General features: G+C 62.4%; 51 protein-coding genes and 2 pseudogenes. 20 read left to right on the forward strand and 33 right to left on the reverse strand.

Features of this window, described 5'->3' with window-relative positions; all coding sequences use genetic code 11:
- Window positions 1–147 precede the first annotated feature (147 nt).
- Entirely contained in the window at window positions 148–540 is a 393-nt protein-coding gene (locus M0639_RS30585; protein ID WP_064233877.1) for a hypothetical protein, read from the forward strand.
- A gap of 307 nt (window positions 541–847) precedes the next feature.
- On the opposite strand, the gene M0639_RS30590 is transcribed toward M0639_RS30585, so the two are convergent.
- Together M0639_RS30590 and M0639_RS30595 are read right to left on the reverse strand one after the other, a co-directional pair.
- Window positions 848–1735 carry an S-4TM family putative pore-forming effector gene (locus M0639_RS30590; protein ID WP_082893345.1) on the reverse strand — a complete coding sequence of 296 codons (888 nt, stop codon included), beginning with the start codon at window positions 1733–1735 and terminating at the stop codon, window positions 848–850.
- A gap of 45 nt (window positions 1736–1780) precedes the next feature.
- A complete protein-coding gene (locus tag M0639_RS30595) occupies window positions 1781–2608 on the reverse strand; it encodes an SMODS domain-containing nucleotidyltransferase (protein ID WP_064075715.1) in 828 nt (275 codons plus the stop codon).
- A 203-nt stretch (window positions 2609–2811) separates the two neighbouring features.
- On the opposite strand from M0639_RS30595, the pseudogene M0639_RS30600 reads away from it, so the two are divergent.
- Window positions 2812–4072 (forward strand): annotated as a pseudogene (locus M0639_RS30600) (IS256 family transposase).
- Window positions 4073–4510: 438 nt separating this feature from the next.
- Here the strand turns inward: M0639_RS30600 and erm are convergent.
- The 4 genes and pseudogenes from erm to M0639_RS30620 all read right to left on the reverse strand — a co-directional run bounded on the left by erm (window position 4511) and on the right by M0639_RS30620 (window position 8431).
- Window positions 4511–5272, reverse strand: a complete 762-nt coding sequence (erm, locus tag M0639_RS30605) for a 23S ribosomal RNA methyltransferase Erm (protein WP_064075719.1) — start codon at window positions 5270–5272, stop codon at window positions 4511–4513.
- A gap of 816 nt (window positions 5273–6088) precedes the next feature.
- Window positions 6089–6532: pseudogene (locus M0639_RS30610) on the reverse strand (hypothetical protein); the annotation flags it as partial.
- 328 nt (window positions 6533–6860) lie between these two features.
- Complete coding sequence (locus M0639_RS30615; protein ID WP_156667381.1) at window positions 6861–7811, reverse strand: hypothetical protein; 951 nt, start codon at window positions 7809–7811, stop codon at window positions 6861–6863.
- Between the two features lie 116 nt (window positions 7812–7927).
- Window positions 7928–8431: a DUF6932 family protein gene (locus M0639_RS30620; protein ID WP_156525123.1), complete on the reverse strand. Its 504-nt coding sequence runs from the start codon at window positions 8429–8431 to the stop codon at window positions 7928–7930.
- Window positions 8432–9017: 586 nt separating this feature from the next.
- Here M0639_RS30620 and M0639_RS30625 point away from each other — a divergent pair.
- A complete protein-coding gene (locus M0639_RS30625) occupies window positions 9018–10217 on the forward strand; it encodes an IS110 family RNA-guided transposase (RefSeq protein ID WP_196232054.1) in 1200 nt (399 codons plus the stop codon).
- Window positions 10218–10253: 36 nt separating this feature from the next.
- Here M0639_RS30625 and M0639_RS30630 read toward each other — a convergent pair whose 3' ends face one another.
- Together M0639_RS30630 and M0639_RS30635 are read right to left on the reverse strand one after the other, a co-directional pair.
- Window positions 10254–10706, reverse strand: a complete 453-nt coding sequence (locus M0639_RS30630; protein WP_024488120.1) for an HIT family protein — start codon at window positions 10704–10706, stop codon at window positions 10254–10256.
- 153 nt (window positions 10707–10859) lie between these two features.
- The gene (locus M0639_RS30635; protein ID WP_024488119.1) at window positions 10860–11834 is read right to left on the reverse strand and encodes an SMI1/KNR4 family protein; all 975 of its coding nucleotides are present in this window, start codon (window positions 11832–11834) and stop codon (window positions 10860–10862) included.
- A 431-nt stretch (window positions 11835–12265) separates the two neighbouring features.
- Between M0639_RS30635 and M0639_RS30640 the strand changes: the two genes are divergently transcribed.
- Window positions 12266–13237: a DUF4192 domain-containing protein gene (locus M0639_RS30640; RefSeq protein ID WP_064074513.1), complete on the forward strand. Its 972-nt coding sequence runs from the start codon at window positions 12266–12268 to the stop codon at window positions 13235–13237.
- A 145-nt stretch (window positions 13238–13382) separates the two neighbouring features.
- On the opposite strand, the gene M0639_RS30645 is transcribed toward M0639_RS30640, so the two are convergent.
- The 3 genes from M0639_RS30645 to M0639_RS30655 form a co-directional block, all read right to left on the reverse strand.
- Window positions 13383–13580, reverse strand: coding sequence for a hypothetical protein (locus M0639_RS30645; protein WP_054801757.1), 198 nt, complete (start codon window positions 13578–13580; stop codon window positions 13383–13385).
- Between the two features lie 20 nt (window positions 13581–13600).
- The gene (locus M0639_RS30650) at window positions 13601–14110 is read right to left on the reverse strand and encodes a hypothetical protein (RefSeq protein ID WP_064074521.1); all 510 of its coding nucleotides are present in this window, start codon (window positions 14108–14110) and stop codon (window positions 13601–13603) included.
- 196 nt (window positions 14111–14306) lie between these two features.
- Window positions 14307–14753, reverse strand: a complete 447-nt coding sequence (locus M0639_RS30655; protein ID WP_054801727.1) for a hypothetical protein — start codon at window positions 14751–14753, stop codon at window positions 14307–14309.
- A 324-nt stretch (window positions 14754–15077) separates the two neighbouring features.
- Between M0639_RS30655 and mobF the strand changes: the two genes are divergently transcribed.
- Window positions 15078–19595 carry a MobF family relaxase gene (gene mobF / locus M0639_RS30660; protein ID WP_064074512.1) on the forward strand — a complete coding sequence of 1506 codons (4518 nt, stop codon included), beginning with the start codon at window positions 15078–15080 and terminating at the stop codon, window positions 19593–19595.
- A 48-nt stretch (window positions 19596–19643) separates the two neighbouring features.
- On the opposite strand, the gene M0639_RS30665 is transcribed toward mobF, so the two are convergent.
- Entirely contained in the window at window positions 19644–20438 is a 795-nt protein-coding gene (locus M0639_RS30665; protein ID WP_064074511.1) for a DUF5710 domain-containing protein, read from the reverse strand.
- A 101-nt stretch (window positions 20439–20539) separates the two neighbouring features.
- Window positions 20540–20722: a hypothetical protein gene (locus M0639_RS30670; protein ID WP_054801734.1), complete on the reverse strand. Its 183-nt coding sequence runs from the start codon at window positions 20720–20722 to the stop codon at window positions 20540–20542.
- Window positions 20723–20812: 90 nt separating this feature from the next.
- Here M0639_RS30670 and M0639_RS30675 point away from each other — a divergent pair, with 90 nt between their 5' ends.
- Window positions 20813–21124, forward strand: a complete 312-nt coding sequence (locus M0639_RS30675; protein ID WP_064074510.1) for a hypothetical protein — start codon at window positions 20813–20815, stop codon at window positions 21122–21124.
- The gene (locus tag M0639_RS30680; RefSeq protein WP_064074509.1) at window positions 21121–21441 is read left to right on the forward strand and encodes a type II toxin-antitoxin system PemK/MazF family toxin; all 321 of its coding nucleotides are present in this window, start codon (window positions 21121–21123) and stop codon (window positions 21439–21441) included. Before M0639_RS30675 ends, M0639_RS30680 begins: the two co-directional genes overlap by 4 nt.
- A gap of 73 nt (window positions 21442–21514) precedes the next feature.
- On the opposite strand, the gene M0639_RS30685 is transcribed toward M0639_RS30680, so the two are convergent.
- The 17 genes from M0639_RS30685 to M0639_RS35000 all read right to left on the reverse strand — a co-directional run bounded on the left by M0639_RS30685 (window position 21515) and on the right by M0639_RS35000 (window position 40107).
- Entirely contained in the window at window positions 21515–21748 is a 234-nt protein-coding gene (locus tag M0639_RS30685) for a hypothetical protein (RefSeq protein WP_064074508.1), read from the reverse strand.
- Window positions 21749–21966: 218 nt separating this feature from the next.
- A complete protein-coding gene (locus M0639_RS30690) occupies window positions 21967–22593 on the reverse strand; it encodes a hypothetical protein (protein WP_064074507.1) in 627 nt (208 codons plus the stop codon).
- A complete protein-coding gene (locus M0639_RS30695; RefSeq protein WP_064074506.1) occupies window positions 22593–22862 on the reverse strand; it encodes a hypothetical protein in 270 nt (89 codons plus the stop codon). The genes M0639_RS30690 and M0639_RS30695 overlap by 1 nt, the downstream gene beginning before the upstream one ends.
- Entirely contained in the window at window positions 22859–24622 is a 1764-nt protein-coding gene (locus M0639_RS30700; protein WP_156525040.1) for a type IV secretory system conjugative DNA transfer family protein, read from the reverse strand. Before M0639_RS30700 ends, M0639_RS30695 begins: the two co-directional genes overlap by 4 nt.
- Window positions 24619–24873 carry a hypothetical protein gene (locus M0639_RS30705; RefSeq protein WP_064074505.1) on the reverse strand — a complete coding sequence of 85 codons (255 nt, stop codon included), beginning with the start codon at window positions 24871–24873 and terminating at the stop codon, window positions 24619–24621. Before M0639_RS30705 ends, M0639_RS30700 begins: the two co-directional genes overlap by 4 nt.
- Window positions 24870–26372 (reverse strand): hypothetical protein, encoded by a 1503-nt coding sequence (locus M0639_RS30710; RefSeq protein WP_064074504.1) that lies wholly within the window; start codon window positions 26370–26372, stop codon window positions 24870–24872. The genes M0639_RS30705 and M0639_RS30710 overlap by 4 nt, the downstream gene beginning before the upstream one ends.
- Before the next feature lie 7 nt (window positions 26373–26379).
- Window positions 26380–27966, reverse strand: a complete 1587-nt coding sequence (locus tag M0639_RS30715) for a hypothetical protein (protein WP_064074503.1) — start codon at window positions 27964–27966, stop codon at window positions 26380–26382.
- Window positions 27966–30266 carry a hypothetical protein gene (locus M0639_RS30720; protein WP_064074502.1) on the reverse strand — a complete coding sequence of 767 codons (2301 nt, stop codon included), beginning with the start codon at window positions 30264–30266 and terminating at the stop codon, window positions 27966–27968. The genes M0639_RS30715 and M0639_RS30720 overlap by 1 nt, the downstream gene beginning before the upstream one ends.
- 15 nt (window positions 30267–30281) lie before the next feature.
- The gene (locus M0639_RS30725; protein WP_064074501.1) at window positions 30282–31013 is read right to left on the reverse strand and encodes a DUF8175 domain-containg protein; all 732 of its coding nucleotides are present in this window, start codon (window positions 31011–31013) and stop codon (window positions 30282–30284) included.
- Between the two features lie 49 nt (window positions 31014–31062).
- Complete coding sequence (locus M0639_RS30730; protein WP_082893192.1) at window positions 31063–31482, reverse strand: hypothetical protein; 420 nt, start codon at window positions 31480–31482, stop codon at window positions 31063–31065.
- Between the two features lie 44 nt (window positions 31483–31526).
- On the reverse strand, window positions 31527–32930 hold the full coding sequence (locus M0639_RS30735; RefSeq protein WP_156525039.1) for a MinD/ParA family ATP-binding protein: 1404 nt from the start codon (window positions 32928–32930) through the stop codon (window positions 31527–31529).
- Between the two features lie 50 nt (window positions 32931–32980).
- Complete coding sequence (locus M0639_RS30740) at window positions 32981–33595, reverse strand: hypothetical protein (protein ID WP_064074499.1); 615 nt, start codon at window positions 33593–33595, stop codon at window positions 32981–32983.
- Window positions 33592–34239, reverse strand: a complete 648-nt coding sequence (locus M0639_RS30745; RefSeq protein WP_050655181.1) for a hypothetical protein — start codon at window positions 34237–34239, stop codon at window positions 33592–33594. Before M0639_RS30745 ends, M0639_RS30740 begins: the two co-directional genes overlap by 4 nt.
- Before the next feature lie 81 nt (window positions 34240–34320).
- The gene (locus tag M0639_RS30750) at window positions 34321–35976 is read right to left on the reverse strand and encodes a peptidoglycan DD-metalloendopeptidase family protein (RefSeq protein WP_064074518.1); all 1656 of its coding nucleotides are present in this window, start codon (window positions 35974–35976) and stop codon (window positions 34321–34323) included.
- Between the two features lie 147 nt (window positions 35977–36123).
- Window positions 36124–38211 carry a cutinase family protein gene (locus M0639_RS30755; RefSeq protein WP_082893191.1) on the reverse strand — a complete coding sequence of 696 codons (2088 nt, stop codon included), beginning with the start codon at window positions 38209–38211 and terminating at the stop codon, window positions 36124–36126.
- Window positions 38211–38708, reverse strand: coding sequence for a DUF8176 domain-containing protein (locus M0639_RS30760; protein WP_050655183.1), 498 nt, complete (start codon window positions 38706–38708; stop codon window positions 38211–38213). The genes M0639_RS30755 and M0639_RS30760 overlap by 1 nt, the downstream gene beginning before the upstream one ends.
- Window positions 38709–38919: 211 nt before the next feature.
- The gene (locus M0639_RS35000; RefSeq protein WP_064074498.1) at window positions 38920–40107 is read right to left on the reverse strand and encodes a hypothetical protein; all 1188 of its coding nucleotides are present in this window, start codon (window positions 40105–40107) and stop codon (window positions 38920–38922) included.
- A 499-nt stretch (window positions 40108–40606) separates the two neighbouring features.
- On the opposite strand from M0639_RS35000, the gene M0639_RS30770 reads away from it, so the two are divergent.
- From M0639_RS30770 to M0639_RS30820, 11 genes are all read left to right on the forward strand, one after another.
- On the forward strand, window positions 40607–41023 hold the full coding sequence (locus tag M0639_RS30770) for a helix-turn-helix transcriptional regulator (protein WP_257216792.1): 417 nt from the start codon (window positions 40607–40609) through the stop codon (window positions 41021–41023).
- Between the two features lie 485 nt (window positions 41024–41508).
- Window positions 41509–45138 carry an nSTAND1 domain-containing NTPase gene (locus M0639_RS30775; RefSeq protein ID WP_082893190.1) on the forward strand — a complete coding sequence of 1210 codons (3630 nt, stop codon included), beginning with the start codon at window positions 41509–41511 and terminating at the stop codon, window positions 45136–45138.
- Window positions 45139–45195: 57 nt separating this feature from the next.
- A complete protein-coding gene (locus M0639_RS30780; RefSeq protein WP_064074496.1) occupies window positions 45196–46170 on the forward strand; it encodes an asparagine synthase-related protein in 975 nt (324 codons plus the stop codon).
- A gap of 701 nt (window positions 46171–46871) precedes the next feature.
- Window positions 46872–48026 carry a hypothetical protein gene (locus M0639_RS30785; RefSeq protein WP_064074514.1) on the forward strand — a complete coding sequence of 385 codons (1155 nt, stop codon included), beginning with the start codon at window positions 46872–46874 and terminating at the stop codon, window positions 48024–48026.
- Window positions 48023–48601, forward strand: coding sequence for a hypothetical protein (locus M0639_RS30790; RefSeq protein ID WP_064074495.1), 579 nt, complete (start codon window positions 48023–48025; stop codon window positions 48599–48601). The genes M0639_RS30785 and M0639_RS30790 overlap by 4 nt, the downstream gene beginning before the upstream one ends.
- A 236-nt stretch (window positions 48602–48837) precedes the next feature.
- The gene (locus tag M0639_RS30795) at window positions 48838–49611 is read left to right on the forward strand and encodes a ParA family protein (protein WP_064074494.1); all 774 of its coding nucleotides are present in this window, start codon (window positions 48838–48840) and stop codon (window positions 49609–49611) included.
- A gap of 121 nt (window positions 49612–49732) precedes the next feature.
- Window positions 49733–50020 (forward strand): hypothetical protein, encoded by a 288-nt coding sequence (locus tag M0639_RS30800; protein ID WP_064074493.1) that lies wholly within the window; start codon window positions 49733–49735, stop codon window positions 50018–50020.
- Window positions 50021–50117: 97 nt separating this feature from the next.
- Entirely contained in the window at window positions 50118–51215 is a 1098-nt protein-coding gene (locus tag M0639_RS30805) for a DUF2637 domain-containing protein (protein WP_082893189.1), read from the forward strand.
- Between the two features lie 82 nt (window positions 51216–51297).
- The gene (locus M0639_RS30810) at window positions 51298–51609 is read left to right on the forward strand and encodes a TetR/AcrR family transcriptional regulator (RefSeq protein WP_231915045.1); all 312 of its coding nucleotides are present in this window, start codon (window positions 51298–51300) and stop codon (window positions 51607–51609) included.
- Window positions 51606–51959 (forward strand): hypothetical protein, encoded by a 354-nt coding sequence (locus tag M0639_RS30815; RefSeq protein WP_248671236.1) that lies wholly within the window; start codon window positions 51606–51608, stop codon window positions 51957–51959. Before M0639_RS30810 ends, M0639_RS30815 begins: the two co-directional genes overlap by 4 nt.
- A 110-nt stretch (window positions 51960–52069) precedes the next feature.
- The gene (locus M0639_RS30820) at window positions 52070–52630 is read left to right on the forward strand and encodes a TetR/AcrR family transcriptional regulator (RefSeq protein ID WP_231915044.1); all 561 of its coding nucleotides are present in this window, start codon (window positions 52070–52072) and stop codon (window positions 52628–52630) included.
- 317 nt (window positions 52631–52947) lie between these two features.
- Here the strand turns inward: M0639_RS30820 and M0639_RS30825 are convergent, their stop codons facing one another.
- The 3 genes from M0639_RS30825 to M0639_RS30835 form a co-directional block, all read right to left on the reverse strand.
- A complete protein-coding gene (locus M0639_RS30825; protein ID WP_064074490.1) occupies window positions 52948–53373 on the reverse strand; it encodes a hypothetical protein in 426 nt (141 codons plus the stop codon).
- Between the two features lies 1 nt (window position 53374).
- Window positions 53375–53941 (reverse strand): hypothetical protein, encoded by a 567-nt coding sequence (locus M0639_RS30830; RefSeq protein WP_064074489.1) that lies wholly within the window; start codon window positions 53939–53941, stop codon window positions 53375–53377.
- Between the two features lie 1333 nt (window positions 53942–55274).
- A complete protein-coding gene (locus M0639_RS30835; protein ID WP_064074487.1) occupies window positions 55275–55868 on the reverse strand; it encodes a recombinase family protein in 594 nt (197 codons plus the stop codon).
- A gap of 522 nt (window positions 55869–56390) precedes the next feature.
- On the opposite strand from M0639_RS30835, the gene M0639_RS30840 reads away from it, so the two are divergent.
- Window positions 56391–56876, forward strand: coding sequence for a hypothetical protein (locus M0639_RS30840; protein ID WP_064074484.1), 486 nt, complete (start codon window positions 56391–56393; stop codon window positions 56874–56876).
- 296 nt (window positions 56877–57172) lie between these two features.
- Window positions 57173–57541, forward strand: coding sequence for a hypothetical protein (locus M0639_RS30845; protein WP_231914979.1), 369 nt, complete (start codon window positions 57173–57175; stop codon window positions 57539–57541).
- The last annotated feature ends 130 nt before the right edge of the window (window positions 57542–57671 follow it).

The raw sequence follows: 57671 nt of genomic DNA on the forward strand, positions 1-57671 counted from the left end.
CTCTACCGCCGAGCCTGTCGAACCGAATCGCCCCGCCCGTCGGCATGGACATACCGCCACCGGATAGGCACTGGCAAGATACGTTGGCGGCTGCAACATGTCCCGCTATCGAATAGGTGCCCCTTGCCCGCAGGCAAACCCTACGCAATGAAGTCCGGACGACCGGCCACCCGCACGTGTGCACTGGTTGGCATCGCTGTTGGACTAGCGGTGTACGTCGCCGCGTTCTTACTGAACTCGCCGAGCAACACCTGCAGAGGCGAGCTGCTGCCGCTTGAGTACAGCGCGACGCAGATGACGCAGTTGAACTTCAGCACCGAATGGGCCGGCCTCGTTGCGAGCCGGTGCGAAGCCACCCTCGTCAACGGCCCCCAGGCCGGCCTGGCCCTGTCCGAACGCGTCATCGAGTGGGGCCCGTCAGCGATCGCAGCGGCCGGACTCATCCTCGCAGGTCTCGGGCTGTGGCTCCTGGCCACGCCGCATGGCAACAAGTCCGCCTCTGAAACAGAAACAAGCTGGCCATTCCGCCCGCAGACATGACTACACGCCCAACAACATAGATCCGGCGCGGAACGCCGAGGCCGCAGCAGAGGCGTTGCACCACTGCTCCGGTAACCAGAAGTTATGTCAACTCGCCACTGTCTTCCCAATCTGGGCGGAATTGACTCGCAGCCACAAGAAGCTAGCGCACCCCATGGATACACGACGATGTTGGGCGCAACCTGACGAACAGGCACAATGATGCGCTGCCAATTCCGGAGCCTTGGCCGTTCCGGTTCGCCGCTATCCAGAACTCAATATAGAACGCCGAAGCGACGCTCCTTGACTTCCTCTAACTTGCGGAATATCACGAGGTGCCACTCCGGCCCTGAGCTTTTTGGCTTAGCTGACGTGCCGCGGAGTGCATAGTTCGTTCGTTCGACTTTCTTTTGATCGCGTAAATAAAGTCGGGCACCTCTGGCGACGAACACCGAAGCTCGTAGAGGCGGCTTTGCCACACCAGCAGATCTTGCGCGTTAATCGCCGCGGAGGATCTGACACGTTTTTCGATCGTCCGAGTTAGGTCGGCACGTTCTTTAGCTGCACGCCAAATTCCTGTAACGTGCTCGCCAATGTCAAGCAAGGCGGGCAATAAAGGTAGCAGAACGCCTGCAATGAACATTAACAGACTGAGTCCGACCAGGACACTGGCCGCAATTATACCGATGGTCCATAGCATGGTCACTATGCCCCAGACAATCGCGGTTGCCCTCATGAGCTGATTGGCATATGCAGCATTGGAACGCTGCGAGACTGCGACAGAAAGTGCCCCAGAATCAGCCTCTACCATTGGATACCACGCGACAAGTTTCTCTTTTCTCGCTACCTTCGGAATGGACTCATCTGGACCAGCAATCTTAGCAATTTCTTCCAACGTTGGAAGCGCAGATCGATCAATGCTTTCTGGCATACCGAAGACGAGAACATCGAACTGTTCTTGCACTGCGGCCGCACGGGCGGTCGTGGCAGCTTGGATAAGCTCAATCAGCGTTCTTCCCAGAAAGAGCCAGAGACCAGCGATCGCGCCAGCCCACACGGCCATGCCTGGGTTCAGAACAGACACGATCGGTGCGAACACTCCGATCACTGCCATGCCAAACCAGCGGAATGCAAGCCAGCGTTTGGCGCGACGATAAAGCCTGCGCTGTGCGATCAACAGTCGCAATGCTTCCAGAGTGTCCTGCGTCTTCAGCATCGCCGAACTTGCTGGGGGTGTGTAGTCGGAGTCAGGGATCATTTTTTACTTGTTAAAGAGGAGCTTTAACTGCTCAATCGACTTATTGTGCTCGCCAGCTTCTTCAAATTCCTTAGCGTTGTGCGCGCGCTTGACGGCGCGATTTAGTTTCGACATAGCATTCTCGCGATTCGAATCTGATGACACAGCCCCAAATCTGGAGCCCAACCCCGTAGGATCGTTCATTGCTGCCAGTTCGGCGTCCCGCATCTTCTTTAGGGTGAGATATAGATCCCAAAGCGGCGAGTACGCTGTCTCCCCATCCATGTGCTTTGCAGTACGCATTTCGAGATAGCAGGACGAGACCGGCACGTTGCGCTGGTATTTCCATACCTTGACTTGCCGAACGAGCCTTTTGACCGCGCCATTGTGTTTCGAATTCACGGCATTGACGTACTTGTTGTGTTCTTTTGGGTGCGTCAGCATCCATCCGCCGGCTGGGTTAGCAATCCAATAGCCGACTCCAGTCGACGAAGGGTACCCGGGGACAACTTCGACATCGCCATCCGAGAATCGGCAGACTACCGCTGGCTGTCGAATAACGATAAGGGTGCCATGGAATCGCAACTGCAGTTGCGTTTTGACTTTTTCGAGTGTTGTCAATGGCCCCAGGGGGCGCTCGCCTTTCAGTGAAACCAAGTAGTCGGCGTCGCTGTGATACCAGACGCCCGTGCCATGACGGAGCGATCCGATTTCGAACATCTGATGCACGCCGAGTTGAGCATTAAGTCTCGCCTCAATCGCGTACCGGTGGGAACTCGCATAGTCGAACTGTGTCGGGGACGGGGTGTAGTAGTCAGTTAGCTCACTTAGCCAGCCACGTGCGGTTGTCATCCCTGGTCCTCTCCCTGGGGCAAATCTGCGGTCGTCCTTTTTCCGTCACAGCCCATCTCAACCTAGCTAGAGAGTAGTGCCCCATAGAGTGGTGTAACTCGGTGGCCGAGATCGTGCTCGACTTCGTGTCGGCACGGACGTAGAGCGGCCACCGTGTGATCCTTCGAGTCAACCGTCTAAAGAATTCTCGAGGAGTCATCACGATGACCGCACCCCATATTGTCGACCCTGCAGGCCTGCTTGGCCAAGCCCTCGCCGACGCGTCACCTGATCTGATGCGCGAGCTCCTGGGAGACCATGATCAACGCGCTGCTGTCCGCCGATGCTGATGCTGTCTGCGGTGCCGAGTGGAATGCCCGCTCAGCTGAGCGCACCAACTACCGAAATGGCTACCGCCACCGACCGCTGGACACCCGCGTCGGCACCGTCGACGTCGCCATCCCCAAGCTGCGCTCGGGCAGCTACTTCCCCGAGTGGCTGCTCGAGCGCCGCAAGCGGGCCGAATCCGCCCTGATTACCGTCGTGGCGGACTGCTACCTAGCTGGAGTCTCCACCCGCCGGATGGACAAGCTGGTCAAAACCCTGGGCATCGACTCACTGTCCAAGTCGCAGGTCTCCCGCATGGCCGCCGACCTGGACGAGCAAGTCGCCGCGTTCCGGCACCGCCGGCTGGACGAGGCCGGACCGTTCACGTTCGTCACCGCCGATGCGCTGACGATCAAGGTCCGGGAGAACAAGCAGGTCGTGAAAGCTTCGGTCTTGCTGGCCACCGGGGTCAATGGCGACGGCCACCGCGAGGTGCTGGGTATGCAGGTCGCGACCAGTGAGACCAAGGCCTCGTGGAACACCTTCTTCGCCGACCTGGTCGCCCGCGGCCTGGGCGGGGTTCGACTGGTGACCTCCGATGCCCACGCCGGTCTGGTCGAGGCGATCGCGGCGAACCTGCCGGGCGCCGCCTGGCAGCGCTGCCGCACTCACTATGCCGCCAACCTCATGGCCACCTGCCCTAAGAGCATGTGGCCGGCGGTGAAAGCGATGCTGCACAGCGTCTATGACCAGCCCACCGCTGAGGCCGTCAATGCCCAGTTCGACCGGCTGTTGGAGTACACCGAAGGCCGACTGCCCGACGTCGCCGACCACCTCGGCGACGCCCGCGAAGACCTGCTCGCCTTCACTGCGTTCCCCGACGACGTGTGGCGACAGATCTGGTCCAACAATCCCACCGAACGGCTCAACCGCGAGATCCGCCGCCGCACCGACGTGGTCGGGATCTTTCCCAACCGCGATGCCATCGTCCGCCTCATCGGAGCCGTCCTGGCCGAGCAGACCGACGAATGGGCCGAAGAACGCCGCTACCTCGGCTTGGAAGTCCTCAACCGCTGCCGACTCACCCTGACCGCCAACCCCGACACCGGCCCGACGACGGAGGTGACCACCGATCCGCTGATGCAACTACCCGCCTGACCACCAACGAAGGATCAAAAACCAGTTACACCACTACCAGGGGCTTGACCAGCTAGAGCCCATGCCCCGCGGTCGCTTATCGGTACACCTCGCGCTAGCCCTGGTTAGCTGCGCGAAGTCGCCATCCCATCTATCAAGCCGTGGACTCAGCCCATCTTGATAGACCAGCACTTGACCTGCTCTCGACGATCGCCTGTTTCCCGGGCCGCCGCCCCAGGAAGGTCTAACAAGGTTCCTACGACCGGTGAGGTTGCTGGAGGGGCGTTCCGGCCGAGTCGGACGCCAATTACGCTTCGCCTTGTCGCGTTTGACGATCCTCCATTACGACGCACCCTGGAGGGGCATGATCGGAAGGCTCCGAGCCAGTCCGGTCGTCCCGTAGATATGTCGCGCCAGCGAGTTGCGGTGAGCAGGATCATTCGCGACAGAGGACTGAAGTCATCGGTACAGGTCGCCCCAAAGTGCTGCCCATTGCTCGGGGCGAAGATCACGTGGAAGGGCGCGTGAGTTGATTTCTGCTTTCCTCAGCGTGTCTCGGATGTGGTTGCGCGGCGCTCGTGTGGCCCGCTGCACGATGCGCTCAAGACTTCCGCCGCGGCCGATGAATATCGCGCGCACGAACCGCTCGTACGCATGTCGTTCCACAACGGGAACCAATGGAGTGGGGCGGCGGATGATGTGGATAATGCCACCGTCCACGCCTGGCCTCGGATGGAAGGCCGTGGATGGCACGCGTCCGTGCAGGGCGAAAGTGAACCAGGGTGCGGTCTGAGCAGTCAGCAATGTGGAGCCCCCGACGCCGGCACGTCTGCGAGCCACTTCCCATTGGGTGAGCAGCACAGCCTGCTGCCACGTCCCGGTGGTGAGCAGCCGGCGCAGGATCGGCGTCGTGATGTGGAACGGAACGTTTCCAACGATTACCGGGGTGGTGAGCGGGTAAGCGAGGACGTCGGCCCGTTTGACCACCACACCGGGCATGCGCTGGCGCAGCTTAGCAACCCGGTGCTCGTCGATGTCGATCGCGGTAAGCGGCCTCTGAAGGCGTGCCAGGTGCCGAGTAAGTGCGCCACTGCCGGAACCGATTTCTAGAATCGGCCCCTGCGTAGCTGCGACGATTGCGGCAATCTTTTCGAGGGTGGGGCCATGAACGAGAAAGTTCTGGCCAAGTTCGTGTCGGCCGCCATGGGTTGAACGGGGCATGATCGCGCTCCAAGAATTGAACGGGAGCGCCTCGAGAACAGGCAGGTCAAGACCGAGAAAGTGGGTACGCAGAGGTGCCGTTCCGAGACGCATGAGGTCTCTCGGACGGACGACGCGCTAAAGCGTTCAGCGAAGCGCGCCGTCAGGCGCGGCGGTCGCGAACAGCAAGCGAGTACGCCGCAGCGAACCCGCAAATCAAATTGCCCATGAACGAGAGCATAGCAGCATCCGTCGGCGTGTCCACGGTCGGCGCCAAACGGACAACACGACCGGCCCTGCCGTCTCTTCTACCTACAGTTTTGCGCGACAGCGGAGCGGGAACCGAGCATTGCTCCGGTTGTGAAGTCTGACGGCTGTATGGCTTCACTCCTGCCCGCTCTCCGACGGTAATTGTCCGCCGGTTGACCAGGCATCGGATCAACGGCCAGGAGACAGTCGGACGCTCTCAGTAGCCCCGTCGGCGTACGTCACTTTCACGTCGACGCCGTCCGTTCGGGCGTCCCCGTGGAGCTCGTCACCGGGCATCCACAGTGCGAACCGCTCTTCTCCTACGGTGGCCACGACGTCGCCGTAGCGCTCACTGTGGTATCGAACCCCGACGACGTCGTCACCCGAGTATCCGACGATCGTTGACAGGTCCCCCTGGGATCCTTGTGAACTTCCCCCGATACTGAACGGCTGGATCGCGCGTGGGTCCAAGGGCATGACGTCTCTGGTGCCGAGCCCGGCGGAGGCTGGTCCGCGCTGCCCCCAGGTGCATGTCGCGGTGAGTCCGTCGTCTCCGGCGAGCACGACGGTGGTCCAGGAGCCCCGTTTTTCTGCAACGGTGCTGCGATTGGTTCCCAACCGCATGTGTGCCGGGTTGGTGCAGCCGGCGAAATCGCATTGATGGCACAACACCGCATCGTCGGTGTTGGACCACCCCAACCTCGAGATGACACCGTATTCGAGCTGGTAGGGGAACAAATGCGCCGGCACGGTCCCGCGGCGGGACGGCCCGGGCAGACTCGCCGCCCGGAACGAACCATGCCCGGTCGACGACACCCCGCCGATCCACGGCCAGCACTGATCCCGGCGGCGAAAGCGTTTGGATTCGAACCGAGAAATGACGGCAGGATCGTCGAGCCAAGAACGCCACAGACGTTCGGGAATGCGTACAGGCTGGGGCTGACCGATCAACGTCATCTGGAACGCCGGTGGCGCGGGAGTGCTGTCGGGCATGCCGGGCAGCGGCAATGGAGCATCGTTGACGAACGTCATCGCCTGCTCCTGACACTCGATCCGGACTGTTACCCGAGCTGACTGTAAGAAGGTGCACCGACAGAACCTGTCCCGCGCAGCGGCATCGCATGAACGCCGGTAACAGCTCCAGCAGACCCGCTGAACCGCACCACAGCGCCGAAGGCGGAGGCCCATCGCAGTAGCGATGGAATGGTTCTTCTGCATTTGGCAGAAGACCGGCAAATCAAAAGACGTGACGAAGCAGGTCCTCGTTTGCGGCGTAAAGGGCGTAGTCAGATCGAGTCGGCTGCCGCTCGGGACGGAGATTGTCATTTGTCAGGTCATGAGGTAGGTCAGCGGCAGCTCTCTACCCAACAAGGCCGTCGCTGTCGTCCTCTTCGTCTCGGTGCACCCAGTCGCGGTGCGCATCCTCGTCGAAGTCCTCATAGTTGTCTTCGCGTTCGTCGTCGTCGTCCACCTCGTAGTCGATCGCGAGCGGATCAGGCGCGTCGTCGATCGACGTGAGCTCGTAGGTGTGTCGGGTGTATCCCTCGTCTCCGGGTGGATAGGATGTGACAACCTTGAACACAGCTCGTGCTTGGTTCTGGTTGTCGAGCAATCGCGCTACCTTGGCCTGGATCGTTTCGGGTACCGCGGCCTTGAACGAATCGCCCTCTTCGGGGATGAACGTCATCTTGGCCTCGGACCAGGTCCACCCGTCAACCACGCCAATCACCACGTGCCCATATGTCACGTCGGCGTTGGTCGCGCTCGCCACAGATACGAGACGCTGAGCGCCCGCTCCGGTCAGCGTGACGTCAGAACGACGCCCGTCACCGCGTCGCAACTCGCCGGCCACTGACCACTGCCCCTCAACAACTGCTTGCGCCATGAGACGCAGCGCATTCCTCGCGCCGCCCTGGAGCCGCTGAAGAGAGTCATCGAGCGCGCCGTCGTCTGGTCCGGCGGCCTCTGCGAGCGCTATAACCTTCACGACCGTATTCAGCGCATCGCCCTCAACCGTGTCCGCTTCAGACATTGGATCAATTGCCGCATTCTTCTTCTTGACGACCGGCATGGGCGATCGAAAAACAACGCGCACCGACCCCGGGGCGGGTGCGAGCACCTGCAAATTAGCGGAATACTGCACTCTCTTGGTCGAAGACTTCACGACCTCCTTGACGGCGATGGCTGTCCTCGAGATGAATTTCCCGAACCACTCGGCACCGGTCTCGTGGCCTACCACTCCCTCGCCTGAGAGATGGAGATCAAGCTCCGTCCGACGTCCGGACTGGAGCGCACGGAGGGCCGGCACCAAGTCAGGTCGGCTCTCGGCAGACGTCGCCAACGACATCCGACTCAACTGCGATAGCAACGAATCCCCGGATGTCGCGTTCCATGCTTCGCGAAGGTACTGCTCATGTGGTTGTTGATTCATGGTGCAATCACCTCCACGTAGCCTTTCCGGACACCCTCAACCGGCTCCTTCGACTCATCCGTCACGGTTGACCAAAAGTCGCTCCAATAGCGCGTGACAGCCGGGTCGTTCCTGTCCGCGATGAACCCGTCGACCAACCCGCCCATGGGTTGGATTCGTATCCCATTCTCCGCCGTCCGAGTCAGAAGGGGGAAGAGCCTCGATTGGTCTACTCCGACGACGTCACTATGGCTCACGAGGATGACTACATCGATGTCCTTCGGCTCCCAGGCCTTGTGGGTCACGAAACCTCCATCCACCCACAACCTCGCTTCCGGCAGGATCTCCCAGACCTGCTCCGCGTAAAGCTCGAAGGCTTGCAGGAGGGTGTCCCGGCGGGTCGAGTGAGGAGCCCCATCGACGAACCGCAGCCTGAGGTCCTTCGCGGAACCCCGGTGAATTCCCTCCGGCAACCTCCCCGCGGCATTCAGCATGGGAAGCCGACAGCCGTCCGCGTTCAACTCAACCCCTTTGCTGCAGTGACTTAGACGAATGATTGCATACCGTACGTTCCGGTATCGGAGATCGGTCCCGTTTCTCAGCCAAGTTGAATGCTCTCCCACGGCACCCACATACCGGAGCCACACTGCAGCTCCCGAAGACCCCAAACCGCCACGCCGAAACGCGAACACAACCTCGATCCAACTGACAACTCTCCAGACAGAGAAATGGCCCGACTCAGGGTCAGGCCATCTCTCAGCTCAATGGCCGGGCGCCTGCCCGGCGGCCGGCCACCGTCGGTGTCCCCCGAAATGAACTCCGCTGCGCTCCGTTCTGTGAAAAACATTGATTTGTTTTCCTTAACGTCTTTGAGGGGCGGTTTCCGGTTGTTGCTCGTAGGTTCGGAGCTGCCTGGGGACGCTGCGGTATGGCTTATTTGTTTTCGCTGTTCGTATGGCCGGAAGTGAGTGGCCGCCGCGGTGTTCTCGACGACTCGACTGCTTATTGAGAGATGCGACTCGATCGCTGTTTAAGGACACGACAGAGAGGTCGTCCACCCAGGTGCAAGCCCGATCCATGACGGAACGAGAGTGAAAGGGAGCGCTCGTGAGGCAACTATGGGCAGGAATCGATGCAGGCAAAGCGCACCACCACTGTGTGGTGATCGACAGCGAGGGAACGCGATTGCTTTCGCATCGCGTCGCCAACGACGAAACCGAACTCAGCGATTTGATCGACGACGCCCTCTGCCTCTCGGGTGGAGGTGTGGTGACGTGGGCGGTGGATCTCAACAACGGTGGTGCTGCATTGCTGATCGCGCTGATGGCCGAACGAGAGCAACGGTTGCACTACATCCCAGGCCGGGTGGTCCATCACGCCGCTGGTGGCTATCGCGGGGACAGCAAGACCGACGCGAAGGACGCCGCGATTATCGCCGATCAGGCGCGGATGCGCCGCGACCTGCACCCGATGCGGGCCGGCGACGAGATCAGTATCGAACTGGGCATTCTGACCTCGAGGCGTACCGATCTGATGCGAGACCGTACCCGCACCATCAACCGACTCCGTGCACTACTGGGCACCTACTTTCCGGCCCTCGAGCGGGCGTTGGACATCAGCAACGTCAAAGCGACGTTGATCTTGCTCTCGGGCTATCAGACGCCGGACGGGATCCGCAGGCTCGGCCAGGCACGGTTGCAGGCATGGCTGCGGAAACGTAAGGCCTACAACGCCACCCAGATCGCAGCGAAGGCGATCGCCGCGGCGCAGTCACAACATGTGAGAGTTGCCGGCCAGGACGTAGCAGCGACCACGGTCGCGAAATTAGCGGTGCAGGTCATGAACATCGATGCGGAGATGGCCGAGCTCGATCGTGATATCGAGGAACGGTTCCGCAGTCATCATCATGCGGAGGTGATCGAGTCGATGCCCGGTTTCGGGCCGGTACTCGGGGCGGAAGTGCTCGCCGCCACCGGCGGCGATTTCACCGCATTCGGGACCGCGGACCGATTGGCCGGGATCGCTGGACTTGCCCCGGTACCACGTGATTCGGGTCGGGTGAGCGGAAATCTGCGGCGCCCACGCCGATACGATCGTCGACTGTTGCGGGCGTTCTATCTCTCCGCGCAGTTGAGCGTTCGAAGTTGCGTGCCGTCGCAGACCTACTACGCGCGTAAACGTGCGGAAGGGAAACGGCACACCCAAGCCGTTCTGGCGTTGGCCCGGCGGCGGTTGAATGTGTTGTGGGCGATGCTCCGCGACAACGCGGTCTATCGGCCGGAGCCGACTGTTGCATCGGCCGCCTGAGTAACAGATCCATGCGGAGACGGTGCACAGCCCGAGTCAATCCAAGACGGTGGAAAGCTGCCCGTCCGGGGCGGTGAAGAGTCGACTGCCCAGAGTGGCGATCGCCTCCATGTCGCCGGGGGTTCCCGGTTGCCAGGGCAGCACCAGTCGATCCTTGGCTTTGTCGACGTAACGCGGAATCACGTGCAGGTGGAAATGGAACACTGTCTGCCAGGCGTCGGCGCCGCAGCAGTTGAGCAGGTTCACCCCGTCTGCACCGAATTCCGCGACCGCTGCCTTCGCGATTCGCTGCGCGGCCAGAGTGACATCGGTCAGGTCCTCGGCCGGGATCTCGAACAGATCTTTACTGTGCTGCTTGGGAATAACCAGTATGTGACCGTCCGAGCCCGGATTGATGTCCATGAAGGCATACGTCGTCTCGTCCTCGGCCACTTTCACGCTCGGGACTGTGCCGGCAACGATGCCGCAGAACAGGCAATGATCGCTCATGGCCACGGAGTTTAGCCTCAGCAACATGGGCGCGGCCCTCTCAACCGCAGTTTGGGCCGTAGATCAGACCGCACTGCGGGCGTCACTGGGATGAGCTGATTTCAGTTCTGGCTATCCGGTCCACGCGATGCGTGTCCAGTTGGAGCGACTCGGTCACGGGGTGTGAGAGTTGGCTTGCAACACACACTGCCTGAGTCGCCAGGTGCGGTCAGGTTCCCATTCGAGCGCTCCGTTGTCTGTCGTCCAGTACCAGCCGTCGTGGAACGCTTTCGAGGTGGTCAGGCTGTCGGCGAGATCGGTCAGCATGGCGCTGATCGAGACCCACTGTGGTCCAGGCTCGTCCGCTCCCGTCTTATCGAATTCGGTCACGCAGCCGTGCATGGGTCCAGGTCGGGTGTCAACGCACAAAAAGTTGCTGTCGAGTCCCGCGAAGGGGACGAAAGCCGGAATGAAGGTGTCGGCTTGAAATCCAGCCTCGGCAGGCGCGTCAACAGGCCCACCGCCGTACAAGCGAGCACTCTCGTCCCAAATCCGAGTCGATGACTCCCAATGCCAGATGGCATCGTCCAACGTGAGAAACGCGAAACGGTGGAGCAACCCCAGCAACCGGTCGTCGGAAACTCCGTCGACCAAGGTGTAAAGCTCGATCAACTCGGCCGGCCAACTTTGTCCCGTCTTCGCCATCGCGGCATCGACACTGTCGCGGTCGGCTCCAGTGATCGTCGTGCCGGGAAAGTGGACTCGCAGCCAATCGGAGATCCGGCTCCACTGATCACGAACCGAACCCGCCGTCGTTGAATGCACGGCGCTTCGCGCGTGCGAAGAACCCTCGATCATCGCCTCGACAGCAGCGCGGCGCTGTGCGTTCTCTTCCTCGGTGACACACCTGCGGATATCGGCTTCGAGTTCAGCGCGGTCAAGACTCTGATCGCCGAATCCTGGCACACGGGCATGTGCGCTTCCCAAGGACACCCAGATCATCGGCCGCGATCCGTCCTCGGACACAGCCAACTGCACGCCTTCCTCGGCGATCTGCGCGATCGCAGCATCATCACCAACGACGTAACCATCGCGTAGGAGAACCTCGCCGGAACCCGAGCCTGGCCGAGCAACCGCCCAATAGGTCACGGAGCACTCTCTTTCATCTTCATCCGATGCTGGAAATCGATTATTCGTTCTGAGAGATTGTCTCAGTCAAGCGGGGCGACACGGTCAGGCACCTTTTCGTTACTAGTAGCGGACGCGTTCGGGGCATTTGCCCCGCGCCGCGTGCCGCGCCGGAGATGGGAACGGCCTTCGGCCGTGCTTGACAAAAGCTATTGAGATTCACTTCTGGCCTTCCGATTCTCGTCGGCGGTGACCTGCGCGCAACCCCTGGCGGCGCAAGCGCCGGCCGATGGCTCCGAGAAAATTTTCGCCACTCGCAAGCTCCCGTCAAAATTTTCTCGGCCCAGGGGTGGCACTCCGGCCCCCTCGTGCCGACGCGATTCTCCTTTGCCAGAAGGCGAAAAAATTGGCGGGGCACGAGGCCCGGTCACTTTCACAGCAAGGGGAACAACATGCAGAACATCCGTTTGAGGGCCGCCACCGACGTTTTGGCCGCAATCCCGGCATTGCTCGGATTCGTGCCCGTCAATTCCGTCGTGATGATCGCTCTCACCGGATCACCGGCCACGCTCGCGTTCGTTGCGCGCACCGATGTCATCGGTGCCGACGCTGGCGCCGACTACAGCACTGCACTCGAGCAAGCGGCAGTCACGTCCGTTATCTGGGTTGTCGTCGGCGCCGGTCCGGTAGCCGCCGCCGGACTCGATCAGATCGAGGCAGCCCAGCGCGAGCTCGACAGCAGGGGAATCCGCAGCGTCCGCACCCTTGTCGCCGAGTCTCTCGAAATCGGAGCGGAGTGGTTCGACACCAACGGCGAGGAGAGCGGCCGCACCGCCGACCCGATCCTGTCGGAGGTCAGCATGAACCGAATCATGAGCGGACGTCAGACGTCGAGCAGCCGCGCCGAGATCGAAGCCCGTTACCGCGAGGACACGGCCGCCGACATGGACGCAGCCCGCGCCGCCGCAGCCGAGCAGGGCGAGGACTTCGCACGAAACACGATCACGGAAATCGCCGCAGTCGTGCGCAATTTCGAGGTTCCCAGTCTCGACCTCGCCGCCCGCGCCGGATTGTGCGCGGCAGCGGACCCGCATCACCGCGATGCCATGATCGGAATCGTCACGATCAGCCCGCAAGCCGCAGCGGACGCCTTCGGAACCATCGCCGCGCACCTACGCGGAAACTATCGAGTCCAGGCCCTCACCCTTGCCGGGTTGGCCGCATACGTCGACGGCGACGGAGTCGCCGCCGGAATTGCGCTCGACGCTGCTGGCGCTATCGGCGTCGACCCCAGCCTCACGACGTTGCTCAAGCTGCTCGACGCGTCCCGCACGGCCGGAATCAAGCCGGAGGCGATCGCCGAACTTGCCACCATCGGCGTCGAGGTGGCGCGTTCGATGGGAATCGACCTCGACACCGAATAGCCGATCGGACAAAAACGCGGCCCCGACTCAACTCGAGAGAGTCGGGGCCGCCCCCGTACGTGGTGGTGGTTGCTCGGGCATCGAGCCCTTACAACCACTGCGCCGCACTGCGCGGACCGGCGAACCGAGCCGCGTCGTGCGTCGGTCAGTGGAAGAGCTCGTCCGGATCGCCCGCCGCCGGAAACGCGATGTCGATACGCGGAATCTGCGCAACCGACGTTCCGGTCAGACCTTCGACGACCGCAACGAGATCCGCGTCGGTGATCTTTTGCGTGTGCTTCGTTGCCTGGTATGCCGCCGCTTCCACTGCGGACCGCTCCCGCGGAGTGAAGTTCTCGCTCATTTTCTCGTGCCTTTCGCTCGTCAAAAGAGTGTCGGAGTGTCCGTGCGAAGCAACGCGGATTCCACCGCGTCTGCGTCCCATCCATTGCGCAACGCATCCCGCAGAGCCTTCGATCGCGCCGCCCGTGCGGCGCGATCCGGGCCGTACCAATGCCAGCTCTGCCCCCGGCCGCCGCCGCGCCCCTTCGCGCTCATCCCTGCAAGATTCTGCGATTGCGTACCCGCAACCACATGCGGACGTCCGGCGATGCTCGTCGTGGCCCGGACACAGATCGGGTTGTCGCACACTTCGTGGATCGCGAACTCGGAATCGGTCAACGGCCGACCTAGTTCGAGCATCAACGCGTACCGATGCGGGCGCACGACTCGCTGCCGGCCATCGCGCATCAGCCAAAATCTTCCGTACCCGTCATCGGAGATGCTGCCGGTCCAAAAATGGCAATCCCGCTCGCCCGGTCCGCGCACGATGAACCGCTCGAATCGTTCCCGTTCCGGATCGCCGAGCGCCGGAAGCGTTAGGACGTCTGGCATCAGCACACGCCCCTAACGCTTGTGAGACTTGCCGACGAATCGGCCGCGGTTTCCTCCAACCGGGGACAGCGATATCCCTCATGTGGATGCCCGAGATTTCTGTTCCCGCTCCGCTCGATCTCAGGCAACGCACAATCGGTCGCTGACACCCAACCGGGGAAAACCGCGAAGGCCGGCATTGATTAGCTGGTCGCTTCTACGACGCCAGCGCGGCAGGATCGGTCGACGAAGTCGAAGCCGGTGCCGGTGCCGAATCTTCCTTCGACGGAGTCTTGTCAGCGGGAGCCTTTTCCGATTTCTGTTTCGGTTTGGTCGACCGCAGCAATTTGTTGACCTCAGTTGTCGTCAGGCCGGTCAGCTGCGCGATGCTCGCCACCGTTTCGCCGCGAGATTTGAGATCCGCAATCGCATCCGCACCAGCACGATCCGCGTCGGCGATCTTGGTGTCGGTTTCTTCGCGGATGCGTGCGATACGCATTCGCGCATCGTCTGCAATCTTCTCCCGCGACTCCTGCGCCTTGAAGAATCGGACGAGATCGTCCTCGACCTTCTTCAATCGCTCTTGCTCTTCCGCGAGACGGGCGGCATTCGCTGCGCGTGCCCGTTCCCTTGCGCTGATCGTGGATGTGTTTGAGGACGCCATGCCGCAAACCTTACCGCCGGCAGCGGCGATCGGCCATCAATTGTTCCCCGCCCACCTAACGGTTCCCGGCTCAAAAAACCGGGCCGACCAATGCAACTTCACTGAACCCTTTCACACATCACCATGTCAAACCATCTATCCACCCATGTCACCCACATTTTCCAACACTTCGCTTCCCTCAGCACAAGCAGTTCCTCCCTCACCAAATGCACTTCGTTTCACTCAGTCAAACCCCTAAATTCAGACACACCTCTTGCTGAATTTCAGACTTTGGGGGTGTGGTGCTCTTTCTGTGCCGCCGGAAGCGGCTAAGGTGGCCATGTGATGACCCTCCACGTGCTGCACGCGGGCGATGGCTACGAGTACCTGACAAGTCAGGTTGCCACCGCTGACCGCGAACGCGAGCACGGGCAGGAGTTGACCGACTACTACTCCGCACACGGCACCCCGCCCGGTACGTGGTTCGGTGGCGGACTCGAAGATCTCGCACGAATGGATGCCGACACCGAGATCGCGGACGAGCATCGGATCAGTGACGGCGCCACGGTGTCGGAACCGCAGATGAAGGCACTCTTCGGGGAGGGCATGCACCCCAACGCCGACCCTATGGTTGAGGCGTCAATCAAGAGTGGGATGGACCCGAAGAAGGCCGTCAAAGAGGCTCGACTCGGCCGCAAGTTCCCGGACTTCGCCAATGACATCCCCCTGCTGAAAGCCCACCGCGCAGCCCTGGAGCAGTTCGCGGTCGACAATGCCCGCCGGCCATCGAAAGCGGAGTCCGGTGCGTTGATGGAGAAGGTCGGAACCGCACTGTTCGAGGAGACGCACAAGCGTTCCGCACAGAACCCACAAGAGCTGTGGTCCTGGATTTCGGCGCAGAAGAACCGCGTCCGGCAACCCGTCGCAGGACAAGATCTGGTGTTCACACCACCCAAGAGCGTGTCGACGATGTGGGCTCTCGCCGACGACGATCTACGCCGCCAGATCGAACGAATCCACCACGAGACCGTCAAGGGCACACTCGGCTGGATCGAGAAGGAAGCGTGCTTCACCCGCACCGGTGCGACGAGCCAAGAGCACCAGGACACCACCGGCATGGTCGCCACCCTCTACGACCACTACGACTCCCGCGCGGGGGACCCGAACCTGCATACCCACGCCGTCGTGTCCATCAAGGTGTGCACCGAAAAGGACGGCAAGTGGCGAGCTCTCGACGGCGCCACCCTGCACCGCTACGCCGTCGCCGCCTCCCAGCGCTACAACGCGGCGATCATGTCGAAAATGCACACCGAGCTCGGTTTCGGACTGACCGAACGCAGCACCGGACGTGGCCGGCAGAACGTCGTCGAGATCGCCGAAGTGCCGCAGCAGCTATGTGAAATGTTCTCCTCACGGCGCACCCAGATCGAGACCCGACGTGATCAGCTCGTCGCCGAATACCGCCAAAAACACGACCGGATGCCCAGCGCGAAAGCGATGTACGCGCTCTACCAACAAGCCAACCTCGACACCCGCGCCGGGAAGCAGGAACCGCAAACCCTGCGCGAAATGCAGAACAACTGGATCACCCGATCCGCGCAGATCCTCGGCGACGACACAGCAGTAGGAACCCTCGCCGAGCAATGGCGCGGTGTGCAGCGCGAACACGCCGCCGGAGTGCGTGAACACCAGGCTATGCGCAAGGCCGGAACACCGGCCGAGGAAGCGAAACGCGTCGTCGAACACCTCGAGAACGGACGCGCAACGTGGGCCATCACCCACGTACACAGCGCCGTCGACGCCAACTTTGCGGCCGTCTCCTTCCCTGACGAAGCAGCCCGCGCAGCCGCAGTGAAGACCGTCACCGAACACGTACTGGGCGCGTCCGTGCACCTCCCGGCGGCGGAGCTACCCCCCGCGCCGGAGGCTCTCAGACGCCGTGACGGTGAGTTCATCCTCACCAACCACGGCACCGCATTACATACCTCCGCGAGCATCATCACCGCCGAACAGTTCATGCTCGACGCCACTCGAACACCGACCGCCTACATCGCGGCACAAGCCGGACTCGACAAGGTCGTCGAGAAGATCGCCCGCACCAGCGATCATCCACTCAACGCCGGACAGCGCGAACTAGCCGAGCATTTCGTCGGCTCCGGAACACTGCTCGCCGTCGGTGTCGGCCCGGCCGGCACCGGCAAGACGACGTCGATGAAAGCGGTCACCGACACTTGGCGCGCAACCGGACACGAGGTCATTGCGCTCGCACCATCCGCCGTCGCGGCCGAAACCTTGGGCGAAGAAATCGACGTCACTGCCCACACCCTCGCGACCCTGACGTACCCGTGGCGCGGCCTCGAAGGCCACGAACCACGCAGCCTCCCCGAGCACATCGAGATCCCCGCCGGGGCGATGCTGCTCGTCGACGAAGCATCCCTGGCATCGACCAAAGACCTCGCCGCCATCACCGAAATCGCCGCCGCCAAGGGCGCCGTGGTCCGTCTACTCGGTGACCCGAACCAACTCGACGCCGTCGAAACCGGTGGAGCGCTGCGACTGCTCGCCGAAGAGACCAACGCGCCCGAACTCACGGTCGTCGTGCGCTTCGGCAAAGACACCGAACAAGCCGAGAACTCCCTCGCCCTGCGGCACGGTGAAGAGAGCAGCTTGGAGCTGTTCTACGCCCGCGGATGGGTCCACGAGGGCACCGCCGCCGAGATGAAAGACGCCGCCGCCACCGCCTACCTCGCCGACATCGGGGCCGGGAAAACCTCGATCGTCATGCTCTCCACCCGAGACGACGTCCGCGAAGTGAACCTCGCGATCCAAGCGCACTACCGCGTCGCCGGCACCGCCAAATCCGGCAACACAGTGACCCTGTCCGACGAACTCGACGCCGGAGTCGGTGACATCGTTCTGACCCGCAAGAACAAGCGCCGTCTGCGCACCAAGGGCGGCAAACGGCGCAACATGTTCGTCCGCAACGGCGACTTGTGGACCGTCACCGCCGTCAACGAGAACGGTTCACTGAACCTGCGCAGCAAAACCCACGAGGGCACGATCACCCTGCCTGCCCGGTACGTGAAGCGGAACACCGAACTCGGCTACGCCGCCACCGTGCACCGCAGCCAAGGCATCACCGTCGACACCTCCCACACCGCCGTCGGGCACACCACCAACCGGCCCGGCCTCTACGTCGCGACCACCCGCGGCCGCACCGAGAACCACCTGTACGTTCCCGTCGAACCCGGCGTCACCCAAGACACCGAGGGCATGCACCTGGGGTCCATCAACAACCCGGCCTCACGTGAAGTACTCGAAAAGATCCTCGCCAACGACAACGGCCACAAAGCCGCCATCACCGAGATCCGTGAGGCGCTCGAGCATGCTCGCAGTCCCGAACGACTCCGCGAGGCGTACCACGCCGCACACAGCAGGTTGCGCGATCGCTGGCTCGACGACGTCCTCGACCGGGCGCTGCCCGCAGCACTGCTCGCGACGATCGCCGCCGAAAACCCCGGCAGCCTCGCCGAACTGCGCACCACACTCGGACAGGCGCACGACCGCGGTGACAGCGCCCGGCGCATCCTCAACGACGCACTCGCAACAGGTGAACTCCACACCGCCCGCGATGTCGCCCGTGTCCTGAACTCCCGCATCGTCGAAGCCACTCAGGCCGCAGCAGAAGCGGCGGCCGAGCGTTCCGACACAGCGCTCCCCCCGCTGCCACCGCGCACCACCAGCACCGACAAAGAACTCGACGACTACGCCCGCATCGTCGCCGATCGCTACGCCACCGCCCGACCGGAACATGAGCGCACCGACGGCATCGGCGCGACCATCCGCCGGTACGACGAGACGCGGGCGCAACTCGACACCACCCGCATCCACCGACCCGTGCGGGAAGCGTTCGAACCCGAGATCGCCGAACGGATCCTCGCCGAAGCCGGTGTGCAGCGACTGGGCCGCCACCTGCGCAAAGCAGCGCTCACCGGGATCGCACCCGAGGCAGTTCTGTCCTGGCACGCACAGCAACTCGAAGCGCGCGGCGAAGACGTCACCGCAGCGAACCTGATCAAAGACATGGCACCAGCCATCACCGCAGCAACCGAGAAGACGAACACCCGCTGGGCAGCCGACCACGACGAGATCCTGCGCGAGCACTTCCCTCTCGCGGTCGCCGCCGCCGAACGCACCGAAGACCCGAGGTGGAACGCAGCAGTAGGACGTATCCGCGAACTCGTCACCCACGCCGGTTTCGACGTCGACGAACTGTGCCGCACGATCGAGACCGCCGCGCACTCCACCGCACACGTCACCGGCATCACCGACGCACTCGACACCATCGCGCCGGCCGCATCAGAGCCCGCCGACCCCGCAGCACCGCACTGGGTGCCCTCCCCCGACCTCGACGCCCACCTCGTCGACCCCACCCTCGCCGAGCAGCTGGAGACCACCTACACCGACATCGCTGCCGAACACACCGCGAACACCCGTCGCATCGGTACCGACGATGCTCGCGGCAACCACCCCGAACTGCGCTTCACCGAGCACCTCGAAGCGCGTCCCGAAGACCCGGAGCTGGCAGCGCAGTGGGATCGCACCGCCGCCGAGATCCAGGCATACCGCGACCGCCACAACATCACCGACACCACCTCAGTGGCCGGCGACCGACCCGAAAACAAAGCCGACATCGCACCCTTCAACACCGTTCACCGCGACATCGACACCCTGCACGACCGCATGCAAGAACATCGCGAAGAACAGCGCCGCGCCGAGCGCCAGCAGGCGACGCTCGAGCACCAGCACACCATCGCCCAACATGTGGAACACGAACAAAAACGCCGCGGACCGCGCCTGTGACAGCCGACGGGCTGGCGTTTCGTCAGACGACAGAGGGGGCGGGCGATCTCAGCGTGATCGCCACCATCCCGCGATCCGATCGCGCCATCTAGGTGCAGCGATCGCAGGGGCAGGACTGAGCGGGGGAACCACCGGTTGTGGTTGCTGGACTTGTGTCGAGGTGGGCCGGCCGCTTGCGATGATCCGGCGATCAGCCGCGCCAGGAGGTCGACGCACCTGAACCCCGACGTCGGTGAGGATGCTCAGATCGAGAGTCCATTCCCCAACGGAGCGGGCTCGCCACTCATCGAATGCGGCAGCAACATGGCGCCGCGCCTGCGGACGGGTCATTCCGGTGACCGCAATCAGATGCTGCAAAGCTTGCTCTTCATTGCCTTTGATCTGCGCGAATCCGAAATGCGTCACCTGGTGACAGGGCGTACAGAGACAGATGAGCCGGCCCAGACGTTGCACTTTGGTCGGCCAGTCGTACTGCCATCTCTCGTGCACTTCGAGCCACCGCTGCGACGCTCTGTCTTCCGGGAAACCGCAGATCTCGCACTGCATCCCGGCGCGCCGCGTGACCATTCGGCGCAGTCTTTCCCAATCCTTCGGTTCGACGCAGTACCGGACATTGGTGAACCAACACGTATCAGGGACGAGGTCGACGAACAGACCATGACCGAGAGACCGGTCTTCACCCGGCAGGACCTCCGGAATGTCAGGGATCGCGACCCATCGCGACAGACCTGCCATCTCAACTCGGGGCGCATACCATCGCTTGGCTGACGGATCCCACTTCGCGCCCCCGGCCTTCGCCAGATCCTTCTCTACGTACGGAACATCCAGCCATATTCGACCCATCGTCGCTGCTCCCCTCAGCCTGCTCGACGAGCTAGACCCTACCGATCGCACAGTGCCTGTCGCGCTCGACGAGGCGTGCACGTGAGTGCGAAACGCCGAACTCAGTCCGTGACCTTGAAGTAGCGGACTTCCCGGAGCGGTTCGCGGACTCCCTCGCTCCAGTAGTAAAGATCGACCAGCGTCGAGTCCTCAGTGTTGACGCGATCGATGCCGACTTCATTCACGAGACCGAAGCCGTACTCCACGAATTCTGATTCATCCCGCTTCCGGGCAAACAGTTTCATTCGACGAGTATCGCCAACCCCGCCGACAGGATCGACGGCGTGTCGGAAAACTCATTGCCGTGACACACAAAGTGAGTCACACTGTGAAACATGGATGTGAAACGGCTACCTGTAACACTCGACAGCGACGATCAAGCGGAAATCGCCGTGTTCGCCGACCCTGACCGCCTCGAAGCAGGAATCCTGCGGGAATGGGCGCAGCAGCAGCACATCACCATCCGCGACAACTCCGAGTCCGGGATCGCGCGCGCCCTTCTCCGTGTGGGTGCAGAAGCACTCCGCGAGAAGGCTCTCGAAGCCGGCTATGCCGAACTCGCCAAGGATCAAGAAGAAGGCCTAACGGAACAACGAGCGCGGCGGCGAAGCTACGCCGAGCGCGTCGACCGGGCCTACGGCGAATGACGGCCGCGCTCCGCGGGCAGATCTACTGGTTCGACATGGGACACGGCGAGAAGCCGTGGGTGGTGGTCTCCAACAACGTCCGTAACCGCAACCTGAACACGGTCCTCGCCGCACGCGTGACCACCACACCGAAGCCCGGCGTTCCGACGGCCGTCCCTCTCGGAGCCGCAGATCCACTTGTCGGTTCGATCCTGGCGGACGACCTCATCCAGCTCTTCGACGACGAGCTCGCCGCGAGCAGGCCGGCGGGAGCGCTCTCCCCCGCAACAGTGGTCAAACTGAACAAAGCACTCGCGATCGCACTCGGGCTGCCCTGACGAACTCGCTGTACGACTGTGGCCCTCGACCGGAAAGGTCGAGGGCCACAGTCATGGCAAGCGGCGGGAACTGTCACAGGTCGGTAAATCGCGATACCGAGAGCCACCGGAGCGTGAGGCCGAAACCCAGCCAGAGCACGACGAACGCGCCGACCGCCCACTGGCCTGGTGTCTCCTGAGAAATCAGCGATGCTGCGACGAACAGGGCGAGAAAAATCAATCCGGACCGGATGAACATTCCACTCATCCGTGCGAGTGACCGGATCAAAGGGAAATCCATCCGTCCGAGGGGGTCGTGCTCCTGCATGGCAGTCCACCAATCCGAATCGAGTTGTGTTGCAAAGCATCCTATGAAAAAAGGGGTGTGTCCGCCACAGCACGGCGCGCAGGTCCCAGGCGGGACAACCCACGATCGCCGCAGCCGTGGCGGACACGAGAAGCATCAACTACCCCGGTCCCGTATCTCGAACGGTGGGCGAGACCGCCCGAAGGGCCTGGGGCTGTTGAGGCTTCGGCTTGTGAGGGCTATTCGACGGGTCGATATGTTTCGGTGTCGTCGTCGAATTCCCACCGGTCGCCGTCGATCTCGACGGCCGTGAAATCGTCAGAAGGATCTTCGGCGGTCGCGCGGCCGCCGTCGATCATCTCGAGAACCTGATCCATCGTCAGCGCAGTCACCTTCCCGGCTGCGCTATCGACCAACCCGAGGACCTGATCGATCAGCGGTGCGTCCGCGGCTTCGGGTCGAGGGTCGGTGTCGGCGGCGACGAATTCCGCGAAATCCGTTCCGATCTTGGGGTCGTTCGGCTGGTAGCCGCACTCTCCGCCACGGCATTCCTCGTTGAAGCCCATCTTGGGCAGCCGAGAGATCATTGGCCACAGCACATGGTTGTGCCAGGCTGCCATACCGCCGTGATACGGGTTCTTCTTCAGCTGCTGGTACACCTCACGGTGCGCCCACATCGCCGCCGTCAGCTCTTCGACCATCGGATCATGTTTGTACCAACACGATCGGATCTGCTGCCCACCGACGTTGTACCGCCGGCGCAGCCACTCGACCCACTGCCCGAGCTCGAGCCACAGCTCCGCAGCAGCCTCGCGATCCAGGTGGCGCCAATCAGCGGGGCCAGGTTGGTATACCGGAATACTCATCACACACCTCCTTGATGGAGCATGCGCACCGAAGCTGCGCACGGTTCGCACGAATCACGGTGCCGCACATCCCGTAATCCGTCGGACAGAGTGAAGATACCGTCGTTGTACGTTACTTCCGGATCCCGAACGAGGGCGCCGGCCGGGGAGACGACGATGATCGGCCGCTCGTACACCCCGCTGGCGCCGACGCCAATCCACAACGCAGAATCCCCGGGCGCCCAGTGGTCCGCGCACTCCCACGGCGAGGCCGCAGATTCGGAGCTCATAGTTCGGCCTTCGCGCAGAACGCGTCGAACGCCGACTGATTCGCCCGCACCCGCTTCGAGAGATCCGGAACATCCCACACCGACGGCAGCCGCACCTTCATCGGCCTGGCGTTGCGGTAGATCATCAACGCTTGATCTTCCGGCATTTCACGAATTTCGTTGAGTGCCATCATCGGAACGCTGCGCGGTGCCGAACGCGGGTCCAGGCTGATGTATTCGTCGCGGCTACCCATCAACCGTGAGAGCGCCGACAATTCGCCTTCGTCACCTAGGCCTGGCAAGTAGATCCGTGCCGGGGAATCGCTCGACAACCGTTGCCCGTCGATGCGGCCCCAACGCTTCTCGTTCTGCAAGGCGCTGTGCACGAACGCCCAGATCTGGATTCCGCGGCCGCCCGAGTCCGTAATCAGATCCGGCATATGCGGAATCGCCGCGACATTGTTCATTTCGTCGAGGACCATCCGCAACGGCGGATCAATCTTGTCGTCCTCGTTGCCCAGCCCGTGTGTCTTCGCGATGTGATAGAGCTCGGCCGAGAGCACAGTGGTGAACGCGGCCGCCGAAGCGCTGTGTCCTTCCGAGACCAGATACACAGTGTTCTTGCCCTCGGTCATCAGCGCATGCAGATCCGCGGACTCGCTACGGGGGACGTTGATCGCGCTCATCAACTTCGGGGACGCCAACGGTTCGAGCAACCGCGCGCACGCGCTGACCACGTCATCGGAGGAATCGGACTGTGAGTCCAAGGCTTGCTCGAGTTCGGCGTGCCAGTCCGGAAGGTCCTGCTCGAGAACATCGCGGACCAGTTGGACGTTGCGCGAGGACGCCCAGATCCGCAGGTCGATCATGTTCTTGTTCTTGACGGCCGCGGAGTAGAGGTAGCCGCGCATGAGCATCGCGGCCTTGCCGTTCCAATAGCCGGAATTGCTGGTGTCGTCCATCGGCATGGCCTGGACCAGTGCTTCTGCACGCCGCTTGGCGACTTCCGGATCCTCGCACCCGTCGAGGATCGACCACCGCATCGGATTGGGGATCGCGGTCAGCCCCTCCGGGTCGAAGACCTCGACGTGCCCGACTTCCCGGCGCTGCGCCCACGTGGAGCGCAACAGATCGCCGCGGGTCGAGGTAGCGACGACCGGGCCGACGGCGTCGGTGACACCTTTCCAGCAGACACGCCACGTCTTACCCGCACCAGTCGGTCCGGTGCAGGTAAGCCCGTCGCGGTACTGGAGGAATACGCCCTCCCCTTTGTGGTCGTACAGCTCCGCGACTCGGGTGGTCTCGACAGCGGCATCGATGCGGCGCACCGGGACGTCTTTGAGTGAGAGGCGGGTCGCTTTCGCCTTCCGGACGGCCGCCTTTTCGCTGATACCGGTTCGGGCGAGTTCGGTGCGGTCAGCGAATCCGGACTCTCGCACCCGCCGAGCGGCGGCGCGTTTCATCTGCTGCCCGGAAACGAACAGCCCCATCCACAGGCACAACGCTGCAACGATCGCGATGGAAACCCACGTCAGTACCGGTCCGCCCGGCCGAGAACCTTCCGGCCACGCGAGTGCGGGGTCGCCCGGATTCCGGAACAGCCCTTCGAACACGTCGAGAACTCCGTACACACCGGTGGGGAGAGCGCCGCCATGACCGGACACGACACCCGAGATGTATCCGCCGGCAACGACGCTGACGACGGCCGAAGCAACGAGACTCACAAGGGGAAGCACGCCAGGCGGCACCATCGGTTGCGTAGGACGCTGAGTTGTACTCACGACTTGTCTCCTTCGATCGGGTCGGGCATCACAAGCTCGGGCCGCGAGAGTGTGGTGCGGGTGGATGCCATGCCGGATGGCCGGCCACGCGGTGACAGGGTCGTCCTACGGCCGCTGGACCTGCGCCGCATTATCAGAACCCACATCATGAGCGCGCAGGCCGCTACCGACCCGACGACCAGAATGGTGAAGGCGACGAGCGGCGGCATAGGAAGCGTCGCCAGGCGATCCGGAGCGTCTGTCGGGATCATGCTGCCTCTCCCTTGATCACTTCGTCGGTGTTGGTGAGTTCGATTTCCAGATCGGAACGGACGTGCTGCATGAGAATCGGATCGGCGCTGCCGTACTTGACCAGGCAATGTCCTTTCGCCAGGGACATGATGATTTCCGTCGACCCGGCCGGCAGGTGGTACATGCGAGCTGTTTCCTCCGCATCCTCGACACGGTCCTGCCCGTACAAGAAGACGATTCCGGCTTCTTTCATCAGCGCCCGCGCGGGAGAGTCGACGGGGAGGTCCGAGATGTGGTGGAACGCCGAAACGGTCGAAAGTCCGAGGCCGCGAGAGAGTTTCATGTTCTCCCGGAACACCTTTCCGGTCGAGCCGTCGGCGACGTGCCAGCCTTCCTCGATCAGCAGCAGCGTTTGCATGTGCTTGGCGGAGCGGGTTGCGAGAACGTTCGCGAGCCAGGTGTTGATCACGGTCATGATCACTCGCAACGCCGGTCCCTTGTTCGGGAGGGCCGAGACGTCGAAGTGCACGAACGAATGATCGAGTGCCTCGCGGACCTCCGGGGAGGTAGCGCCGTCGACGAGGCCCTTGAGGTCTCCTTCGCACAGTTCTTGCAGTGCGAGACCAGGATTGAGGCCCCAGCGGCGCGAGTCCTCGGCGTGCAGTGAGCCGAAGATGTTGCCGCTGCCGGGGCTCGCTTCGAGCAGTTCAGCGGCGAGTTCGCGCAAGGTCGGTTCGCGGTTCTCCGCATCGGCTCGTTCGTTGACGGATTTGAGTGCTTGGCGCACAGCTGCTTTTTCCGTCTCGACGAGGGAACGACCCATCGTGTCTTCGATGACGGCACCGACCAGTGCTTCCTGGCCGGCCGGGGAAACGCCGTCCGTACGTTGGGTTCCGCTCGCGATAGCCGGGTCGAGCAGATTGATCCGGACACCGTCACCGCCGGCGAGGAATCGGATCGACCGGGCGCCCATCGCCTGCGCGATACCGGAATACTCGCCGCCCTTGTTGCCCTGACGCTTTTTGTCGATGACGACGCACTGCCGGTTGTTCGCCAGGGCGAGTTGACGGATGCAGAACGCGGTTTTGATCAGCGAAGACTTCGCTTTGCCGATGTCACCGACGATAGCGACGTTGATGTTCTCGATTTCCGAGCCGTAGAGCGCGAACGGATCGGTGATCACCATCGACTGGTTGATCTTGTTCAGCCCGGTCATGAGTCCTTCGTGACGCACCGAGCGGCGCATCGTGGCCAGGTTCAGCGCTTCACCTTGCCGGGTGGTGGTCCACGCACCTTCCGCTCGCACCTCGTACCAGCCCCACCGGTCCAACCAGCGGTTGCGTTTGGGGGCAGGCCGGCGGGTGGTGATCCGGTCGGAGGAGTGGACCGCCTGGGCGACTGCGGATTCCTCCGCGCTCTCGACCTGGACGTTCTTCTTCCCGAGGCTGGGTGCGAGGGTCCATCGGTTGGACTTCTTGTGGCCGCGACGGTGCGCCGTGGTCTGTTCTGTCTTCGTCATCGCCGGTTCAGCCCCTTGTCTTGATTCGAGTCCATTTGGTGGCCGCCAGTCCGCGGCCGAGCGGCAACGTCAAGAACGCGGCCACGTCGTGGCGGTTGTCCTGCCACACGATTTCTCCGATGCCGCAGTTGTCGGCGGCCTGCTCCACGCGTGTCCCGGCGCGTAGTGCGTCGTCTTCGTTTCGGCCGGTGACCGAGACGGCCATCGAATAGATCAGGCCGTGGTGGCCGCTACCAGGCAGAAGATCCTGTCGGCGGCGAGCTGATTCGGTGATCGCCACGTCGGAGGCGCCGTCGGTGGTCTTTCCCTTGCGGCTCTCCTCGATGCGCTTGGCCTCGTCGCGGGTGACGTCCTTCTTCGCGGCTTCGCGGGATTGGGAGGCTTCCACGAAATCCATGCGCACCATCACCGTGCGGATGGTCGGGGCGGCGGCGATCTCGTCGTCTCCGACGTCGGGCTCGACTCCGGTCAGGAACGGACCAAGCCACAACGGGCCGAGTTCACGCGGTTCGATCGCACGCGGGGGAATCACCCCGGCCCGTGTGTGCCACGCTCCCGCAACCTCGACCGACTCGTCGCGGCCGATGTAGGAGGGCCAGCAGTTGTTCCACCGCACACCCTTGTGCGCGTCGAGGGGGAAGGTGGGGTCTTGGAATGCGCGGATCACCGCGCAGGCTCGCTGTTCGCCGTAGACCTCCACCCGGCCCATACCGGCGCGTTCGAGGGAATGCTGCGCCTTCTCCGTTTCGTCGCGAATGACCTGAGCGATACCGCCGACCAGGGCGGCATCCTTGCGGCGCGCGATGCGCGCAGCTTCGGCGAGGAACGTCGGCGACTTCGGAATGATCAGTACGCAGTACGAGCGGTGTTCCTCGACATACGGGGCGTTGCGGTCGAGGAGCTGACCGTAGGAACGGATCGCTTCGTCTATGCGCCGCACGGATTCACCGGCGGCCGAGATCATGCGCATCATCCAGTTCTCGTGCGGCGCCATATCGGCCGGGACACTGCGGTGCAGCAGCGCCACACCCCGAACGAACGAGGACCGCTTCGCGAAACCGGCAAGGATACGACCGAACGCAGCTGAGGTCACCGCCCACTCCGCATCACCGCGTAGACCTTCGGCCAAACCTTGCATCGCCACGATCACGGAGTAGTAGTTGTTGTCGCCCGGTGTGGTGTGCTCGAGGATGAACATGTCGTCGAGCCCGGTACCGGCCAGATCCACCGGCTTCGTCTGGTAGAGCGGGACAGGGAACTCCCACCCCGGATCGTGGTCGGGATCGCCGAAGTTTTCGTCCCTGGCGCTGACGTACACGTGCTCACCGCGCTTACGACGCTGACGGTTTCGAATCTGCTTGGCTTTGCTTGCCGCATAGGACTCACGCTGCCCGAATTCGAACGTCGCACCGATGACGGCCAAGATCAGCGCCAAGTCGAACCCGAGAACCCAGATGTTCTGCCCGATAACGAAGATCAGGACCAGCGCCAGGATGAGTGTCGCGCTCCACGCGATCAAGACCGGTTCGGCGAAAGGCAGGTTTCCTTTGCGGGCGATCTGACGCCCCAGGATCGACGTGCGTTGTTCACTCATCAGTGTTCTCCGTCCGCGTGTTCGGGAGCGTTCTGGGCCGAGGCCCCGGCCTTGTTCATCGCTGCACCGGCAGCAGCCACCGCGAAGGGCGCCGCCACTGTCGCTGCACCTGCCGCTGCGCCGGCGGTTGTCTTCGCCGCGCTCATCAATTTCGATTCGGCGCTTCCCGCTTTGGCTCCGCCCTTGCCGGAGTCTTTGCCACCGATCCCGACGGAACCGGACGAGGTTTGCCCTCCGTGGCCCGATCGACTGGACGCGTGATCGGACGATGCCGACGATGCGTCCGGGGAGGAATTGTGACCGCCGAGGTGATCGGACGGTCCGGTGCCGCGTCCGGGAGAGGTGGCGACATCGGCATTGCGGGACGCAGCTCCCCCGTCGCCGCCGCCGCCCGAGCCGCCTCCGGCTTGCTGCTGGTACATGCTCGCCGACGAGCCGATCATCTCGCCCGAGGCTGAGCCCGAGCTACCGAAGTCGGCGGAATCCGCAGCGGTCGGCAGGATCGGTGACCACTTGAGCAACGCGAACGGTGCCAGACCGATCATCACGAAGCACACGGCGATCAGGGCGAGTTGGCCCAGTGATTCCAATTTGCCGTCGTCGGCGACCGATCCTTTCGCCGAGACGTTGATGACAACGAACACCGCGGCCAGCAGAACGAACAACATGGGCTTGGACAGCACGACACCGAGAAACATCATCACCGGCCGAAGCGCCTTCTTTCGCCAGGTGGGGTGCACCCACATGCCGAATGCGATACCGCTGACCACTGCGAGAACGGGAAGCGCGGCCGCATGCATCAAGAAGCCGAAGAAGACCGAGAGCACACCGATAACCATCAACCCGAATCCGATGATGCCGGCCACGGCTCCACCGACCAGGGTTTCGTCGTTGAGAGCGCCCAGGGAGGTCGATACGTTGTTGATCACCTCGTCGGTGGTGGTGCCGATCGCGCCTACCAACGCGACCGAGATCTCGTGGGCGAGACTGATAACGAATTGGGCGATAGAGGGAGCGAAGAGCATCAGCATGATCCCGGCGGGCAAGTATCCGAAGAAGTCCTTGGCGAGTTCTTCGCCCGGGCGGCTTCCGTCGGCTGACTTGTAGAGCGCGAAGATCGTGGCGATAGCCAACACCAGGAGCCCCAACCCCGTCGACATCGCGTACACCGTCAAGAACTGCGGCTCCAACGGATCGAATTCGCCGATTCCTGCCAAACCGGGCAGGACCGAATCGGTCATCGACATCGCCGAACTCTTGAACTTGTTCGCCCAGGAATCGATCACGTCCGACGGGTCTTTGACGAACGCGACCAGATCACCGAGCGGGCCGGCAACGGTATCCCACGCGAAGGTGAAACTGTCGACGAAGATCTTGCCGCCCATATAGGCAGGTGTCGCCCTCATCATCCCTCCGAGGGTCTCTCCGAGGCGGTCACTGAAGCTGGTGTTCTGATCGATCCAGTTCATGGTGCCGCCGAACATTTTCCCGACCCTGGTGTTCCATTCCGCACACGCGAACATGTCTTCCCCAGGTGTTGCGCGCTCGCAGTTGACGAACATCGCATGCATGCACAGGACGCCGGGAACACCGTTGCCGGCGCACGGAGCAGTCCAGGCAGCGTCGGGGACCATGTCGGCGTTCGGCTGCTTCTTCATCGCCGCGAGCGAGGCCGCGTCCGGCGTCGGGCTCCACTCGAAACCCCAGGTGCTCGTCGTCTTCGTCGTCCACCGGGCCAGATCCTGCGCACACGTCGGAGACGGTGGGTACATGTCCGCAGCCTCATCGAGGGGATACGTGTTCGGATAGACACCCTTGAGGATCGACTCGTCCGTGATGCTCAAGGCGGCCTTCTGGTTCGCCTCCACACCCATGTCGACTCCGGACATCTGAGTACCGGCACCGCCGGCGGCGACCAGAGCGTCGATCAGAGCCGGATTCTTCGACATCATCACCTGCGGTGCCCACATGGCTATCCGCTCGGATTCTTTTGCCGTCCAGTACATCAACCGGTTCTCGTTGTGCATGACCTGCGTCGAGTACTGGCCCATATCGCCGCCTGTGTCCTTGCAGACGCCGGTGAACCACGAGGCGGATTTGAATTCCTCTGTGCCGGCGACGAACTTCTTCAGATCATCGGGAAATCCTTTGGGGAGTTCCTTGCCCGACTGAGTGGCATTCTGCACGCCAGGAGCCGGGTCGGTGTTGGGGACAGCAACTGGTTCCGCTGCCGCCGGCAACGCCAGTCCGAGCATCGCGAACAATGCCACGACCGCGGTCAGAATGATTTTGCGCCACATCAGTCAGGCCCCCTTCTAGTTGACGTAGAACGTGTAGAAGCCGTTCGCACCGGGCTTCGAAAGCGCCGAGTCAGCCGCCGGGAACTGAGCATCATCTGCGGACGGGCCGCTGACGAACTTCCAGTCCTGGGCTTTCCAGTCGCCGTTCTCCCACTTCACCGTGACGGTGCTCGTCGAGTAGACGGTGAGGATGCCGACCTTGTCGCTGCCCTCACTGACCGGACTTTGACCGACGCCCATGCCCCACACCGACACCGTGGCCGAGTCCTGGGTGAAGTCCGTGACGGTGACGATCAGCGGCACGTTGTTGACGGTCTTCCCCAGATCAGTTCGGCCACTGGAGATGTCGACAACGGCATTCAAGGCGTCCGTGGCGTTCGACGAGACAGCGACTTCCCGCAGCTTCGCAGCGTCGATCCGGCCCTGGTACGTCTGACCATTCGCCTGAATGAAGTTCACCGCCGCGGTCTGCGCTCCCGCCTGATCGCGGGTGTATCCGGCCGGGACACCGTCGATGGTCGTCGTCGGACCGTGGGCTGCACGAATTGCATCGGCTCCGCTCCCCTTGTCGTCATCACTACCACCGGAGGTGAGGAGCGCGATCACCAACGCGAGGAATACCACTGCGACGACACCAGTGGCGATAACGCGCTTGCGGTCAGAGAAGAACCCGGATCCGCCACCTGTGGATCCAGTCGCCGCGACCGGACGGTTGCCCGTACCTACCTGAGAAAAATCTTTGACCATGAGTTCTCTTCTTTCTCGTGAAAAATTCTGATCTGGAACGGAATTCGTCTCAGCCTTGAGTGACGAACATGATGGCGCCGATGATGACGGTCAGAAGTGTCAGGCCGCCGAATGCGGTGGCTGCGGTCTTGACCTCAGCTGCGTTGTCGGTCATCTCCGAGGCGTAGCCGCCGTTCTTCGCTGCTCGCATCTTGTACAGCGCGAAGATCAGTTTCACGCCGACACCGCCCATTGCGAGTGCCCAGATGGTGCCGAGCACGCGGACCCAGACGTTCTGGAACGCAGGTCCGAGGAACTCGAGGGTAGGGGTGACCCCTTCGAATGGGTTCTTCGACTTCGGCGCGTCCTGAGCTGCGGCAGGCGCGGCGGTCATGATTGCCAGGGCGATGGTGCCGGAGGTGATGGCTGCCGCTCGACGCAGCCGGCCGCCGCGGGTGGACGGGCTCACCGGTATGTTCTGTTCGTTCATCGTGTTCCCTTTCGATGTGGTGTTCGGCTGTGGTGCAGTGTTTTTCAATCCAGGCGCCCGCGATTTCGCGGGTGGGGTGGAGTTACCGGGCGAGGACGGAGGGGGCGGGGGTTCGGCCGGGGTTCCGGCTCGTACTCCGCGTATCGGTCTTCGTACTGCGCGACCGGTTCGGGTCGGGCTGTACGTCGAATAACTTCCGGAGGACGTTGGATCTGCTCGGGGGTGTACGGGTCGGCGTACTCGGCAGCGCGGCCGTACACGCTGGCAGCGAGAGCATCCGCGATTTCGGCGGCGACATTGGTGTAAGCCTCGATCGTGGACGGAAGGAGCCGGTCGTAGACGATGCGCTCTCCAGTCGCGAACGACGGCTCGTAGGGAACCCGGATGACGTTCTCTTCCGGAAGGCCCAGTCGAGCCAGTCCCTCGACGAGTTCAGGTTCGAGGGTGGGATCGGAGCCGGGTGTCACGACAGTCAGCACGATCGCGGAGGACACCAGATGGCCGAAGCCGCGGGCGATGATCCCCTTGAACATCCGCAACGCCATCTTGGTCATGTCGAGGCGCAGTGGCAGGGGAACGACCAACAGGTTCGAGTGCTGCACGGCCCATTGCCAATTCGCGGCCACGGGTTCGTTGCCGGTGTCGATGAAGATCAGGTCCCGATGACGGCGGAGTACAGCCATGATCGCCGCGCACTCGTCCCAGCCGATGCCATGATCGCGTGAGGTCGAAGTGTCGGCTCCGAGGACTTCGTCGTGCGTGGGTTGAAGTCGCAGGAACCTGCCGAGCGCACCTGACACGGCTCCCGCCGAGGTGAGATCGCGGGCGTTCTCGAGAACATCCCAGGGGCCGACGTCGGGATCGGTGGGATTCGCCGCGCGGTCTCCGAGGGTCCCGGTGGACTGGTTGGCATCCCACGCGACAACGCCGTGGCGGTGCGAACCGAAGGTGTTGGCCAGGGTCAGGGTCGTCGAAGTCTTTCCGGCATCACCTTTGAGGCTGATCACCGAGACGACCATGCAACCGGGTAGCGGCTGCTGAACTCGGGTGACGGATTGGCGGAACCGCACCTCCGCCGAGTCAGGCTTCGGCGCCATCTTCATGCCGACCGCCGCGTTGACACGTCCGCGCCAGCCCCATGTTGCGGGGCTGTCGTCGACTTCGCTGGTCTCCCGCTCGAACCGGTAGTCGAATTCGGGTTCGTCGTTCTCTGCCAGTGCGTCCTGCCCGACCGCATACGGGTCGTCGTATCCTGCCGACTCGTCGACCAACTCGGTATCGCCGGATTCGGTGGCTGACTCGATCTGAGGGGCTGGTTCAGGAGTCTCGATCGGGGCGGTCTCGGCTTCGGGCCGAGACTGCCGGCGTAGACGCTGGCCGCGCAGGTCAACGGCCTTTTCGGTGGTGTACGTGTCCTGGTGCTCGTCGTAGGGGTCAGGAGCGCTCACGGGAGTTCCTTTCGGGGAGGGGGTGGTTCCGGGGACGTTCTTCTCGCTGGTCATAGCTTTTTGAGGTCGTCGACGGCCCACAGACCGCCGCGACTGACGACCAGAACGGCGACGATGACGGTGTCGACGCCGACGATGGAGCCATCGGACGCAATCGCGGTCTGTTCGACCTGATACATCCGGTGCACCGCAGTCGCGGTGTCCACGGCGCCCTGGTTCGGTACAGAGCTGACCGTCGGCCAGACCTGCGCGTCCTTCGCGGCCCATTCGAGCCACTGACCGCCGGGGCTTCCGGTCGGGGTGGTTCCGGTGACGTCGCCGAGGAAGCGTTCGGTGAGCAGGTCGCCGGTGCGGGCGGCCGCGTCGTTGGGTCCGCGATCGTCAGCGGTGTTCCAGGTGAACCAGGTGGTGACCACGGCGTCGGCAACGGCAGCCGGATCGCTGCGGTCCACGATGGCGACCTGTTCGGGCGCGTGTTCCGGAACGGTGGCCGCAGGCCGCGTGGACTCGGCCGCCGAGGTTTCGTTCGGGGACCATTGCTGCGCCCGTGCACCCGTCGTCGTGGTGGACGGGCCGGTTGCGGTGCCTTCCGTGCCCGAGGAGCACCCGGCCAGGGCAATAGCGACGGCAGATGCAGCGGCGAGCGCGGCGAGGTGGCGTTTCACGACTCGTCCTCGATGAACAGATCCGACAACCGAATCGCCTGCCACGCCTGGTAACCAGGCTCTTCGCACCAGTCCACGGCCCGGTTGTTGTCGGTGATGTCGAGGTCGAGTGCAACACCGTGCTTGGCTGCCATACCGGCGAGGGAGTTCCCGTCGATCTCCGGATTGGAGATGTGCAGGAGCAACCGCACCGCGGGAACGTTCGCGTCCTCCCGTGCTTTGCCGGCGAGGAATACCGCCTTACCGGCTGCCGAGTCGTCTGCCGAGCGCTGGTTGCCTTCCTTGAAGACCGTGTCGTTCTTGTGGAACGTCCCGTACCAGGCCGCGTCGTCGACCGGTCCGAGTACAGCGAAGCTACCCCGCTCGTCACCTGCGGCGAACAGTTCCACCAACGGTGCGGTGGCGGCGGCTTCGGCGATCTCCTTCTTGCGTTTGGTCGCTTCCGCGTCGCGGAGTACGTCGTAGTCGAGATCGAGTTGTTTGACCAACTCGCGCTTGACCTTCGGCCACATGCTGCGCGAGAGCAGTTTGTTCTTCTTCGCCCACGCGCGGATCTCTGAGGAGTCGCTGGTGCGCAACTCGTCAGCGGCGGTACGTACTGCGTCTGCGGCCTGTTCCCATTCGGTGGCTGCGGATACCGTCATTTCTGGGATCTACCTTTCTTCGGGTGAAACTTCATTCCGGGGTGGTCATCGGGTTGCGATGTTCTGGTCTGGGTTGTTCTGTCAGGCAAAGCGTTTCGCTGCCAATCCCGAGGACGGCGGGGTCCAGTCGGAGATTTTGACGACATCGCCCGATTGCGGAGCTTCGACGACCTTGCCGCCGCCCATCCAGATGAAGATGTGGCCGCTGTGGGGTTGGATGATGTCGCCGGGTCGCAGGTCGGCAGGGTTGGTGATCGAGGTTCCGCGAGAGTCGCCTATCTGCATCTGGTCCTGGTGAGGGAGAACCGTTCGGCCGCCTGTCGCTTGCGCGACTGCGTATTTCACCAATCCTGAGCAGTCGAACCCGACCTTGTTGAAGTCGCCGAAACTGTCTGCCACTCCCCCGTCACGGACGCCGCGCGTCGGTCCGTTCTCGTCGCCGCCGCCCCAGGCATACGGGGTGCCGAGCCACCGCAGAGCGGCATCGACGACGACCGAACCCGTCGAGGGGCCGCCTGGAATCGGCCCCGCCGGTGCGGACGTGTCGGTGAATTCCTCGATCGCGAACTTCTGAATGTTGGTGACGTAGCCGCGTGTTTCCTCGTTCTGGCAGACCTGGCCCTGTGACAAGGTGTTTCCGGGGCCGCAGTTGTACATGGACAATGTCAGCGGGATCAGCTCACCTTGCAGGCGGCCGTCAGCCATCGCCTTTTTCGTCAGCTCGAGCATCTTGCAGTCGTAGGACGCCATCGACATCGCAGCGTCGGCCGGTGAGCGCATGTCGAGCTTTCCGTCCCCGTCCCCGTCCACGCCTTCCTGTGCAGCAGTTGAGGGAAGGAACTGTGCCGGGCCGTCCGCGCCGGAGTCGTTGTTGTGCGCGTTGACGTTGAAGCCGCTTTCCTGCTTGAACTGCCCTGCCAGCAGCGGAGCGGTGATCTCGGGGCAGGTACCGGCGGCTTTGAGGATCCACGGTTCGAACTCCGCAGGCACGCTGCCCGGCTTGAGTCCCCCGCCGCCCAGGCTCGGTCCACCGCACCCGGCGCCCGCCGGAAGCGGAGTGATCGCAGCAGCGTTCACGATCGCGGGAGACGGAACCCCGGTGCCCGGTGCAGGTGCGGGCGAGGGCGAGGGTGCAGGTCCAGACGGCTCGGCAGCACCGGCGAGCCACGGTGCGGGATCGGTCGGCGTTCCGGCGCCGTCGGGAAGTCGGCCACCCTCCCAGACCTCGAAATGCAGGTGCGGACCGGAGGATTCGCCTTCATTCCCAACGGCTGCGATTTCCTGACCAGCGGTGACCTGATCACCGGTCTTGACCTTGATCGTCGAGGCCGCCATGTGCCCGTAGACGGTGGAAATCCGCTGCCCATTGACGTCGGTGTCGATGATGACCCAGCTCCCGAACCCCCTCGCCGGGCCGGCTGCCGCGACGACACCGGAGGTAGCGGCATAGATCGGAGTACCGAGCGGGCCAGCGAAGTCGGTACCGCGGTGCATGGAACCACCGCGAGGACCGAACCCCGACGTCAGTTGGTAGGTACCGGCCTTGAGCGGCTGCGTCTTGGTTCCCGGAGCTGGTGCCACGGATCCGGTAGTTGCGGTTGTGGGCAGGCAATCGTTGGAAGGTTTGGGGTTGTTGTCGGTACCGAACATGACGAAACCGAGCATCAGGACCAATGCGACGATGACGCCGCCAGTGGCCTTGAGGCCGGTCTTCGTCGAGCTGGGTGAATCACCCATCGTCATGTCCTTGTCGTTGTGTCGTGCCGCGCCCGCCTGGGCAACGTGTGGGGACCTATCGAGGCCGAGAGGGCCGTGAGTATGAGTGGCAGGTGAACGTCAAAAGCTCTCGCCCAAGAGCGTTTTCGGCTCACCCGCCGTCAGGCGCTAGCCGCCAATCGCTTGTCGGTAGATGTCGACCATCGCGTCCAGAGCGGTTCGCTTTCCGTCGATCAACCACTGCCCGTAGGACTCGTGAACGCGGGAACCGAGGAAACTCGCGGCGGTGAATCCGGCGTCGACGACAGAGGTCAGTGCTTGCGCATCCTGGGAGGTCACCGTCGCCAGGACCGAGTTACCGAGACCGACGAAGTCGGAGTTCTGCGCCTGCGCACCCATCAACGTGGTCATCGAATCGGCCGGTTCGTGGAGCTGATCGGCGGTCATCTTCTGCCCCGGTGTCAGGACGCCGAGCGCGACGTTCGCCAGGTCCACACCGATCGGGAGGAGCTGACCGAGGGCCAGGACGTTCCCGGTTTCGGCGACTTGCCACGCGACTTCCTGGAGCTGCCCGACGTCGCGGGCGAGGCGGATGATGTCGACGTTGCCCAGCAGGTTCGCCACCAGCGCCGCCGAGGCGGCTGTGCCGGACGGATCGGGGATCAGTGCCAAGATCCGTGACACCGATTTCAGATCGACCCCGGCGGCCATCTTCACCAAAGGTGAGAGTTGGTTGTTCAGCTCCCCCGCGACCCGGTGCGCTTCTTTGACGTTGCCGGCCAACAGATGGCCGGGAAGTATTTGCAGGTTGGACGCGACGGCGTTGTAGTCCACCGAGGTCACACCCGAGACGACGCCGAGGATCTGGTTGATGATCGTCACCGGTTGGATCGCGGAGAGGATCGAGGTGGCGGTGGTGAGTTGATCGGTCGGTGTATCCGCCAGCGGTGCCACACCGTTCGACAAGCTCTGTGCGGGACCGGTCAGGCCCGCGTAGGTGCCGCCGGTACCGGTGCCACCACCCGAGAGGATGCTGTTCGCCAACGTCACCACCTGGTCAGCGGCACCCAGAACCTGCGGAACGTCGACCTTGTCGAGCGCGCCCAAGACCGAGTTCGTGGCGGCCTCAGGAGAATCAGCCGGAGCGTTGCGCAACCCGTCGCGAGCGGCCGGGTTCGCCGCCATCCACGCCTGTGTCTGTTGGACCGGCTTGAAGGTTCCGGCCAGCAGTTGCGCTTGCTGACGAACTGCGGCGACATCGACCGCCGCCGACGTCGAGGTGGGAGCGCCCGCGCTTTGCAGCTTGTCCACCGAGGTCGCCAACGCGGACGCAGCCCCCGGAGCAGCCGCGAGATCCGCGTAGCCGTAGTTCGAGGTCACCGCGCCCAAGAACTCCGACGCGTTCGCGGTTCCGGTGCCTGCCGAGGTATTCGCGGGTTCGGCGGCCGCCGGAGTCGATGCCGGCTTCGAGGCGGTGTCGGTCGGGGTGAGTGCGGTCTGACCAGTGACAGACGGAGTCGTTGTTGCCGAGACAGCAGTCGCGGTGGTCGGTGCGACTGTTCCGGGTGGGTTGGCAAGCACTCGTCCCAACGACGCCAGGAACGAATCCTTGCCGGTGTTGGTGTTGCAGTACTTGTCTTCCGGGTGGCAGATGTCGAAGACCCGACCCGACAAGGCGCCGTAGCCTTCCGCTGCCGGACCGGCGATGCCCTGCCCGTCGAGCTTGGGGCCGACGACCTGCGAACCAGCGGTACCGAGCTTCGGATTGGCGAGCATGACCGCAGCGAGAACCGAAGCAGCGGGAACGGGGCCGCTGCCTGCCCCGATGTTGACGGCGACGTCGTTGGCGACCTGCGCGCCCTGTGAATAGCCGCCGATGACGAACTTCGAGTTCGGGCACTGCTCCATCGCGGTCGCCATCGCCTGATCACCGGCGGTCTTCGATGCCGAGTAGGTCATGCCGGACTGCAAAAACGCTTCGGCCGGGTACGACGGATAGATGGCACGGAAGGTGTTAGGCCCGTACATCGTTTCGAGCTTCTCCCCCACCTGACCCAACATTCCGGCAGGCTTCGACGGATCGGCGTCGGCGCGGGTCTCGGTCGTTCCGGGAGCGAAGACACCGATATACCTGGTGCAGCCCGCCGCAGTGGACGGTGCGGCGTTGGCGAGGAGCGGTGCGGCCGCGAGGCCCGCGACCAGTGTCGAAATGATGGCGAACGCCGACGCGAAGCGGGCGGTGGAAGAGATGTTCATCAGTTTCCCTCTGCATCAGTGATGGACGTGATGAAATGCCGACCGTCGATCTCGGCGGTGGTGATGCGCTGAAAGAGCGAAGCGCCTTTACCTGAGGGGCGGGACTCGGTCAGCTCCATCGCGTACGTCCCGGCCGAAACGCCGGTCACCGTCATGCAATAGGTCGTTCCTTCCGGCGTCGCATTGATCGCCGATTGCATATCTGCTGCGAAGGGAGCTGCGCCGGGGGTGAGTAGCGCGATCGCTGCATCGGCAGAGCGCAGCGTGTAATACGCGTGCTCGAACGCTGCGATCACACCCTCGCCGCTGTTCTGATCACCGGCAGATACGGGACATCCGGCAGGTTCTGGAGACGGTGTAGTCGACGGTGTTGCAGCAGAATTGACGATCTCGCTGATGTTCGACGGCTCGTCGTCGGTGACCCGGCCGATGACCGACGCAGCGCCAACGACGACACCGACCAACAGCACCAGCACCGCGATCGCCAGTGCCGTCACGGCCGCGACCTGACGGCGAGGTGTCCGAGCATGCGGCATACGAGGGCGACTTGGGAGGCGGGCTGGGCGGGTACCAGTTCCGCCAGTCGCGCTACGTACCGCCGGTTTGGTGGCAGATCCCTTCGAACCAAACATCGTTACAAACTCCTTCTTCGACCAGGCAATCCATGTCAGATGGCCGGGACGGGCGTGCCCGTCCCGGCCAATCCGGCTATGCCTGTGTGCCTGCTCCGATTGCATCGCTGATCAGCTGCGATGCCAGGCCAGGGCTGGCGTTGGTGAAGAAGTCCGTGAGGGCGGTGTCGACCTGTTCGATGATCTGCTCGCCTCCGGGCTGGGCCGCGACGAAGTCTCGGGCCTGCTGGTCGATCGCCGGTGCGGCGACGACGGTGTCGCGGACGGTGGTGGCCACTGCCTGTCCGACGGGGCCGGAGTTCTCCCAGTCGGTAAGGGTGTTCTGCGTCTGGGTGGTCACGGCGGGCTGATCGATGTCGGGGATCTGGTCGCTGACGTCGACGGGTTCTCCCAATTCGCCTGCGCCGTAAGCGGTTGCGGCTGCAACGCCCGCGATTCCGCCACCCAAACCGCCGAGGGCTCCCAGAGGAGCGCCGAGCGCGAGAGCCCCGACTCCACATCCGGTCACCGTTCCCACGACCCCCGCGGGCACGGCTCCGATGGGGGTCACGATCGGGCTGAAAAGTCCGAGAGCGCTTGTACCGCCGACAGTTCCGCCGATTCCACACCCCACAAGACTGGCGGGACTGCCCACGGCGACGATTCCGGCAAGGGTTCCTGCTGCGCCGCCGCCGAGCTGGGCTGCGGCGATGCGACTTGCGCGATCGACCGGGATGCCGATCGACTTGTAGAACGTCGCCACCTGACTTTCGATGACGCCGGAGGTGTTGTTGGTGCGGGCGAGATCCTGATCGCTCATCCAGGTCTTCTGCTCGAAGACGAAGTCCCCGATGCGGCCCTTGGCTTTCGGTGCGATGATCGGTGCGACGATCTCGACGGGTCCGGGCAAGTGAATGTTGCTGTAGTCCACTGGGGCGACGCTGTAGTCGGCCGGTGCGTCGTAGGTGCCGGCATCGTAGTCCCAGTTCGGCAAAGGCTGCTGCGGAATGTTCTGGTATTCGGCGGGCGGCGGCACCCAGTAGACAGGCTCGGGTACAGGCTCGGTCGAGGGTGCAGGTGCAGGTGCAGGTGCAGGTGACGGTGACGGGGCAGTCACTCCGGGCTGCCCCGGTGCAGGCCCTGTCACCCCGGGCTGCGGAGCTGCCACCGCTATGCCCGCCGTCGCGAAAGTGGCCACCACCAGAGCTGTGAGGGTGCCGGCGGCGATGACAGGCGCGGACGGTGCGCGGTGGCGGCCGGTTGGCCGAGACTTGTGGTGCTTCATTGTGTGGAACCTTCCAATTGGGTTGTAAATACGGGGAATTGATGCGGACTGAGGTGGCGCTTAAGCGGCCACTGTTTCCGATGCGTTGGCATCAGAAAGCGGGGAGGGGTCCTGCGCCGAGGGCAGCGAGGACCGATGGTGAGGAACAAGTGAATGGCCAACGGGGCAGACTCGGGCGCCGGGAATACGCACCGAAATGCATGTGTGGCCCAGGCTCCTGCCGGCACACAGCGAACCCGCTCGGCCTCGAACTTGGAGTTCACCCCACTCTTTCGTTCTCACAGCTCCCCCGATTCGTTGGATGTGTCCGGCCCAGGTGACGGCCCGAGCCGGACACAAGATCAACCTATGAGGGTCAGTCTATAACAGTCAGTTTAAAACGGCTAGACAGTAGGGGTAATCCCACGATGGCTAATCTTCACGCCTAGGTGAATCGCACCGAACACGAGTGGACGGGGGATGAGTGGGCAGGAGATCCGTTCGCGGCTTTCAACCCAACGTGCTCCGTGATCGACGGTTGGAGCGAGGATTCACTCAAGCCGAACTTGCGCGCATTCTTGGTTTGACGCCCGGCGCAGTCAAAGCATGGGAAGCGGGAAGAGGCACGCCCAAAATCGAGACGCTCGTTAAATTGGTCGACCCTAGCGTGCTCGATATCGATATTTCCGCTTTGGTTTCCGTACCAAAAGGAGAGACCTTCCTTGGCGACCTTCGCACCCTGCGGCTGATCACACAGTCTCAACTTGCCGAGCGGATCGGTCTTTCCCAAACCATGATGGGTGCCCTCGAGCGCGGTGAGATCAACCTCAGCGAGGATGTCGCGGAGATGCTCGCCGCTGAACTCGACTACTCCCTGAGCGATATTCGTTCCGCATTCAACCGCGCGAGAAGCAGACCTCCGCACACCCCTGTGTGAAGAGTGCGCGGATCGCCTTCTCAATGCACCGCACGAATCGCACGCCGCGATAGGCGCGTCTTCTACCGTCATGCGGCGAACTTTTCCCGATTTTCCACACCACGGTTCGATTCCGCACCAAGCAACACGCTAAGTTTGCAGGTCCGGGCACTTCGGACAAATATTCCGCACGCGGAACTTTGCTGGGTGCGGAATTGGGGAAACGGCAGGAAAACAGTGGCGCGAGGATTCAAGTGACGGACCGGAACCAGTTCGCAGGAAGACTGAGTGCACTCTGGGCGGCCGCGAATAATCCGACGCTCAAGGCAGTAGCAGCGAGGGCGAAAGAACGTAGCTCCGAGGGGCCGAGCTATCAGCGCATCAGCGATTGGAAGCGCGGAGCGCGCGTTCCTGAAAAGTTTGAATCGCTGGAGCCTGTCCTCTGGGTACTTATATCGGCAGCAAGAGCGAAAGCGATACAGCCTTCCGAACATGGTTTGTATGACATGGCGGTGTGGCGGGAATGGTGGGCGGAAGCGCAGACGGGTAGCCGGCAGGCGGCCGACCCGTCGTCCGCGGCGCCAACTGCTTGCCCATATCTCGGTCTCGCCTCGTACACAGTCACAGATCGTGACCGATTCTTCGGCCGCGAGCGCAGCATCGAAGAAGCGGTTTCCGCCCTACAAGGCGCCACTACCTCCGGGATGTTCGTTCTCTATGCCGCCTCCGGAACGGGTAAATCTTCGCTCCTTCACGCCGGCATCGCCGGACGAGCCGCCACCCACGGATTGACATGGGGATCCACAAAACCGTGGAGCATCGAGACCGTAGACCCCGGCCCGGACCCCTTCGGTGCGCTTACCCGCATTTTCCCGGGCATACGAGAAGCCGAGTCGAGCGACGACTACCGGACGGTGCTCGATGACTACCTCGCGGATACCGAGAACGATGCACTGCTACTCATCGTCGACCAGTTCGAACAGGTACTCACCGCCGGTGCTCACGACGCGACCCGGGACGAGTTCATAGATCGACTCGACCGTCTCTCTCGCGTGGTCAGCTCAACGAGCACCATACGAGTGGTGATCGGCGTACGTGCGGACTTCGTACCCGAATGCTTGCAACACGCTCCCCTGGCCGACGCCCTACAGCACAGGCAGATCGTGCTTGCGCCTATGAGCTCCGAGGAACTGGCAGAAGCGATCAAACTGCCGGCAGCCGCCGTGAACGCTGAGCTCGAACCAGGGCTATCCGAACGAATCATCAGCGACCTCGATGCCACACGAGTAGGGCACAACCAGAGCGTTCTCCCCCTGATGTCGCACGTGCTCGAAAGCATGTGGATGCATCGGGACCAAGCCGGAAATCTCACCCTTCGAGCGTATGAGGCAGCCGGAGGAATCGAAGGTTCCGTCAACCGCGCCGCCGAAAACGCCTGGAAAGTTCTCGACGACGACGATCGCGCAGTGGCACCAGCCTTACTGTTGAGGTTGGTCCAGATCGGCGATGGCGCGCGCGATACCAGAAGGGCTGTCCCCCGGGCAGAACTGCTACGCGTGGGCGGCGCGGATGCCCGCAATGGCCGGGTCATCGAAGCGCTCACCACAGCTCGACTACTCACAGTCGACGACGCAGGCCTCGTGACTTTCGCTCATGAGGTGGTCATCGACTCCTGGATCCGGCTGCACAACATGATCAGCGCCAACCGGGCGAGCAACATGCTTCGGCAGACATTCGAACGCGACGCGGCCGAATGGGACCGCCGAGGTAGACAGTCCGCCGACCTGTGGGCCGGTGACAGGTTGCACGATGTCATCGCACAACTCGACGACCACCCGCTGACACCGATGGCATACAGCTTTCGGCGCGATGCAATAAAGAAGCAAGAACGGCGGAAGCTGCAAAAACGGGGAGCCGTGTCCGCGATCGCTGCCTTTGTCGCGGTCTTGATGGTCGTGTCCGTCTTTGCGTTCCGAGCGAGTGCGCGGTCCGATGTCCTCGCCTCGAGTGCCCAATTCCGAGAAGTGTTATCGACAGCGGACCGACTACAACAGTCCAACCCTTCGCTGTCGGCGCAGCTAGTTCTCGCAGCCCGCAACATGCAACCTGCCGAGACGTCCCGAGTCCTGGCCACACAAGATGCACCAATGGCAACACCGGCGGTGGGGCATGAAAATGCGATCTACACCGCCGCATACAGGCCTGACGGCAAAGTTCTCGCGACGGCGAGTGGCGACCACACAACGCGACTATGGGATGTCAGCAATCCGCAAGCCCCGACACCGATCGGATCGCCGCTGGAAGGGCACACGAGTTTCGTCACTGCGGCCGCCTGGTCCCCTGACGGCGCGATGCTAGCCACCGCGAGCGGCGACGGCACAGTGCGACTATGGGACGTACGCAATCCGCTCTCGCCCGAGGCGATCGGAAGCCCTCTGCAATCCGCCGGCGGCACCGTGTACGTGGTGTCGTTCAGCCCAGACGGACGCACCCTCGCCGCACCGAACGACGACGGAACCACAGGGCTGTGGGACGTAAGCAACCCAGAAGCAGCGTCTCTCCTCACTCCCCCACTTGCCGGGCCAGCAGGCCCGGTTAGAACAAGCGCGTTCAGTCCGGACGGGAAACTGCTCGCGGTCGGCAGCGACGACAAAACAGTGTGGCTGTGGAACGTCAGCGACCCGTCCAACCCCGTAATCGCAACAGCCCCGCTCACAGGATTTGCCCGAGCGGCGCACTCGGTGGCATTCAGTCCAAACGGCCAACTTCTCGCCGCCGGCAGCGACGATCGCACTGCCCGAGTCTGGAACATCGGAAACCCCGCGCAGCCGACCTTGGAAGGGCCGCCTCTCACTGGTCACACCGGTGCGCTGTGGTCCATTGCGTTCGGGCCGGACAGTCAAACGCTCGCAACCGCAAGCTGGGACGGCACCGCCCGACTGTGGAACCTCCGAGACCCTTCCCGCCCGCGCTCCCTAGGACAGCCCCTTGCCGGCAGTAACGGGGGCATGATCACAGTCGCCTTCGCTCCCGACGGCGCAACTATGGCAACAGGAAGTCAGGACGGCGTCCTCAGGATGTGGAACCGCCCTACATCCGTCATCGACGCCCACACCGACCGTGTCATGACCCCCAGATTCAGCTCGGACGGATCGCACATGGCCACGGGCTCTGTCGACGGCACCCTTCAAGTGTGGGACACCTCTGATCCCGATCACCCGATCGCACGGGGACGAGTCGTAGTGCCCAACGGCCAAATCGACAACCTGCAAATTTCACCGGATGGCCGAACCGTGCTGACAACGGGCGGAAACGATCGTGCAGTACTGCTCTGGGATGCCTCAGACCCCGACACAATCCGCCCTCTCGGCCGCCTCGAACTCGAGACCAGATACGCGTATCTGATGGCGATCACCCCGGACGGCCGGACCCTGGTCACCGGTAGCAGCGACAACTCGCTCCAGTTCTGGGACATCACCGACATCTCTGCGCCCGCCCCACTGGGGCAGCCGCTGCCGGTCCCCGGCGACCTGCTCACCAACGCGGCCTTCTCACCGGACGGCCGAACGCTCGCGATCGCGGCGTCGGGTACCAACGACATCACGCTCCTCGACAGCTCAGATCCGAGCCGTCCCAAGATGCTTCAACCACTGACCGGGCACACGAAGCAGGCCGAATCCGTTGTCTTCTCGCCGGACGGGAAAACCCTGGCCAGCGCTGGTGACGATCAGACGATTCGGTTCTGGGACGTAGCGAAACCAAGCGAGGCGCAAGGGATCGGCGACCCCCTGATCGGCCAATCAAGCACGATCCGGTCCGTCGCTTTCGCAACCGATGGGCGGACTCTGGCTTCGGGCAGTGACGAGGGAACCGTCCAGCTCTGGGACACCACAAACATCGCAGCTCCCATCAAACTCGGCGGTTCCATCGCATCCATCGGAGCCACCCGCTGGTACATCGCATTCAGCCCCACTTCCAATCACCTCGCGGCAGGTGGAGAGGGCGGAGCTGTCCGGCTATGGAATCTCACCCAGCGTGCGGCAGAAACCCGAGTGTGCAAGAACACGAACAATGTTCTTACCGACGCGACGTGGGACCAACTATTCCCTGAACTCCCCTACCGAACCACCTGCTAACTCATCCTTGGAAAGGGCACTGTGCGCTCACCGACTGCACTCCAGACCGCAAAGCCAATGCAGTTCGTCGCAGACGATCACGCACTCAACGTCGATGGTTCCAGCCTCCGCACCACCACAGACCCCGACATCGCGGCGAAGGCAATAGCCGCCGAAACCCTCGATCGAATACGAGTGGTGCTCGACAGCTACCCCGCAGATCCGATCGTGTTGCTTTCCGGTGGCGTTGATTCGATCCTCGTCGCAGCGACCGCAGTCGCCCTCGGCACCGCACCGCGTGCGATCACGATCGTCGTCGACGGGGAAGCCGTCGATCGAGCACCCGCGATAGCCGCTGCCGAAGCACTCGGACTGCGGCATGAAGTTGTTGTCCTGAGCTCATCAGACGTCGTCAGCCTCGCTAAATCGGCAGTGGCCGCCCTGGGAGTCAACGAACTGTGGGAGGTCGCAGCCGCGATCCCGATCCTCGCCGCCTCTGAATTGATCCGCCGATTCAGCGCCGCATCCCCGGCACCGGCAGCTGTTCTCACCGGCAGTGGTGCAGATGCAATTTTTGCAGGAGGACGGGTGATCCAGCACCCGATCGAATCCGCCGCAGCGAACCAGGCTTTAGACGAAGTGGTTCGCACCGAGACGGGAACGAACTTCGTTCGCGATCGCTTGGTCCCGGATTTCTACGAACGACTACTCGGCGACGACGCCCAAGCACTCATCCACGTATTCCAGACAGAACGGTTCTGGCAACTCGCTGAACAACTAGCGCCACCCGCTCTCTTCGGCCACGTCACTGGCGCAGCGCACGACAAACTCGCAGTCCGGCTGGCTTGTGAGCGCCTGCTTCCGGAAACTGCGCAGCACCTGGCCTGGACACGTAAATCCCCTATTCAACGGTCCAGCGGCCTGTTCGATGCGCTCGCCGATGCAGCGCGTGCCCGTGCCGCGCAGCTTCCAGGAGCAACGACCTACAGCAATCCGCTCACGGAACCGATGGAGTCCGTCGCAGTCAGGCTTTTTCTAGCCGCTTTAGACTGACCCATATAGGCGGAACGGATTGAACCGGCGTGTCGGCTGCGTATCTCGACATTTCTGCGGGAGTATTTGCAGGCAACACAATGCCCGCGCCACCGCGCGGACGAACTGGAAGGGGCTTGTCATGGCGAGAGGTCGTCCGAGTAAAGGCGAGCGGCGTCGTGTCGAGACGCGAGTGCCTGTGGATGTCAAAGACCGCCTCACCCTGATGCGCGAAGCTCGGGGACTAACTGAGAGCGAACTCGTCGCCGACATCCTCAGCGCTGCGGTAACCCGATTCGACCCGGCCGCGGTCCACACAGAGAGGCTGACGATGACCGCCTAATGATGACCACAACGCCGAAGACGCGGAAACCCCGCTTCGGTCTCATATGCGCAGTTGATCGCCCTTAAAACGACGATATCCCCCGGTTGACGGGCCGGGGGATTCGGATGTCGTAAGAAACGAGTTGACGCTCGGTTCTTAGGGTCTTGCTGCTTTCCCCGAAGGGACTGTCTTGCGTGACAGGTCTCAGGGTACATCGCGTCCTGATGCAAAATCCATAACCGATTTTTCGCGTGTCTCAGCGATGGAGCACACGCCCGCACCCATACAGCGCCCGTATTGCGGTAGCAGCCCTATGCGGCGCCGCTACGGAACAGCTCGGACACCCCGCAGAATGCAGGGGCACCTGTACGGGCACCAGTGCCATGCCCTGACGCCGATGTTGCTCAAAACGCTCGGCAAGGAAGCCGCGTGCCGGCGTTATTGCAAGGTCGCACTCGAGCTCGAAGACGGCGCATACGGCGGCATCGCTCGATGGCGAGGCGCCCAACATTGGGTCGAGATCGTCGTTCGGTGCGCGTTCACCGCTGAATACACACGGATTCGACCGATGCTTGTTCAGACATCTGGCGGGGGAATCAGCCTCAAGTCCCTGATCGCCGTGGCGACCGTTATGGCGGAAGCCGCGGATTACGACACCGGCCGGAACTCGCGCCTGACGGTAGAGACCATCGCCGAACGCATCAAGGGCGGGGAACGCACAGTCCAGCGAGCACGACAAGCACTCAAGCTCCTGCGCGTGGCCACCGAGGTCCTGCGCGGCCGACTCCGCACCAAGGACGAGCGGTATGCCTCATGGAGGTTCAACGACAAGGCCCGCGGCTGGGCGTCTGTCTGGGCATTGCACCCGAGCAAGCCTGTGGATAAAACCCGCATCACCGTCGCCGGTTCCATACAAATGGCACCCCACCCGCATAGCGGTCACTTTAAGAGCTTTACCTCTCGTAGAGAGGTACTTAATACAAAACGATCTGTGGATAAACGAGCCGCTTCGCGGCGCAAGGAGTCGAAGGCGGGGGTCGAGAAGGCCGAAGGCGTCCGGAAAGGCTTGTTGCTCGCATCCAGATGGCTCAGCAATCCACGAACTCCCGTTTGGGCGCGGCGGCACACCCCCCGAGGGTGGGCTCCCGCACTGACCGAACCAGCGGCGCACGGTTGGACGGCCGCGGATCTCAATGACGCGATCGACGCCTGGAGCAAGGCGACGCGGATGGCACCGGACCCGAAGCACCCCATCGCGTTCATCCGTTGGCTCATGAAGCAGCAGGATCTCGCTTTCGCGCCACACGTTCTCGCTCAGATAGCCGCTGACCAGGAAAAAGCCGAGCGTGAACGACAGGCAGCAGCGTTCGAGGCGGAACGGGGCCGGTACGCATCAGCCGCTGCCGAGGACTCCCCCGGCCGCCAAGCTGCCCGTTTCGTCGCCCGCCGAGCGGCCGACAGCGCCCGCATCCGAAAGACCCAGGCATCCGCGCGTGAGAATGAAACCTCGCCCGTGTGGATCACCCATCTCTCAGATCGGGGTAAGCGATGAACGGTAACCGCCCGCCCCCGAAGCGGCCGCCCGTCAAGCGCCGGCCGCTCTCCCCTTGCCAGACCGTCCCCCAGATCCACGAACGGTTGCGCACCGGCGCAAAGACGATCGTCATCGACCACCGCAACGACGAACCCCTAAAACTCACCGACGCCGAGCTGCCCGACGGCATCACGATCCGCATCGTCGGCGTCTCACGAGTCATCATCACCCGCCTGACACCCGAAACGAAGCGCAGTGCCCAGATCGTGGCCACCGACGCCGCACGATCCCAAATCTTCGGGCACACAACTCTCTTCGCCTACGGGAACGCCCATACCGACGCATTCGACACCACACGCGTCCGCGCCACCAACCGCGCCACAAGCAACCTCGTCGACGACTCCTTCGGCGACGTCGGAGAAGACACCACCACCTATGCCTACGACAACGCGACCGTGCACTCCCACGACCAAGCCACAGTGCACGCAACAGACCGGGTTTCTCTCGTTCATCACAGCTCGACGCCGGCCGAGGTCGAACACGGAGTGACAGTCTTCGGCCCAGCACGGCGAAATATTCGCCTCCGGACATAGGACTGTTGCGACAGTTGGATGAGTCAGGCAACGCCAGGAACGCTCCGCATTTTGCGCATTTTGCGTCTTTGCCTCGAATTGACAGTGGTGTGGGAGCAGAAGTGCAGCGGACCGCAAAACTTCCTCACCAGCGGTGATGCCGTGATTGAAAGCAGTTGGCGAAGTTGAGTTAATTAATGCATGCATGAACTCATTAACTACAGACAGAGTTAACGCATTAGTGCTAGCATTCATGCATGACGACAATCATGGTGTACAGCGAGGCTGGTGGCGTCACTAAGACGACGACCGCAGTCTCCCTCGCGATGGTGGCTGCCCTGTCGGGGTTCAAGACCACCCTCATCGACCTAGATCCCCGAGGTGCAGCCACTAAATGGATCGGCAGCTACCCGGAGGAATCGTGGCAGCACGTGGGCGCGATCCTGGCCGACGAAAACCCGGAAGGGTGGGCCGAAGATCTCGCCATTGACAGCGGGTGGGACGACAATCTGCGCATCATTCCGTCCTCGAGGTCACTCTCGAACCGTGAGAGGGACTACGAGGATCACGCCGAACTGAGGCTCGCAACGGCGTTGGAAGGGCACACTGCGGAAATTCGCATCATCGACTGCCCTAACCGCCAAGGTGGAACGCTTACGCAAAATGCGCTCGCCGCCAGCGACAAGGTCATCTACGCCGCAACCGCGAATCAAGACGGGATCGACGGCGTTGAAGGTGCGCAAGAGTCCGTCGCAAAGTTCCGCAAAAGCCGCGAAGTGATTGGTGCCCCCTGCCGTCTCAGTGAGGCGGGCATCGTCGTCGGCGCCGTCAAGGAGACAGTGATGACGAAAGTTTCAGTGAAAGCGCTGGAGCGACTGAGGGAAACGGGCCTCGTTCTCACGCCAATCATTCCGAATCGCACCATCGTCGACCAGTCGCGCATGACCGGCGAGTGGTACGGGAAATTCGACAAGGGCGAGCCCGTTTTCGCCGCGTACCAGCAGATATTTTCCGCATTCATTAACGCATGAGTGCGCGAGTTGACTTAATTAATTCATGCACGCGTGCAATAATGAACTAACTCATGCGTGAATTACGTAACGAATGCAGCAATGCATGAACTCATGAGTTACCGAACGAAGGAATGAACTAATGAGCAAAGAACCTGACCTCAGCGCCCCGCGGAGAGGGCCGCGTCCGGCCGTCGACGAGGCTGTCGATTCGGCAGAGGTTCCAGCCGCACGCAGGCCGGTAGGGCGGCCGAAGAAGGAAAAAGCCGAACCCGTCATCCAGTTCTCAACCAGACTCGGCTTGAGCTTCCGGGAAACTATCGACGCCGTCGAAGACGAAACCGGGCACAGCATCCGTTCGATCATCGAGCAGGCAATTCAGTCGACCTACCCCGACCACTACAAAAAGCATGGACGCAGTACCAGGTAGCGATCGCGCTGATTGATCTGAAATGCAAAGGGAGCCCCGCCGGATGCACCCGACGAGGCTCCAGACCGGGAAACCACTTGAAGGAAAGAACCCAGTCATGACCGACTTTAGCCTCCGAGCAGCTCGTATTCAGCTAGGTGCATTGCTTGCTGCACTCGCACTCGCGATCGTCATTGCGCTCGGTATCACCACCGGCGCATTCGTACTTTCCTTCGCCGTACAACGCGACCTTGCACGGCAAGCACTGATCCCGGAACACCTGACCTGGATCTTCCCGGCGATTGTCGACAGCGCCATCCTCGGCGCCACCATCGCCATCGTCATCATCAGCAAGCTCAACATGAACAAGCGCGACAGGGGCTTCTACATCGCCCTCGCAGTCAGCGTTGTCGTGATCAGCATCCTCGGAAACGCGTACCACGCCTATCACGCAGCAATTGCTGCACAGGAGTCGATCGATGGTGGGGGAGACCTTGGGTTCATTCCACTCGCGCCGGCCATTGCAGCGGCCATTGCGATCATTCCGCCGGCCCTGGTCTTGGCGTTCACGCACGGAATCACGATCTTGGTGAAGGCAGTCGGAATGGCGTACGCCGCTTACCGTTCGATCGTCGAAAGTGCCACTGACAGTGAGGATGCAAAGAGTATTGCATCTGACCTCGCCGTAGGCCGGGGACCGATCCGCGTCCCTCAGCCCAGCGAGAAGATCGCCCACAATATTGCGGAGCAGGAGGAAGAGGATCTAGACGTAGACGCCACAACGGTGGATGCGAAGACAGGCAACGAGGACGCTATTGCGGACTTTGCGGAGCCGTTTTTCGTCAACGAAATGACGGATGAAGGCCTCGACGAGATCCTCGATCCCCAAGACACAGCTACGGAGTTCCCAGACCGTCGCGACGCCGAAGAAGCACAGGCCGACACGGATGCCGACATAGACGACCTCATGGCCTTCATCGCCCGGGCGAATCTCGCGAAGAACGTCAAAGACACAGCGGTCCGCAAGCTCACGAACCCGAACCTCACGTGGGAGACCATCGCTCTGGAATCGAAGCCGCCTGTCGCGACATCGACCGCATGGCGTCGGTACGAGAAATTCGATACCGCAGCTCGAGAAGCAGGCTTCGACAGTCCACCATTGCCCGACCTGCGAGCCGCCGAGAACCCGATGCGCAGCGAACTCACCACCGTTTGACCCACACCCACCAATAAAAGGGTGGCCCCGACAGTGCTACGAACACCGTCAGGGCCGATGACCACAGAAAGCACCTGTGACCATGAACAATCATACCGACCGCTCCGAAAGCATCGACCACGGCAAAACCGGCCGACCACCTATACAGCCACGAGCGAAAATCACCCGAGAAGCGATCCTCGAAGTTTCTGCCACCCTGTTCAGCCGAACCGGTTACGCGGGCACCAGCATCAATGACATCCTGGCGATCTCCGAGACCACCAAAGGTGCGATGTACTTCCACTTCTCGAAGAAGGAATCCATCGCGAGCGAGATGCTCCGCCGCTGGTCCGCCGCAGTCTCCGAGACAGTGGGGAAGGCCGCAGCGACAGGTCAACCCGCGATCGGCAAGTGATCATGATCTACCGCGAACTCGCCCGCCGCACACAAACAGAAGCGATCACCCGAGCCGGACTCATCCTGTCCGTCGACAAGTCGCTCAGTGATGCGTGTGCCACCTACGAATCGTGGACCGACGCGATCACACCGATCGTCGTCGACGCGATCCGTTCCGGCGCCCTCGACTGCGCGGAAAGCATGTCCAGGCTCGCAGACACTCTCTGCGCCGGTTTCGTCGGCGCAGTGCAGGTTGCCGCTAGCCTCGACGAGAACCACACCATCACCAAACGAGTCGACGATCTGCTGCTGATGTGGCGCGGAACTGACCCGGCCGCCGTCCGTATGGTCGAAGGAGCATCTCTGTGAACAGCCATAACGAATCGGCGGCCACTCCGGAAAACGCTGCCGCCACAAGAACCAGCCCTCGGATCGGGCGCATCCCCGGCAGTAAAAACTCAGCAATGCAGGACCGCGCAGTGCGAACACGCGAAGCGATCATCGCCGTCGCGGCACGGCACTTCGACACCGACGGATACGGCAACACCAGCATCAACACCATCAGCGGTACCGGAAAATTCGCCAAAGGCGCGATGTACTACCACTTCCCATCCAAGGAAGCGATCGCCGAACACCTCGTTTCGGACTGGAACCACACCCTCGCCGAAACCATCAGCGAAGCACTGGCGGCCAGTCCAAGCAGCACGGCAAGGGAGAAGCTGACAGCGATCTTTATCTCGCTCGCACAGCACATCGGCGAAGACACCTACCTCCGCGCCGGAATGAAACTCACCCTCGAACCCGCCATCAACAATGGCGCAGCATTCGCACACTGGGTCGACGCCATCAGCGACATCATCGAAACCGCCATCACCACCGGCGAAATCCCCGACACCCCCACAGCTCACCGACTCGCGTGGAACCTGTGCGCCGGCACCATCGGAGCCGCCCACGCATCCGCGGTCATGAGAGAAGACATCGACCTCGCCACCCGCATCGGAGACACAGTCGCAGCCCACATCAAATCCGTGAGCGCATGAGACTCTCGACGACATCAGGGGAGGGACCGCGGTGACCACGAGAAGACCGAAAGTATCGTCCTATTCAGGGCAAGAACGCAGAATGTAGATCGAGGGATCGGTCGTGTGCTTAGCGCAATCGCCGTCGTCCTGCTCGTGATTCCGATCAAGAGTGCGCGATCCTGAATGTTGCAGGTGAGACGCTCTACCTGGATCAGGTCGGGCGTCCTACCGGGCTCAAATGCGACTCTTGTGGGCTCCTCGCAAGGGGAAGACGTACGAGAGCAAGTGCGGGCAGCGTGGACACATCGGTAGCTCTACGAGTCGCCCCGGGAAACTTAAGCCAGCTTGATCTGGGAAAGTTTCACTATCGCATCTGGTGTCTTTGCATCCGGAATGAGCTTGTCGGCGGCCACACGAGTCTTGGCTGCCGCGACACCCTCCGCCAAGGTGATCGAGCGCCCCGTGATGCTGGAGACGCCAATAATGTCACTCGGATCTGTCAACTTCTTGCCCCGCACAGGAACAGTCGTGGCCGACGAAGCTGGGCTTGAGGTGTCGGCCGACGACGAACTCTCGCGCCCCGGGTTCTTACCCATCTTGCCCTTGCCGTGCTTCGAGATCTTGTGGATCTTTTTGTGGCCTTTGACGCTGATAGTGCTCGGCTGGTCCCCACCCTTGCGCAGGCCTTCTGTCACGACGATGTAGCCGCGCGGAACGTGATGTCCTGAGCTTTTTGTCTCGGCAGCGAGATTCTCAGCCATGTCACTCCACCTTCCCTTCGCCCAGATTCTCCCCGGAATTCGAATCGACGTCCACCTCTGAAGCTTGTTTGAGTAAATCCTCAAGGATTCCACTAGGCAGAGCCAAAGGACCTGCCGTTACATTCCGGACTAGCTCGGCAGCACCGACTGGTCTGTACTTCTCCTCGACCTTTAGGAGAATCGTCAAACTGTCGTAGCCCAAAGGACGGTTGTCCTTTGCCGTGCCGGTAGCCAAGTTCAGCGCCCAAAGCGCCTGTTCCCACCACTTTTCCTGCTGAGTGGTCACGAAATCTTGGTACCGTTCGGCCCGCGCGATACGCCTTGCGTTCCTGCCAGCCGCAGACACCCCGATGAAAGCGATTCCCGCAGCCGCCACGGCCATGAGACCACCGAATCCTGGACTAACCGCAAACTTGCCCAGGCCGGCCAGGAACGCCTCGTGCCCCCACTTCCTGTACGCCGCCAGGCCGAACCGCCAGATCACCACAAGCACGACGAGCGCGAGGAGAGTGGTGATCCAAAAACTCCACTTTTTGAGCAGGCAGGGCTCGACAGTTTCCACATTCACAGCTGTGATTGTGCCGGGTACTTCGGCGAACTCGGCTTTCGAACTGGCCGTGTTGCCGGGATCAACTACCGAGAGCCGCGAAACGTGCTCCGGTACGCGAGGCTAGTACCTCGCGCTTGGGTCCGCTCGAAGCCCAGCGCCCATCAATCCTTGGGAATGAGACGGTCGTCCTTGTCTAATGCCCCCTGGCGAGTGGCGGATTGTTAGTGCCCGGCGGGTTGGGAGGAACCCCGGTGTTGGCATGGAGGGTGTCACCGTCGTAGGAGCCAGTACCTTTAGTCATTGACTGCCTCTTCTTACGCGGATGCCCTACGTGGTAGTGAGGCTGCGTGCTGTGATCCGGGTACGCATACCCGCACTCATAAACTGGCGCGCTGCCTTTTTTAAAGAATCCGAACATGACGGGTCTCCTCGGGTTTGTGAGGCCTCATCTTAGACGCGGCGCTATTGCCAGCTCCTGACCTCATCTATCTCATTGGGTAGCGTGCGGGTGTGGCCCTGGGAGAGATATTTTGAAGGCGCAACGCCGCTCGGCGGCCGTGACTGTACTGGTCTTCGCTGGATTCGGATTAGTATGCGGACTCGTAAGCGCCGCCGTGTTGTGGTGGTACGCCTCCCAACCCTTCACGATCTACACAGCCAGCTACCAGCCGCACGACCTCCAATCGTTCCATGTCGAGACGGTCCCGATTCGCCGATTCATAATTGGACTGATCATCGGTGCACCCCTATTGGGGGCAGCGGTCGGGGCACTCGCTTCCATCGCTGGGTGGAATCTCGCACGACGCGACCGCACGACTGGAATGTTCACCTGAACGCCGACCGGAGGTCAGGGCTGATTCTCTCAGCGCAATATGCACTGCCGCAACATATTTGGATCTCCCATTCGTCCAATGCGGCCTATGCGTCAGAACACTTTGGTCGTTCCTCGCAGACTAGGTGTACACGCCCGATCAGACACAAGGATCTACTGGCTCTGTTTGAGCGATCAATCCTTCAGAACGATCAAACATGTTTGTCTTGCGTGAGGTGGGTCGGGTGAGACAGTGCATGAACGGTGTGTCCATCAATCGATCGTTTCTCGGACACGCAACGGCGACGACGATCAGACAAAGCGACCAGCCGGGGGAGTGTTGCAAAAACCCGTCCCACTGCTTTTGTCCCAAATCCTCGCTTGTCGGTGAGTTCTGCAACACTGTGCCCTTACGAGCGACTTTTTGGTCTACGCAGTAACTCTCGGAGTTATTTGGCACGTTTTCCCCGAAGTATTTGACACGGAGAATGCGGCGAGGCCTGTCGAGCGTTGAAGTGACGGACTGAATTCCGGCTGGTTTCAGAGTGAGAGCATTCCGGCTTCCCTTTCGGTACGCGCCAGCTCGATGTTGGCGTACAGTGCCGATCGCTTCAAACCCGTGTTCCTGCATAATGTTTCGATCTTGAACTGCCCGGTCTCGTACGTCTGTAACAGGTACGCGCGCTCTTCCGGTGTTAGCTTGTGTTGACGGCCCTTCATCTTGCCGGCCGCCGCAGCCGCCGCAACAGCATCCCTGGTCCGACTTCGGATCAGATCGGACTCGAATTCGGCCATCAACCCGAGGACACCGATGAACATCTTGCCCATCGGATCGGTCGGGTCGTAAATCTTCCCGTCGATCGACAACGCCACACCTTTGGCAGCGAGTCGCTTCACCGTCTCGTGAAGATCCCCCGCTGACCGAGAGAGCCTGTCGAGTTTCGTCACACAGAACACGTCACCTTCGCGGGCAGCGTTGATCGCATTGTCGAGCCCGGGACGCCGAGTCTGCCGGCCACTGATTCCGTGATCGACATACACCCGGTCGCGATCGACACCCTCCTTGGCAAGAAGCTCGACCTGAATCGACGAATCCTGAGCCGCCGTACTCACACGCGCGTAGCCGATCTTCATTGCACTCCCGATTTTCGCCGTTCAGACGTCCCGGACACAATCTGTCCGTTAGAAACTATGCCATACCGGACGAATCCAACGGACACATATACCGGACGAAATCGCGAGAATTTCCCCACGTCAATTTCACGCAGAAGCGCGTTTGTGATCGTCCGGTATGACGATGGTCAAAACGCACACCGAAACCGGCAGGAGGGCTCTGAGTGCGTTTGCCTTGAACCGGTAAGCCTCCGCGATTGGCGAGTGAGGTCAGTACAGGAACAGTTGATGAGGAGTAAATCGTTCGCAGGCTGAACCGTACGCTGCTTATTCATGCACCTTTGCTATGTCGAAGATTCGGGCAACTCTGGGGAGGGCTTACTTACACTGAATGGTCTAACCGTCCTGCCACTTGCTTCAGGGGCCCCGGGTTTAGTTGTCCTCGAGCGGAATACACGTTCGGCGCCCGCGATTGTCGGCATCGGCCGCTAGATTTGGGCGTGGTCCGGCACCGTGCAGGACCACATCCCTGTGAGGTGGTTGATGGAACCCGTAACCCTAGTAGTCGCGGCGATCGCACTCGGTGCGTCGGACGGCGCACGTGAGACCACGAAACAGGCAATCGGCGACGCGTACACGGCCGTGAAGGGCTGGATTACGAACCGGTACAGCTCCGTGACCGCGGAGGTCGAGGGGCTGGAGCAGGAGCCAGAGGAAGAACTCCGCCGCGCACTCCTTGCGAAGAAACTGGATCAGGCGGGTGCTGGCGACGACGTCGATCTTCTGGGTCTCGCGCAAGCTCTCCTGGCAGCCGTCGAGGAGCAGGCTCCCGAGTTGCCTGCCACCATCGGCGTAGTGATTCGCCGCGCATCGGTTGGAGGCGACATCGAGGTCAAAGATGTGGCCGTCGACGGCGGGAGTGGTGTTGTCGCCGAGGACATCGCAGCTGCTGGCGATCTGCGGATCGGCCGAGTCGCAGCGCGTGCCCTTCAGGAGTCGCCCCACCCTACCTGGGCGCGGGAGCAATAGACGGTTGGTCTGCTTCCGCGCACAACTTCACCTCGACCCAGCGCAACGTCATCGCTGGCCGGGATAACAACACGTACTATTCGGTCGGCGCGACGGAGACGGGTAACAGCGGCGACCGCATCCGCGCAGTAACGGCGTCAGTCAAGCCGGTGCCTATCGGTCAGGGTCTATGGACCGTCGCTGTAAACAACGCGAGTTCGGGTCCGATTACGGACCTCGAAGTCGATGTGTATGCCGTTGATGGGGACGGCAACGGACTGGAGGGTGCGTGTCACCCGGCGAAGGGGAAGATCTCAGTGCAGGGGCTCTCCCGCGAGATGCTGTCGGGCGTGATGAGCGGAACACTTGATGCCATCGGCTCCCGCGCTAACTCGATGTACCCGCCGGGGATTTTCGGTGTGCCGACGAACCTCGGTTCCTATGGTGGGATGTTCTCGGATCACATCATGAGTGTCCCCGGCCTCTCCGCGCTTCTTCAGAACGCGCAACAGCAGATGGTCGACAAATACCCGCAGGTGATCTCGCGAGACCAGTCAGCTGAGGTGTTGTACAGCGCCCCCGGAGCGGCCGAATTACGGGTCGATCTCCAGTTCGCCGACGACATGGGCAACCTATGGCGTCGACGGCACGGCCAGCAACCTGAACCGGTGATGGAGGGCGAATAGGCCGGAGTCTCCCGAATCCGGCCGACACCCCGCGTTCCCTCGGAAGGTTGGGGGTTATCCGCTGCGCCGGAAGCGAACACGCAAGCGTGAACCCCCGACTGCGGCCGCTGTCGGGGGCTTACGCTCTACT

The sequence above is a fragment of the Rhodococcus qingshengii JCM 15477 genome (genome assembly GCF_023221595.1).
Lineage (GTDB): Bacteria > Actinomycetota > Actinomycetes > Mycobacteriales > Mycobacteriaceae > Rhodococcus_F > Rhodococcus_F qingshengii.

Excerpts from the sequence above, each read along its gene's own strand:
- M0639_RS30690 (WP_064074507.1), bottom strand. The coding sequence starts at position 22,593 with ATGAGTATTCCGGTATACCAACCTGGCCCCGCTGATTGGCGCCACCTG.
- M0639_RS30705 (WP_064074505.1), bottom strand. The coding sequence starts at position 24,873 with ATGATCCCGACAGACGCTCCGGATCGCCTGGCGACGCTTCCTATGCCG.
- M0639_RS30720 (WP_064074502.1), bottom strand. The coding sequence starts at position 30,266 with ATGTGGCGCAAAATCATTCTGACCGCGGTCGTGGCATTGTTCGCGATG.
- M0639_RS30755 (WP_082893191.1), bottom strand. The coding sequence starts at position 38,211 with ATGAACATCTCTTCCACCGCCCGCTTCGCGTCGGCGTTCGCCATCATT.
- M0639_RS30725 (WP_064074501.1), bottom strand. The coding sequence starts at position 31,013 with ATGGTCAAAGATTTTTCTCAGGTAGGTACGGGCAACCGTCCGGTCGCG.
- M0639_RS30630 (WP_024488120.1), bottom strand. The coding sequence starts at position 10,706 with ATGAGCGATCATTGCCTGTTCTGCGGCATCGTTGCCGGCACAGTCCCG.
- M0639_RS30645 (WP_054801757.1), bottom strand. The coding sequence starts at position 13,580 with ATGAGCGAGAACTTCACTCCGCGGGAGCGGTCCGCAGTGGAAGCGGCG.
- M0639_RS35000 (WP_064074498.1), bottom strand. The coding sequence starts at position 40,107 with ATGAAGCACCACAAGTCTCGGCCAACCGGCCGCCACCGCGCACCGTCC.
- M0639_RS30805 (WP_082893189.1), top strand. The coding sequence starts at position 50,118 with ATGACCGACTTTAGCCTCCGAGCAGCTCGTATTCAGCTAGGTGCATTG.
- M0639_RS30785 (WP_064074514.1), top strand. The coding sequence starts at position 46,872 with ATGTTGCTCAAAACGCTCGGCAAGGAAGCCGCGTGCCGGCGTTATTGC.
- M0639_RS30665 (WP_064074511.1), bottom strand. The coding sequence starts at position 20,438 with ATGGGTCGAATATGGCTGGATGTTCCGTACGTAGAGAAGGATCTGGCG.
- M0639_RS30835 (WP_064074487.1), bottom strand. The coding sequence starts at position 55,868 with ATGAAGATCGGCTACGCGCGTGTGAGTACGGCGGCTCAGGATTCGTCG.
- M0639_RS30715 (WP_064074503.1), bottom strand. The coding sequence starts at position 27,966 with ATGAGTGAACAACGCACGTCGATCCTGGGGCGTCAGATCGCCCGCAAA.
- M0639_RS30800 (WP_064074493.1), top strand. The coding sequence starts at position 49,733 with ATGAGCAAAGAACCTGACCTCAGCGCCCCGCGGAGAGGGCCGCGTCCG.
- M0639_RS30650 (WP_064074521.1), bottom strand. The coding sequence starts at position 14,110 with ATGCCAGACGTCCTAACGCTTCCGGCGCTCGGCGATCCGGAACGGGAA.
- mobF (WP_064074512.1), top strand. The coding sequence starts at position 15,078 with ATGACCCTCCACGTGCTGCACGCGGGCGATGGCTACGAGTACCTGACA.
- M0639_RS30590 (WP_082893345.1), bottom strand. The coding sequence starts at position 1,735 with ATGCTGAAGACGCAGGACACTCTGGAAGCATTGCGACTGTTGATCGCA.
- M0639_RS30840 (WP_064074484.1), top strand. The coding sequence starts at position 56,391 with ATGGAACCCGTAACCCTAGTAGTCGCGGCGATCGCACTCGGTGCGTCG.
- M0639_RS30655 (WP_054801727.1), bottom strand. The coding sequence starts at position 14,753 with ATGGCGTCCTCAAACACATCCACGATCAGCGCAAGGGAACGGGCACGC.
- M0639_RS30810 (WP_231915045.1), top strand. The coding sequence starts at position 51,298 with ATGAACAATCATACCGACCGCTCCGAAAGCATCGACCACGGCAAAACC.
- M0639_RS30595 (WP_064075715.1), bottom strand. The coding sequence starts at position 2,608 with ATGACAACCGCACGTGGCTGGCTAAGTGAGCTAACTGACTACTACACC.
- M0639_RS30775 (WP_082893190.1), top strand. The coding sequence starts at position 41,509 with ATGGCGGTGTGGCGGGAATGGTGGGCGGAAGCGCAGACGGGTAGCCGG.
- M0639_RS30680 (WP_064074509.1), top strand. The coding sequence starts at position 21,121 with ATGACGGCCGCGCTCCGCGGGCAGATCTACTGGTTCGACATGGGACAC.
- M0639_RS30710 (WP_064074504.1), bottom strand. The coding sequence starts at position 26,372 with ATGACGAAGACAGAACAGACCACGGCGCACCGTCGCGGCCACAAGAAG.
- M0639_RS30670 (WP_054801734.1), bottom strand. The coding sequence starts at position 20,722 with ATGAAACTGTTTGCCCGGAAGCGGGATGAATCAGAATTCGTGGAGTAC.
- M0639_RS30825 (WP_064074490.1), bottom strand. The coding sequence starts at position 53,373 with ATGGCTGAGAATCTCGCTGCCGAGACAAAAAGCTCAGGACATCACGTT.
- M0639_RS30640 (WP_064074513.1), top strand. The coding sequence starts at position 12,266 with ATGCAGAACATCCGTTTGAGGGCCGCCACCGACGTTTTGGCCGCAATC.
- M0639_RS30780 (WP_064074496.1), top strand. The coding sequence starts at position 45,196 with ATGCAGTTCGTCGCAGACGATCACGCACTCAACGTCGATGGTTCCAGC.
- M0639_RS30685 (WP_064074508.1), bottom strand. The coding sequence starts at position 21,748 with ATGCAGGAGCACGACCCCCTCGGACGGATGGATTTCCCTTTGATCCGG.
- M0639_RS30790 (WP_064074495.1), top strand. The coding sequence starts at position 48,023 with ATGAACGGTAACCGCCCGCCCCCGAAGCGGCCGCCCGTCAAGCGCCGG.
- M0639_RS30745 (WP_050655181.1), bottom strand. The coding sequence starts at position 34,239 with ATGACGGTATCCGCAGCCACCGAATGGGAACAGGCCGCAGACGCAGTA.
- M0639_RS30675 (WP_064074510.1), top strand. The coding sequence starts at position 20,813 with ATGGATGTGAAACGGCTACCTGTAACACTCGACAGCGACGATCAAGCG.
- M0639_RS30695 (WP_064074506.1), bottom strand. The coding sequence starts at position 22,862 with ATGAGCTCCGAATCTGCGGCCTCGCCGTGGGAGTGCGCGGACCACTGG.
- M0639_RS30750 (WP_064074518.1), bottom strand. The coding sequence starts at position 35,976 with ATGGGTGATTCACCCAGCTCGACGAAGACCGGCCTCAAGGCCACTGGC.
- M0639_RS30730 (WP_082893192.1), bottom strand. The coding sequence starts at position 31,482 with ATGAACGAACAGAACATACCGGTGAGCCCGTCCACCCGCGGCGGCCGG.
- erm (WP_064075719.1), bottom strand. The coding sequence starts at position 5,272 with ATGCCCCGTTCAACCCATGGCGGCCGACACGAACTTGGCCAGAACTTT.
- M0639_RS30795 (WP_064074494.1), top strand. The coding sequence starts at position 48,838 with ATGACGACAATCATGGTGTACAGCGAGGCTGGTGGCGTCACTAAGACG.
- M0639_RS30585 (WP_064233877.1), top strand. The coding sequence starts at position 148 with ATGAAGTCCGGACGACCGGCCACCCGCACGTGTGCACTGGTTGGCATC.